General features: G+C 54.7%; 45 protein-coding genes (1 of these 45 running past the window's edge). 12 read left to right on the top strand and 33 right to left on the bottom strand.

The features are described from left to right. From KIS77_00225 to KIS77_00205, 5 genes are all read right to left on the bottom strand, one after another. Nucleotides 1-629, bottom strand: partial view of a hypothetical protein gene (locus tag KIS77_00225; protein ID MCW5920744.1) — the 5' portion only. It extends 1,324 nt beyond the left edge of the window; only the first 629 of its 1,953 coding nucleotides appear in the window; its start codon is at nt 627-629; its stop codon lies beyond the left edge, outside the window. An 84-nt stretch (nt 630-713) separates the two neighbouring features. After that, nucleotides 714-2,552: a DUF839 domain-containing protein gene (locus KIS77_00220; GenBank protein MCW5920743.1), complete on the bottom strand. Its 1,839-nt coding sequence runs from the start codon at nt 2,550-2,552 to the stop codon at nt 714-716. A gap of 297 nt (nt 2,553-2,849) precedes the next feature. Next, nucleotides 2,850-4,364 (bottom strand): VCBS repeat-containing protein, encoded by a 1,515-nt coding sequence (locus tag KIS77_00215; protein MCW5920742.1) that lies wholly within the window; start codon nt 4,362-4,364, stop codon nt 2,850-2,852. A 92-nt stretch (nt 4,365-4,456) separates the two neighbouring features. Then, a complete protein-coding gene (locus tag KIS77_00210) occupies nt 4,457-5,158 on the bottom strand; it encodes a response regulator transcription factor (GenBank protein ID MCW5920741.1) in 702 nt (233 codons plus the stop codon). A 77-nt stretch (nt 5,159-5,235) separates the two neighbouring features. Next, a complete protein-coding gene (locus KIS77_00205) occupies nt 5,236-6,288 on the bottom strand; it encodes a sensor histidine kinase (protein ID MCW5920740.1) in 1,053 nt (350 codons plus the stop codon). Nucleotides 6,289-6,545: 257 nt separating this feature from the next. Between KIS77_00205 and KIS77_00200 the strand changes: the two genes are divergently transcribed. The 3 genes from KIS77_00200 to KIS77_00190 all read left to right on the top strand — a co-directional run bounded on the left by KIS77_00200 (nt 6,546) and on the right by KIS77_00190 (nt 9,224). After that, complete coding sequence (locus tag KIS77_00200; GenBank protein MCW5920739.1) at nt 6,546-7,298, top strand: sterol desaturase family protein; 753 nt, start codon at nt 6,546-6,548, stop codon at nt 7,296-7,298. A gap of 133 nt (nt 7,299-7,431) precedes the next feature. After that, nucleotides 7,432-8,724, top strand: coding sequence for a vanadium-dependent haloperoxidase (locus KIS77_00195; GenBank protein ID MCW5920738.1), 1,293 nt, complete (start codon nt 7,432-7,434; stop codon nt 8,722-8,724). A 101-nt stretch (nt 8,725-8,825) separates the two neighbouring features. Then, on the top strand, nt 8,826-9,224 hold the full coding sequence (locus KIS77_00190) for an energy transducer TonB (GenBank protein MCW5920737.1): 399 nt from the start codon (nt 8,826-8,828) through the stop codon (nt 9,222-9,224). A gap of 88 nt (nt 9,225-9,312) precedes the next feature. On the opposite strand, the gene KIS77_00185 is transcribed toward KIS77_00190, so the two are convergent. From KIS77_00185 to KIS77_00170, 4 genes are all read right to left on the bottom strand, one after another. Continuing rightward, entirely contained in the window at nt 9,313-9,513 is a 201-nt protein-coding gene (locus tag KIS77_00185; GenBank protein ID MCW5920736.1) for a hypothetical protein, read from the bottom strand. 98 nt (nt 9,514-9,611) lie between these two features. Next, nucleotides 9,612-10,367 carry a response regulator transcription factor gene (locus KIS77_00180; GenBank protein ID MCW5920735.1) on the bottom strand — a complete coding sequence of 252 codons (756 nt, stop codon included), beginning with the start codon at nt 10,365-10,367 and terminating at the stop codon, nt 9,612-9,614. 62 nt (nt 10,368-10,429) lie between these two features. Then, nucleotides 10,430-12,313 carry a tetratricopeptide repeat protein gene (locus tag KIS77_00175; GenBank protein MCW5920734.1) on the bottom strand — a complete coding sequence of 628 codons (1,884 nt, stop codon included), beginning with the start codon at nt 12,311-12,313 and terminating at the stop codon, nt 10,430-10,432. A 59-nt stretch (nt 12,314-12,372) separates the two neighbouring features. Continuing rightward, a complete protein-coding gene (locus KIS77_00170; protein ID MCW5920733.1) occupies nt 12,373-12,624 on the bottom strand; it encodes a hypothetical protein in 252 nt (83 codons plus the stop codon). On the opposite strand from KIS77_00170, the gene KIS77_00165 reads away from it, so the two are divergent. Continuing rightward, the gene (locus KIS77_00165; protein MCW5920732.1) at nt 12,605-14,005 is read left to right on the top strand and encodes an IS66 family transposase; all 1,401 of its coding nucleotides are present in this window, start codon (nt 12,605-12,607) and stop codon (nt 14,003-14,005) included. The two genes, KIS77_00170 and KIS77_00165, sit on opposite strands and share 20 nt — an antisense overlap. On the opposite strand, the gene KIS77_00160 is transcribed toward KIS77_00165, so the two are convergent. From KIS77_00160 to KIS77_00125, 8 genes are all read right to left on the bottom strand, one after another. Beyond that, complete coding sequence (locus tag KIS77_00160) at nt 14,002-15,081, bottom strand: hypothetical protein (protein ID MCW5920731.1); 1,080 nt, start codon at nt 15,079-15,081, stop codon at nt 14,002-14,004. The two genes, KIS77_00165 and KIS77_00160, sit on opposite strands and share 4 nt — an antisense overlap. Nucleotides 15,082-15,173: 92 nt before the next feature. Continuing rightward, nucleotides 15,174-17,084, bottom strand: coding sequence for a tetratricopeptide repeat protein (locus tag KIS77_00155; protein ID MCW5920730.1), 1,911 nt, complete (start codon nt 17,082-17,084; stop codon nt 15,174-15,176). Between the two features lie 174 nt (nt 17,085-17,258). Beyond that, nucleotides 17,259-18,743 carry a cryptochrome/photolyase family protein gene (locus KIS77_00150; GenBank protein ID MCW5920729.1) on the bottom strand — a complete coding sequence of 495 codons (1,485 nt, stop codon included), beginning with the start codon at nt 18,741-18,743 and terminating at the stop codon, nt 17,259-17,261. Nucleotides 18,744-18,746: 3 nt separating this feature from the next. Continuing rightward, the gene (locus KIS77_00145) at nt 18,747-19,445 is read right to left on the bottom strand and encodes an SDR family oxidoreductase (GenBank protein ID MCW5920728.1); all 699 of its coding nucleotides are present in this window, start codon (nt 19,443-19,445) and stop codon (nt 18,747-18,749) included. Further along, on the bottom strand, nt 19,446-19,727 hold the full coding sequence (locus tag KIS77_00140) for a TIGR03643 family protein (GenBank protein MCW5920727.1): 282 nt from the start codon (nt 19,725-19,727) through the stop codon (nt 19,446-19,448). Between the two features lie 113 nt (nt 19,728-19,840). Next, the gene (locus tag KIS77_00135) at nt 19,841-20,620 is read right to left on the bottom strand and encodes a hypothetical protein (GenBank protein MCW5920726.1); all 780 of its coding nucleotides are present in this window, start codon (nt 20,618-20,620) and stop codon (nt 19,841-19,843) included. 164 nt (nt 20,621-20,784) lie between these two features. Further along, the gene (locus KIS77_00130) at nt 20,785-21,381 is read right to left on the bottom strand and encodes a DinB family protein (GenBank protein MCW5920725.1); all 597 of its coding nucleotides are present in this window, start codon (nt 21,379-21,381) and stop codon (nt 20,785-20,787) included. Nucleotides 21,382-21,391: 10 nt separating this feature from the next. Further along, nucleotides 21,392-22,252 (bottom strand): alpha/beta fold hydrolase, encoded by an 861-nt coding sequence (locus tag KIS77_00125; protein MCW5920724.1) that lies wholly within the window; start codon nt 22,250-22,252, stop codon nt 21,392-21,394. 158 nt (nt 22,253-22,410) lie between these two features. Here KIS77_00125 and KIS77_00120 point away from each other — a divergent pair, with 158 nt between their 5' ends. Together KIS77_00120 and KIS77_00115 are read left to right on the top strand one after the other, a co-directional pair. Then, nucleotides 22,411-24,246 carry a DUF1080 domain-containing protein gene (locus tag KIS77_00120; protein ID MCW5920723.1) on the top strand — a complete coding sequence of 612 codons (1,836 nt, stop codon included), beginning with the start codon at nt 22,411-22,413 and terminating at the stop codon, nt 24,244-24,246. Between the two features lie 131 nt (nt 24,247-24,377). Beyond that, complete coding sequence (locus KIS77_00115) at nt 24,378-26,408, top strand: hypothetical protein (GenBank protein MCW5920722.1); 2,031 nt, start codon at nt 24,378-24,380, stop codon at nt 26,406-26,408. Nucleotides 26,409-26,518: 110 nt separating this feature from the next. Here KIS77_00115 and KIS77_00110 read toward each other — a convergent pair whose 3' ends face one another. From KIS77_00110 to KIS77_00090, 5 genes are all read right to left on the bottom strand, one after another. Then, nucleotides 26,519-26,908 carry a methionine-R-sulfoxide reductase gene (locus KIS77_00110; GenBank protein ID MCW5920721.1) on the bottom strand — a complete coding sequence of 130 codons (390 nt, stop codon included), beginning with the start codon at nt 26,906-26,908 and terminating at the stop codon, nt 26,519-26,521. 381 nt (nt 26,909-27,289) lie between these two features. Then, nucleotides 27,290-28,429 (bottom strand): T9SS type A sorting domain-containing protein, encoded by a 1,140-nt coding sequence (locus KIS77_00105; GenBank protein MCW5920720.1) that lies wholly within the window; start codon nt 28,427-28,429, stop codon nt 27,290-27,292. A 213-nt stretch (nt 28,430-28,642) separates the two neighbouring features. Further along, nucleotides 28,643-30,475 carry an ATP-binding cassette domain-containing protein gene (locus KIS77_00100; GenBank protein MCW5920719.1) on the bottom strand — a complete coding sequence of 611 codons (1,833 nt, stop codon included), beginning with the start codon at nt 30,473-30,475 and terminating at the stop codon, nt 28,643-28,645. 287 nt (nt 30,476-30,762) lie between these two features. Then, entirely contained in the window at nt 30,763-31,836 is a 1,074-nt protein-coding gene (gene ccsA, locus KIS77_00095) for a cytochrome c biogenesis protein CcsA (GenBank protein MCW5920718.1), read from the bottom strand. A gap of 88 nt (nt 31,837-31,924) precedes the next feature. After that, nucleotides 31,925-32,581, bottom strand: coding sequence for a heme exporter protein CcmB (locus KIS77_00090; protein ID MCW5920717.1), 657 nt, complete (start codon nt 32,579-32,581; stop codon nt 31,925-31,927). A gap of 156 nt (nt 32,582-32,737) precedes the next feature. Between KIS77_00090 and KIS77_00085 the strand changes: the two genes are divergently transcribed. After that, nucleotides 32,738-33,016 (top strand): hypothetical protein, encoded by a 279-nt coding sequence (locus tag KIS77_00085; GenBank protein MCW5920716.1) that lies wholly within the window; start codon nt 32,738-32,740, stop codon nt 33,014-33,016. A gap of 2 nt (nt 33,017-33,018) precedes the next feature. Next, nucleotides 33,019-33,606 (top strand): Crp/Fnr family transcriptional regulator, encoded by a 588-nt coding sequence (locus tag KIS77_00080; GenBank protein MCW5920715.1) that lies wholly within the window; start codon nt 33,019-33,021, stop codon nt 33,604-33,606. A gap of 606 nt (nt 33,607-34,212) precedes the next feature. Here the strand turns inward: KIS77_00080 and KIS77_00075 are convergent. Beyond that, entirely contained in the window at nt 34,213-35,781 is a 1,569-nt protein-coding gene (locus KIS77_00075) for an NAD(P)H-hydrate dehydratase (GenBank protein MCW5920714.1), read from the bottom strand. A 169-nt stretch (nt 35,782-35,950) separates the two neighbouring features. Here KIS77_00075 and KIS77_00070 point away from each other — a divergent pair, with 169 nt between their 5' ends. The 3 genes from KIS77_00070 (at nt 35,951) to KIS77_00060 (ending at nt 38,680) form a co-directional block, all read left to right on the top strand. Beyond that, nucleotides 35,951-36,388 (top strand): hypothetical protein, encoded by a 438-nt coding sequence (locus tag KIS77_00070; GenBank protein ID MCW5920713.1) that lies wholly within the window; start codon nt 35,951-35,953, stop codon nt 36,386-36,388. Then, on the top strand, nt 36,357-37,472 hold the full coding sequence (locus tag KIS77_00065) for a CoA transferase (protein MCW5920712.1): 1,116 nt from the start codon (nt 36,357-36,359) through the stop codon (nt 37,470-37,472). The genes KIS77_00070 and KIS77_00065 overlap by 32 nt, the downstream gene beginning before the upstream one ends. Before the next feature lie 122 nt (nt 37,473-37,594). Then, nucleotides 37,595-38,680 carry an Mrp/NBP35 family ATP-binding protein gene (locus KIS77_00060; protein ID MCW5920711.1) on the top strand — a complete coding sequence of 362 codons (1,086 nt, stop codon included), beginning with the start codon at nt 37,595-37,597 and terminating at the stop codon, nt 38,678-38,680. Between the two features lie 484 nt (nt 38,681-39,164). Here KIS77_00060 and KIS77_00055 read toward each other — a convergent pair whose 3' ends face one another. The 10 genes from KIS77_00055 to KIS77_00010 form a co-directional block, all read right to left on the bottom strand. Next, complete coding sequence (locus KIS77_00055; GenBank protein MCW5920710.1) at nt 39,165-42,770, bottom strand: DEAD/DEAH box helicase; 3,606 nt, start codon at nt 42,768-42,770, stop codon at nt 39,165-39,167. 56 nt (nt 42,771-42,826) lie between these two features. Beyond that, nucleotides 42,827-43,420, bottom strand: coding sequence for a Uma2 family endonuclease (locus tag KIS77_00050; protein ID MCW5920709.1), 594 nt, complete (start codon nt 43,418-43,420; stop codon nt 42,827-42,829). Nucleotides 43,421-43,544: 124 nt separating this feature from the next. Next, a complete protein-coding gene (pnp, locus tag KIS77_00045) occupies nt 43,545-45,866 on the bottom strand; it encodes a polyribonucleotide nucleotidyltransferase (protein ID MCW5920708.1) in 2,322 nt (773 codons plus the stop codon). 585 nt (nt 45,867-46,451) lie between these two features. Then, entirely contained in the window at nt 46,452-46,727 is a 276-nt protein-coding gene (rpsO, locus tag KIS77_00040) for a 30S ribosomal protein S15 (protein MCW5920707.1), read from the bottom strand. Between the two features lie 758 nt (nt 46,728-47,485). Next, nucleotides 47,486-50,242 (bottom strand): SUMF1/EgtB/PvdO family nonheme iron enzyme, encoded by a 2,757-nt coding sequence (locus KIS77_00035; GenBank protein ID MCW5920706.1) that lies wholly within the window; start codon nt 50,240-50,242, stop codon nt 47,486-47,488. Beyond that, nucleotides 50,239-51,336 carry an SIR2 family protein gene (locus KIS77_00030; protein MCW5920705.1) on the bottom strand — a complete coding sequence of 366 codons (1,098 nt, stop codon included), beginning with the start codon at nt 51,334-51,336 and terminating at the stop codon, nt 50,239-50,241. Before KIS77_00030 ends, KIS77_00035 begins: the two co-directional genes overlap by 4 nt. Nucleotides 51,337-51,388: 52 nt before the next feature. Beyond that, nucleotides 51,389-52,171, bottom strand: a complete 783-nt coding sequence (mazG, locus tag KIS77_00025) for a nucleoside triphosphate pyrophosphohydrolase (GenBank protein MCW5920704.1) — start codon at nt 52,169-52,171, stop codon at nt 51,389-51,391. Between the two features lie 61 nt (nt 52,172-52,232). After that, nucleotides 52,233-52,958 carry a site-specific DNA-methyltransferase gene (locus tag KIS77_00020; protein ID MCW5920703.1) on the bottom strand — a complete coding sequence of 242 codons (726 nt, stop codon included), beginning with the start codon at nt 52,956-52,958 and terminating at the stop codon, nt 52,233-52,235. Nucleotides 52,959-53,104: 146 nt separating this feature from the next. After that, nucleotides 53,105-53,425 carry a hypothetical protein gene (locus tag KIS77_00015; protein ID MCW5920702.1) on the bottom strand — a complete coding sequence of 107 codons (321 nt, stop codon included), beginning with the start codon at nt 53,423-53,425 and terminating at the stop codon, nt 53,105-53,107. 171 nt (nt 53,426-53,596) lie between these two features. Then, nucleotides 53,597-54,631 (bottom strand): mechanosensitive ion channel family protein, encoded by a 1,035-nt coding sequence (locus KIS77_00010; GenBank protein ID MCW5920701.1) that lies wholly within the window; start codon nt 54,629-54,631, stop codon nt 53,597-53,599. Nucleotides 54,632-54,771: 140 nt separating this feature from the next. Between KIS77_00010 and KIS77_00005 the strand changes: the two genes are divergently transcribed. Beyond that, nucleotides 54,772-56,655: a CocE/NonD family hydrolase gene (locus tag KIS77_00005; protein MCW5920700.1), complete on the top strand. Its 1,884-nt coding sequence runs from the start codon at nt 54,772-54,774 to the stop codon at nt 56,653-56,655. Nucleotides 56,656-57,671 lie beyond the last annotated feature (1,016 nt).

The raw sequence follows: 57,671 nt of genomic DNA, 5'->3' as shown, positions 1-57,671 counted from the left end.
ATGGCAGCACCCATGCCTTCGAAGGCAGCTTTGGCTTCTGGCAATGCGTGGAGCGTGCCGGGAGTATCGAATCCTGTGAGGCCAAGCGTGAACACGCGCACCACCTCTTGCTGCATGGCTTCAAAGACGTGCCGATGGGTCATCTTCAATTTGGATTGGAACTGGCGCATGACCTCAAAATCTTGTGCCAATTGGCGGGTAAGCCGCACGATTTCGTCCTTTTCGGCAAATGGGTTTTCCTCCGCCACCAACTCGTCAAGCACTTGCAGCCCAACAGGCTCAACGGGCATCACATCCGGGATGCCTTGTTCCACAAAGGGCAAGGGCGGGCCGTTGATGGTGCGTTTCACGCCCGCGCGGTCGTTGTATTCCAACAAGAACTCGATTTTTTTGAACGCCAACCTTGCCTCCGAGTGCGCTTTGCGCAGTTTTTTTACCGAAGCTTCATTGTTTGATAAGCTTTGCGCAGCCGCGTAGTACAAGGCTATGGCTTCTGAGGTCTCTTCCATGCCGAGGTGGAACTGTCGCGTCACGGTATCGAGCGCCTCGGTTTCGGGCGTATCCTTGAAGCTTGCCAACCCAGCAAAAAAAATAAGGAGCAAAACGGAAAAGGCTATTGTCTTTTTCATGTGTCAGTCTTGATATAATGTGAAAAAGTCGGGACGACCACACAAGGGTCGCCCCGACACTGGTTTTGGGTGTTTGAAGAAACGTTACTGTATGACCAGTTTGAGGATGCTACCCTGAGCATTCTGGATGTAATAGACACCTGCTGTGAGCGCCGACACATCCACTTCGCTGGTGTTGCGGCGCACCATCACGCGCTTGCCATTGGAATCAAAAATGGCCACATCGGTCACCTGATTCATGTAAACCATGCGAGCCGTCGGGTTCGGATACACGGCAAAAGCATCGGCGTTGGCCTCAGAAGCGGGTGCCACGCGGTCGAACACACGCTCGTTTTTCAAATCGTTCGGATTGATTTTGTCGAGACCGTGAATGGCATAGGTGAGCGAATGATTGAAAGGGAACGGGTTGTTCGTGTTAGGGTGCTGCGAGTTGACGAGGATAGATTTGCCATCGGGGGTCTGTATAGCACCAGTTATTTCTGCACCTACAGGTGTGGCAGTCAAGCGAATCAAATCGCTGAGCGTAGGGTTCTGGATGCTCAAATCCAGCAGGAAAGCTTCGCAAATAATCAGAGGCGCGCCAGAAGGCATCCGGCCAAAAGAAGAGCCGTTCAAGTCTTCCTGAATAAGCAGATACTGCTTGTCTCCGATATTCACGATGGTCAAGCCATCCGGGTTGGAGAGATGCACCTCGGGATAGTCCGCCTCGCTTGGGCTGGACGAAAGCGCAGGCCCCCCTTCCAGATAAACCGTGCAAGTATCCTTTACAGGGTCGTACTTCCAGATGCGACCGTAGTAATCGGGGTAGTTCGGGTCGCCGGGCGAGGCGAATCCAAGCGCCTGCGCGCGCTGCACATGGTAAGGGTCGTACACGGCTCCCAGAGCATTCTCGTCGGACCAAGCGTTGCCCGGTTTGTCCAAGCCAGTCTCTGTGAAATAAACGTTGTTGAGCTTGTCCATTGTCACCCACTCGATACGGTTGAACATGGTAGCTCCTTTTTCGGTCGCAAATTTTTTGTGCTCCAGCATGGAGCCATCTTCCCAGATGGGTACCCAGTTGTAGCCGGGCTTGTCGTGCTTGTACACAAACAAAGTGCCTTTGTTGAAATCGCCGGGCGTATTGGACACGAACATACCCAAGAAGCCGGGCGTGTCGTCGGGACCAAGATAAACCAAACGGTTGCTTGGCTCAATCACGCCGCCCTCGAAGGGCTGACGGCCCCAGTTGTACTGTTTGCGAATAGCCTTTGCTTCGCGTGGGTCAATCTCGACCATCCAGTTGAAGTTCTGAAACTTTTTGAGTTTGACGCCATTCCAGCCGGGGATGTCGGAGTTCACCGTGAAATCAGTAGTGTCGCGCACACCAGTAGCGATGCTGGCGTTGTTGGAGCGGAACCACTCCTCGGCAGTCCAGATACGGCCATCTACTTGCGAGGAAATACCGCCGCAGTTCATGCCCGTCTCGCCTACGGTATTGGCAAAATCAACGTTGAAGAATTTGCCGGAGCGACCGTCGGCCAACGTCTGGTCAACGATTTCCAAAGAACCGTCAGCGGCGCGTTTCACGCGGAAGACGGTCATGCCGCCGCCGTCGCCGAGTTTGTCGTCAGAGAAAATCATCTCGTGATTCACCGTGACCCAGCCAAGACTTTGGCCAGTGTTGTCGGGCGTGAAGCCGATGAAGTCGTGCCATTCCTTTGCCACTTGCTGGCCTGCGGGATTGCCGTAAGTCGGTGTCGTTTGCACCAAATCGGTGCCACCGATGAAAAGGATTTGCGTGGTCAAAGGCGAAGGCGGCAGCACCACTTCCGTGGGCTGGTAGCCTGCGGGGATTTGGATTTCGTTGTCAAACAATTTTTGTGCGTTGACGCTTGCTGCGCAAAAGAACAGCGCCGCCAACATCAGGTAGTTTGTCTTTTTCATTGTTGTTGAAATTGTGAAAGTTTGAAAAAATGATGACAAAGCTACCCTCGCCTCAAACCGTTTGAAAGAGATGTTCCATTAAGCAATTATCAAATTTAGATGCCTTTAATGTTGCCTCCACGATAACAAATCGTTAAGTCGCAAACGATTGATTTTTAAGCACATAACGTTTGATTAAATATAAAATACTCGTTTTGCCCGACTATTGCTATCTGGACTTGCTCTATTGTAAATTTTATGTTGCCTCTCTTGAAAATTAGCGTAAAACCAAAGTTAAGAAATAGAATGGCGGAGGCCTCAACGGGCTTTGTTGCGCAATAGCACGAATGGGATGCCGTCTCGTACCCATTGAGCCACCAGCCCTGTTTCTGGGATGGTTTGCATCGTCAGCGCCCCCAGCACAATGTCCCAGTCGCCATCGCCATCAAGGTCGCCAGCATCCATCACAAGCCATCGGCCTTTGTTCACGGCTGGAAAGGTGTGTGCTCTAAAATCGTTGTTGCCATTGTTTTCCAAGAAGACAAAAGCTTGCGCTGGTGCTGTTTGAAAATCGGGGAAAAAGGATATAGCCGCGATGTCCAAATCGCCATCCATGTCAAAATCGTGCGGGATGGCTCCATAGGCGCCGGGCATTGGATAGAAAAAGACTTCCTTAAACTGATTTCGACCATTGTTTTGGAAAATACGGATACCGTGATATGGTTTGTAAACCGAAGGGAAGTCCGCATTGTCGCCACATGTGTAAACAATGTCGGGATGTGGGTCGCCGTCATAGTCGAAAAGGGCGAAATGGCTGGAGCCGTAACTCGCCGGGAATCGAAGCACTCGCTGTTCATCGAAGTGCCCATTGCCACGATTGTAATAGATGAATATGCCTTCGTCGCCCTGCCCAAAGAGCGCCACGATGTCGGGAAGCCCATCGGCATCGAAGTCATGCACTGCGGTTCGTATGGCACCAGGCATATCGCGCAGCAGATGCCGGGTGAAATGCCCCGTTCCTTCATTTTGCCACCAGCAAAGCGAACCTGTCCATTTGGCAAACTCCGACACCACAAAGTCGAGCCGCCCGTCGCCATCCAAATCAGCCACTTCGATATGCACGGGGCGTTTCAGACTGTCTATCAGGACTTTCGGCAATTCGCCCCGCGCCGACGGAAAGAACAACAGCTGGCCAGCTGGCAAGTCGGTAGGTGAAAAAGACCCCATCGTGCCGACGACCTCGCCGTGTGGCAGCCGGTGATATCCAATCGCGCCCTCCCCCACCAACGCTGATTTTTGCAATCGGAGCGCCATATCGAACTCATACAACCGCTTGGAATTGGCATCTCCCACATACAATCGCCCGTCCGCCATTTTGACCATCGTGACGCTTGGGGGAGAGAGAAAATAATTGGGAAACACCACCTCGAACTGGTTCAACTCCATGTCGAGCACGGGCAAGGGCATCACCCTGCTCGCTGGCGCGTTCTGCACATAGAAGTCGCGGATAGCCTCCCATTCGGCAGCTGACAACGGGGACTCTTTGCGAAAAACTAAGGGATTTTGAAAAGCCAAGTCCTTTGCCTCCGGCTCGATGAAACTGCCCGCGCCCGTCTCCAACGGCAACACGCCGAGCATTTGCCCCATGCGCGGCAAGACATAGCGTTCCCAACTTGTCTTGTCCAGCAACGAAGGCTCAGGATAGGCATGACAGCTGGCACAATGAATTTTTGAAAGCACCTCACCAGTTTGAGCAAAAGCGAGGGGGCGTGGCTTGCAAGATATGCCACAGAGCAACACGATGCTGCATACCAACAGAACTTCCGATTTCATGCTCGTCGTTTTGGGGGGAAGTTCATGCGAGCGGTATGAGGTACTGCGTGTTTGGGCGGTTAAGTTTGCATTAATTCAACACCGCGCATCTGTCATCGCCCAAAACGCTCCAACCTGTCTTTATACATCCGCCCGACAGGAATCTGCTTACCCAAAACCTTCACCGCCGAGCCGGAGAAGGACTGCACCTTGTCCATGCAGATGATGTAGGATTTGTGGACGCGCAGGAAATGCTCCTCTGGCAGTTTTTCTTCCAAATAAGAGAGGCGCTCGTAGGTCACAATCGGCCCGCTGGCGGTGAAAATTTTGACGTAATCGCCCAAGCCTTCGATGTAAAGAATGTCTTTGAGCCAGACTTTTTGCTGCTCCCTGTCCACGCGGAAAAAGAGGTAGGCTTGCTCGAAGGTGTCGGGAATTTGTTGCGTCACAGGCGTTTGTGCCGTTTGGCGTTGGTAATATTTGCCGATGGCTTTCAGGAAACGGTCGAACTGGATGGGTTTCACCAAATAATCGAGCACGTCGTAGTCGTAACTTTCCACGGCGTAGTCGCGGTAGGCCGTCGTGAGGATGACGGGCGGCGGGTGCTGGAGGGTTTTCAAGAGTTCCAACCCGGTGAGACGCGGCATCCGAATGTCGAGGAACATGAGGTCCACCTGCTGGCGCTGGAGCGTGCCAAAAGCATCCACCGCGGAGCTGCAATGGGAGGCCAACGTCAGGTCGGGTACTTTCTCGATGTAAGATTTCAAGAGTTCCGCCGCGAGTGGTTCGTCTTCGACTATTAAGCAGTGAATCATAAGAATTTGAAACACGGAGGCACGGAGGACACGGAGTTTTTTGCCCTCTGTGCACTCTGTGCCTCTGTGTTTTTAACTTAAAGAGGTATCGAGAGCACAGACAAAAAACTCTCCTTGCCGCGCAGGATTTTGAGTTCGTGATTTTGAGGGAACAAAGCCTCGAGGCGGTTTCCCAAATTTTTCAATCCCAGCCCCGAAGCCTCGTTTTTCTCCGCTTTCTCGAGTATTTGTTCCGGTACGCTGTTCTCCACTTTGCACACGACGGAGCCGTTGCGCCGCGACACGTCCACCCGGATCCAACCTTTCCCTACCGGGGCGATACCGTGCTTGAAAGCATTTTCAACCAAAGGCAAAAGTAACAGCGGGGGTACGAGCGCGTCTTTCAGCACGCCAAAAACATTGACCGAAATGTCGAGGTTTTCGCCGTAGCGGATGCGTTCGAGGTTGACATAGTCGCGTATGTAGTCCAGCTCTTTTTCAACCGGAATGAGCGATTTTCGGCTGTCGTAGAGCATAAAGCTCAGGAGTTGTGCCAGCCGGTAAATCATCTCGCCCGTGCGCGGGTGGTTGTTTTGGGCCAGATAATATATGTTGTTCAGGGTGTTGAAAATAAAATGCGGCTCCACTTGCGATTTCAACAATTCCAGTTCGGCCTCTACTTTTTCCCGCTTGGCCTTTTCGATAAGTCGCTGCTGCCGCGTCCACAACGCAAAAAAATAGCCCATGACCACAATGCTCGCCTGCAACACAGGCGACACGATGCTGCCCAGCACATAGCGTGGCTTCCAGTAGTTGAGCCACGAAGGCACGTCTGCAAGGTGGGTGCCGAGCATGGGCAGGTACAAAAATAGGGTTTTGAGGGCGTGTTTGAAAAAACCCGCCGCTACTATGAACACCAACACGCCCACCGCCAGCCGCCGATAACGCCCATCGAACCAATTGGCCCGAAACCAATAAATCGAACTATACGCCAGCAGCGCGGCAGACACAAAGTTGATAAATGCTTCCTTGAGCAACAACCCTGATTCCACACGCCCCACCTTGCCGCTCGTGGCGAGCCAATCGAACAGGAAAAAGAGCAGCCAATAAAGCGTATGCCCCGCGTAGATATGCCATTTCTGTTTGTTCACGGCGACGAAAATAGGCTTTTCCGCAGCGCAGGAGCCGTTCTCTTTCGGTCAACGACTTGTTTTCTTCGTTCAACGGGTGCAACCTGCGCTTTTCAACCGCCCAACGGCTGCTTCGCTCGTTTTCCGGCGTTCGACTTGTTATTTTTTTGTGTATCGAAACCACCCGCGCCTTGCCGAAACAGACTTGCGCCACGCTGCGAAGCGCCTGCTTCTTTGCAGCGACAATAACGACTTTTAAACACGAAAACAATTCCGTCATGCCAACACCATTGGAAATCCTGCTCGACCCCATTTCGCTCGTCATCATTGCGATGTACGCCTTGCTCATGCTCTATGAGGCCATTTTCCCAGCGCGACCACTGCCGCCCGTCAAGTACTGGCAACTGCGTGGCATCCTTTTCTTCTTCATGTTCTTCTATCTGTCCAGTTACTTGCCGCTGCTTTGGGAGGCGCTCATGCCTGAAAAGCAGTTGTTCGACCTCTCAGGTATCGGTGTGTTTTGGGGTGCAGTGGCAGGCATCTTGCTCTATGAGTTCGGAATGTATGTGTGGCATCGCGCCATGCACAGCAGCAACTTTTTGTGGCGGGTGTTCCACCAGATGCACCACAGCGCCGAACGACTCGACACCTACGGGGCATTCTATTTCAGCCCTTTCGACATGGCGGGTTTCACCGCGCTTGGCACGCTGTGTTTCTCGGTCATCATGGGCTTGGACGCGCAAGCCACGACCATCATCCTGCTGACAACCAATTTCTTCAGCATCTTCCAGCACGCCAACATCCGCACGCCGCAGTGGTTGGGCTACCTCATCCAGCGACCCGAAAGCCACACGCACCACCACGCGCAGAACATCCATCGACACAACTATTCCGACCTGCCGATTTTCGACCTTTTGTTCGGCACTTTCCACAATCCAAAGACTTATGAACACGACACGGGCTTTTACCCAGGTGCTTCAGCCCGGGTGGTAGATATGCTGCTGTTCAAAGACGTGAGCAGAGCCGATTGATTCGATTGATTCGATTGGGCCGATTAGTGAGATTGGGTTAGTCGTGCCAATCGAATCATTCGGTCTAATCAGAACAATCGAACCAATCGAATCAATTTTTCTACATTCCTTCAAACTTAAACATTTTTAAGCAATGAAACAAAAACTTGCCTTGGCCTTTTGGGGCCTGTTGCTCGCTTTGAGTGCTTGCAACAAATCAAACAGCATCGGAAATACCGACCCGGGGAATGGCCTCGAACCGTACTCCAATCAAATCATCCTCGACTGGAACTTGGCGGCTTTCGAGACGATGGGCGGGACGAGCGGCACTTACCTGCACACGCATCTGGCTTCGCGCATCAACGCCATGACCCACATCGCCATGCACGACGCGCTCAACGCCATCGCGCCGCGCTACCAAACCTATGCCTTTCACCAGAAAAACAGACAGGCCGACCCCGTCGCGGCAGCGGCGACAGCAGCCTATGAGGTATTGGCGAATCAAATCCCCGCCCAAAAGCCGATGCTCGACAGTTGTTTGGCCGCGTCGCTGACAAAAGTGCCGGAAGGCAGCGCCAAAACACAAGGCATCGAAATCGGCAAAAAAGCGGCGGCGGCTATCATCGCCCTGCGCCAGAATGACGGCGCGTTCCAAGACCCGATTAGCGTGCCGGTAGGCACCGGCCAGCCCGGCGAATACCAATTGGTGCCGCCGTTCGACTTCATTTTTGCACCGTTCTGGACGACGATGCAAACTTTCTCTTTGCAAAAGCCCGAACAGTTCCGTGTGCCGCCCCACCCGACGCTCAACAGCCAAGCGTACGCGCAGGATTTCCACGAGGTGAAGCGCATGGGCCAAAAGGACAGTCCGCACCGCAGCGCCGAACAGACCGTCATTGCAAAGTATTGGTATGAGTTCTCTGAAATCGGCTGGAACCGCGTGACCCGCACCGCCGCTGCTGACAAAAAGTTGGGGCTGCTCGCCACGGCACGTCTTTTCGCCCTTGTCAACATGGCTTTGGCAGATGCCTACACCGCAGGGTGGGACTCTAAGTTCCATTACAACCTTTGGAGGCCTTACACAGCCATCCGCTCGGCTGATTTCGACGGCAACGACGACACGGTGGCCGACTACGGCTGGGAGCCTTCCGAGCCAACCCCGCCCGTGCAGGACTACCCTTCTACTCACAGCGCCCTCGGCAATGCCGCTGCCACTGTACTGACAGCCATCGTGGGCAACAATGTTCCTTTTACCATGACCTCCACCACCGCACCGACACCCGGCCTGACACGCAGTTTCAGCAATTTTTTCGAGGCTGCCAACGAGAACGCCGAGTCTCGTGTGCTGGCGGGTCTTCACTTCCGCTTTGCCTGCCAGAAAGGCCAAGCATTGGGCAACCAAATCGGCCAATGGACGCTGGAGCAACATTTGAAACCGATAGATTGAGTTGTTTTTGGAGTTCGAGAGGTGGGCTTGCCCATCCTTTCGGACTCCTCGCCCCTTCCACATTTGCCACACTAATTTTTTCACATAAAAACACTTTTGCTATGAAAGCCATGATTTTGCTTGCTATCGCGCTCTTCACGTCATCCATGTCTGTCAGCGCCCAACACTCAAGCCACGCCTTTCACTCCGCTGCCGATGCAACGGTTTCTTTTGCCAAAGCCCGCTTCCCCAACCTGCATCAGTACATCCAAGAAAATCTCAAATACCCGATAGCGGCCATCGAGTCTGGTACCGAAGGACGGGTGGTGGCAAAGGTCCTCATCGAAGCCGACGGGTCGGTAAAAGATGTGCAAATCGTGCAGGGGCTGTCGTGGTCTTGCGACCGCGCTGTGACCAACCTTCTTAAAAAGATGCCCAAGTGGGTTCCTGCCACAAAAAATGGGCAACCTGTGGCACAACAGGCGAGTGTCGCAGTGAGGTTCAAATTGAAGGCCGGGTAATGGGGCAGGAGGTGTTTGATTGCCCCTCCCATACGAGTCACTCTGGACGCAGAGTGACTCGTTTTTTTTTACACTGCCACTGATGGCTCTACCAAGTCCCATACAAATCCTCAAAGACGGCCACGGTGCCGCAAGGCTCTTTTACTGGCTCGCGCACGAATCGGATGCCTTTTTGAAGCATGGCTTGATAGTCGCGCCAAAAATCGTCGGTATGCAAAAGAAGAAAAACCCTGCCGCCAGTCTTGGTCGCCCACGCGGTATTGTTGCTCGGGGTTTGAGGGTTTGACACACTTTTCTGAACATTCCCGACAAGTTTCTGAACATTCCCCCTGAACCATTCCCATGAAGTCTCTCGGTTTTTCTGTATTACCTCAAACCTTCAAACAACTATCTCCCCAGCCAATCCTTAAAATCCGTCATCCGGTCGCCGCTGACGAACACGTCGTGTTTGGACTTGGGGGCGAGGTCGAGTTTGAGTTTGCCTTTAAAATGGGTTAAAACCGCCTGAATCGCCGAAAAACCGACCAAATACTGGCGGCTGATGCGGAAAAACTGTTTCGGGTCGAGCAACGTGGCGAGTTTGTCGAGGCTGAAATCAATCGGCAGGTGTTGACCTTCCTTCGTCACCATGAAGGTGATTTTTTCATCGGAATAAAAATAGGCGATGTCCGCTGTCTCGATACTGCGGATTTTGTTGCCTACCGTAATCATGAACCGCGTCTTGTACTCCGGCTCGCGCTGACCGATGTACTGAAGCAAGGTGTCGAAGTCCGGTTTTGAAAACTGCTCTTTCAGGGCCTTGTATTTGTCCAAAGCCGCCATGAGTTCGAGCAGGTTCACGGGTTTCAACAAGTAGTCTATGCTGTTGACTTTGAAGGCTTTAATCATGTACTCGTCGTAGGCGGTCGTGAAAATAACGGGCGACGTGAGCGGCGCGAGTTCGAAGATTTTGAAACACAAATCGTCTTCCAAGTGGATGTCCATAAACACAAGGTCGGGCGCATCGTGCTTGCGCAGCCAATCCACCGACTCGGCGACGGAAGGCAAAATGGCCAGCACTTTTATGTTGGAATCGTATTTTTTCAACATTCCCTCCAGCCGCTGCGCGGTGAGGTTTTCGTCTTCGATGATGATGGTATTCATGCTTGATGTGCTTGATTTTCAAGATTTAAGTGGTACGGCGGATTTGCAAATCCGTCGTACGGTTAGAGCAATGGCAATCTCACTATGAACGCTTCTTCGCTCTCTCCCGCCCAAACCGGGCGAGCGGTTAGCAGCGCGTAGCGGTTGATGATATTTTGCAAGCCGAGGCCGGTGGAGGCCGATGGCGTGGGGCGCAGTTGCAAGCGGTTTTTGACGATTAAAGTCTCGTTGTCGCCCAGCGTAACTTCCACGATGAGCGGTTCTCTGACCGACATTCGGTTATGTTTTACGGCGTTTTCGACCAAAAGTTGAAGGGTCAAAGGGGCGATTTTATATTTTTCCAGAACGTCGTCGGGCAAGTCGAAACGCAGGTCAAATTTTTTTTCAAACCTGATTTTCAACAAAAAAGAGTATGATTTGATGAATTCGAGTTCGGTCTTTAGGCTTACCAGCGATTGCTCTTTCTGCTCCAAAATGTAGCGATAAGAGCGCGAAAGTTGGTCAATGAACTGCTCCGACAAATCGGCGTTCACGCGCACGAGCGACGAAAGGATGCTGAGGCTGTTGAACAGGAAATGTGGGTTCACTTGTGTTTTCAAAAGAGCGATTTCGTTGAGCAATTGCTGTTTTTCAAGGTTTTCGGCTTTGTTCTGGAATATTTTGGAGTATTTCTGGAAATACAGCATCCGGCTCCAAAAGCCTACCGCCAACGCCGCCACGACCAAGCCTGCCACGAGCATAATGTTCATGATTTTGTCGCGCTTGCGCACTTCGCCGCGATAAGTCAGTTCCATTTTCAGTTTTTCCTCTTCCTGACCGAGGCTGTCGGCCATTATCTGCTTCGCAAACTCCATTTGCTCCAGTCGTTTTTCCGTCTCCGTTTTGTGGAGGCTGTCGTTCAGGGTCACGAACCGTTCGTGCCAGGCCAGCGCCTTGCCGCTTTGCCCCATGCCTTTGTAAACCTGGTAGAGGCAGTCGCAGGCATCGAGTTCGTCGTCCAAAGCACCGATTTGCTGACTGACGGTCAGGCTTTTGTCGCACCATGTGGCTGCTTTTGCAAAATCTTTTTTTGCCACAAATGTCTCGCCCATTTGGAAATATGATTCGGCAAGGCCAGCCTTGTCGCTCAGTTTTTCCCGAATGGCCATCGCTTTTTGCAGGTATTCGAGGGCTTTGTCATAATCTTTCTTGTCTTTGAACACAAGACCGATGTTCATGAACACGCTGGCGATGCCACGCTGGTCGTCAATTTGTTTGCGGATTTCGAGGCTTTTCCTGTAATAGTCAAGTGCTTCGGGGTGTTTTTTCTGGACGTGGTAGATAGAGCCGATGTTGTTGTAGCCGATGGCTATGCTTGCTTTGTTGTCTTTTTTTTCTGCCAATCGCAGCCCTCTCTCGTAGTATTCCAAGGCTTTGGGATAGTTGTCGAGGTCTCTGTAAAGGTTTCCGAGGTTGTTGTAGGCAGTCGCCAACATACTGGTGTTTTGCAGGTTTTCCCCGATGTCAAGGTATTTTTCATAGAACTCGAACGCCTTGCCCGTGTTGCCCTGCGCCCTGTAAATCATGCCCATGTTGTTATAGACGGCGGCCGCATCTTTCAGCTCGTTCGCTTCGAGGAATGCGCTCAGCGCCTTTTTGTATTCGTTGAGCGCCGGCACAAAATCTCCTTTCATGTGGTAGGTTCCGCCAATCATATTCAGGGCCGTCCCCTGCCATTTTTTGTTGTTGATTTTATGCGCAAACTCAAATTCCAGTTGCGCCAAGAGCCTTGTCGAATCTGGATTTTTGTAAAAAAGGCTCCACGCCAATTCCTGAATGGCTTTCAGGCGCGTCGTGTCGGCTTGCCGGGCATCGCCCCAAATAGCCCAGAGGCTGTCGGTCTTGCTTTGAGCAATTGAAAAGTGGGTTGAGCCGAGCAAGAGACACAGGACGAAAAGTTGGCGCATGAGTTGGTTGTTTTTTTCCAACGCCGGAAGGGTTTGAAACCCTTCGGGCGTTGGAACGATTATCTGACGACGGTCATTAGCCGCGAGGCCACCCCAGTTTTCGTCGTCAGCCGAGCGACGTAAATGCCCGGTGGCAAATCTCCCACTTCCATTTCAATCTGATGCGCCCCGGCGAGTTTTTCGCCACGCCAAATCGTGCGAATGTACGCACCGGCAGCATTGAAAATGGGTAAAAACTTAGGCATCCAACCCAAGTCAATGTAAAATTGTTTTAGCGAATACATCTGGTTCATGGAGTTATCGAATGACATATCGGTATTGAAGGATTTGGTCATGGTCTTGCTTGCCAAGGTTGAGGCACTGGAATCCGAGAATGCTGCCCTTCGGGCGGAAGTTGCCGAATTGCGTTCGCGCCTAAAGATGAACAGCAAGAACAGTCACAAGCCGCCGTCGTCAGATGGTTTGTCCAAGAAACCGGGCCTTCCCAAAGAGCCGCCCAAAAAGAGCGGCGGCCAGTTGGGCCACAAAGGCAAGACGCTCAAGATGGTGGACACGGTGGACCACGTTGTGGTGCACCATGCCACATCCTGCTCCTGCTGTTCGAAGGATTTTTCCACTGCCGACGTGGTTGAAGTGGCCCAAAAGCGCCAGGTGTTCGATATTCCCGCACCCCGCATGGAGGTCACGGAGCACCAGTTGGGCGTGGCGGTCTGTTGTGGCAGGCAGCATTGGGGCTGTTTTCCGCCCGAGGTAGGCCAGCCTGTGCAGTACGGTTCCCGGATCAAGGCGCTGAGCGTCCTGTTGAACAACGACTACAAACTGCCGCTGGAGAAAATCGAGCAACTCATGGGCGACCTGTGGGGCTGTTCGTTCAACGAAAGCACCGCCCTGACGGCCAACGCTGGCATGTACCAAGCCCTTGAGCCGATTGAGGAACAAATCAAAACGGCGGTTTTGGCCTCCGATGTGGTTCATTTTGATGAAACGGGCATGCGGGTGGAGAAAAAACTCCACTGGTTCCACGTCGCCTCGACCGCGCTGTTCACCCACCTGTTCGTCCACAAAAAACGGGGCAAGGAGGCGCTCGAATCCGAAGCCTCGCTGCTCAAGGACTTCACCAAGCGGGCCGTGCACGACTGCTGGGCCAGTTATTTTGACTTTCAACAGTGCAAGCACGCCCTCTGTGGCGCGCACCTGCTCCGGGAACTGACCAATCTGGCGGAAAACGGCTCAAAATGGGCCTCCCAAATGCACCAGTTTGTCCTGCAACTCTACCAAGCCAGCCAAAAGGGCACCGGGTCGGTGGCCGACCCTCAAACCTGGCGGCACCACTTCGAGCAAATCTGCCAATCGGCCGACAGGGAAGAGCCGCCCCCCAAACAGGGCAAAAGAGGAAAGCCCAAAAACTCGAAGGGACGCAACCTGCTCAATCGCCTGGTCAAGCACCGGGACGAGTGGCTTGCCTTTGCCTTTGAGCAAAACGTGCCGTTCACCAACAACCAAGCCGAGCGCGACATCCGTTGCCTGAAGACCAAACAAAAGGTCGCCACCAATTTCCAAACCTTTAAAGGGGCGCAGCACTATGCACGCATACAATCATTTACCTCAACTCTACGCAAACATTCAATGAACGTGTTCCAGAACCTGACAAACGCTTTTGATAGGAAAACTATCGTTTTTAAGGCTGGCTAAGTTTTTACGAAAATGGATAATTCGAACCAAGTTTGTTGGAGCAGCGTGACGGGTATCGTGGTGCTGCCGGAAAATGGGTTCGGAAAGTTCTGACCGAGTTCGGAAAGTTTGCCGATGGGGTTTTCCACATTGGTTGTCAGGGCGATGCGCCAAAGGCCGTTGTTGCGGGCGGAGTATAGTTTGCCATTGAGAAGGGCAATGCTGTGGGCTGGGGAGTTAGGGGGGGCGGGCTCGAAATTCTGCCAATTCTGCCCTCCGTCGTCGGTAAATTTCAAGAAACTGAGGCCGGAGGGTTTTGCCAAAAGGGCGATGACACGTTGGCCGTCGTCAACAAAACTGGCTCGCCCCAGAAAACCCGTGCCGGGGTTGTAGGGTGTCCAGTTCGCGCCGTCGTCGTCGCTTCGGTATAGCCCTAAATTTCCGGCGGCTAGGAGTACATCGTCTTGTTTCGCCACGCCGAGGAAAGAATTAATCTCGCCGTTGAACGCTGCAAAGGGTGTTTCCGTCCAGGTGTGGCCGGGATAAGTATGGGTGAAGAACGTCGCGTTGCCACCTGCCCCGGCGAATAATTTTCCGTCAATGTTGGTAAGGCTTTCCACATTGCCCCAAGCCATTCCTGCCTTGTAGGCGGCCCAATTGCTGTTGGTGGAGATTTTTTTGACAAAAACGCCTGAGCCGTAGGTGCCTGCGTAGAGGCTGTCGCCGCGAATGGCGAGGCTCGAGATGTTTTTTGCCCCCAATCCGACAAGGCCAGTATTGTCGGCTTGCCAAGTTTGGCCGCCGTTGTTGCTGCTGAAAACGCCTTCAATCTCCGTTGCGACGTACAAGCGTGCTTGGCTTGGGCGAATGGCCGAGATAAAATCAAGGGTCGGGCTTATTGCGGCTGTGCTATCCCAAGTGTTGCCGCCGTCGTAGGTATGGTAAATTCGGTTCAGGCCTCCGACGTAAAGTGTGTCGCCTGTGGCGAACAACGCCGTCATTTGTAGAGCGGGAATTTCCGCGACTTGCTGCCATTGCTGTGCGCTGAGCGAGGTAGCGAGCAGGAGGGGGTAAAGGAGCGACGTTGCGTTTACCAAACTTTGAAAGTTTAGTAAACGTCGGTGGGGAGATAGGATGTTTTTGTGCATAGTCAACTTGTTTAGCAAGGTCTATGTCAAGCCTTATAGACCTATTGAAGCAATGGGACTTTCACCACAAACTCGTCTTCCCGCTCGCCCGCCCAAACGAGGCGGTCGGTGAGCAGCGCGTAGCGGTAGGCGATGTTCTGGAGCCCCACGCCTGTGGAGCTGGCCGGCGTGGTGCGCGGTTGCAGGCGGTTTTTGACCAAGAGGGTTTGACCGCTTTCATCAAAGGCCACTTCCACCACGAGTGGTTCTTTGAGCGACATCCGGTTGTGTTTCACGGCATTTTCGATGAGGAGCTGGAGCGTCATGGGGGCGATTTTGTGTTTGTCCAATACTTCGTCCGAGAGGATGAATTTGAGGTTAAACTTATTCTCGAAGCGAATTTTGAGCAAAAAAGCGTAAGATTTGATGAATTCGAGCTCGGTTCTCAAATTGACCAAAGATTGCTCTTTTTGCTCCAGAATGTAGCGGTATGAGCGTGCCAATTGGTCAATGAACTGTTCAGAAAGCTCCGGGTCTTTTTTCACGAGCGACGAAAGTATGCTCAGGCTGTTGAACAGGAAATGTGGATTCACTTGGGTCTTGAGCAGGGCGATTTCGTTGAGCAGATGTTGCTTTTCGAGGTTTTCGGCTTTGTGCTGAAACATCTGCGAGTACCGTCGGAAATAGAGCATCCGGCTCCAAAATCCAATCGCCAAGGCCAACACTATTGCCCCACCCACAAGCAGCATATTGGTGATTTTGTCTCGCTTGCGCACCTCGCCCCGGTAGGCGATTTCCATCTTCAGTTTTTCTTCTTCTTGCCCGAGGCTGTCGGCCAAAATTTGTTTGGCAAACTCCATTTGCTCCAGCCGCTTGCTGGTTTCTTCTTGTTGGAGGCTGTCGTTGTACGACACATATCGCTCGTGCCACCGCAGGGCTTTTTCTGTTTGTCCTAATGCTTTGTGCGCTTCATAGAGACAGTTGCAGGTGTTTCGGGCATGGCGCAGGGCTCCGATTTGTTCGCTCACGGCCAGCCCTTTGGCACACCACTCGATGGCTTTTGCGTGCGATTTCTGCCCGATAAGAGAAGTGCCTATGCCATAATACAAATTGGCAAGCCCCGGTTTGTCGCCCAATTTTTCCTGAATCCGCAGCGCCATTTGGAAATGCTCATGGGCTTGTGCGTAGTCCTTTTGGTCTTTATGGATGAGGCCGATATTGTGATGCACCAAGCCAATGCCGCGCACATCGTCTATTTGCTCTCGAAGCCGGAGGCTGGCGTGATAACATTCGAGGGCCTTGGCAAAGTTTTCCTGCTTCACATGGACGGAACCGATGTTGTTGTAGGCGATGGCCACGCCTGTTTTGTCGTCCATTTGCTGGGCCAACTGGAGGGCTTGTTCGTAATACTCCAATGCCTTTTTGAAATCGCCTTGGTCGCTGTAAATGGTGCCGAGATTGTTGTATCCCGACGCGAGTATGTCATTGTCCCGCAATGATTCCCCGATGCGGAGGTATTTTTCATAGTGGTCAAGAGCGATGCGGTTGTGTCCACGCTCGCGGTATATCAGCCCGATGTTGTTGAACATGGCTGCCACGCTTCTCTGCTCGCCCGCTTCCATGAGCGCATTCAGGGCTTTTTTGTATTCGCCGAGTGCCGACAGATAGTCGCCACGCACATGGTAGGTGCCTCCGAGCACGTTCAGGGCTTTGCCTTGCCATTTTTTGCTGTTGATTTTCCACGCATACTCCAGCTCCATCCTTGCCAACAGTTCGGTGGAGTCGGGATGGCTGTACATCATGCTCCAAGCCAGCTCCTGAATGGCCTTGAGCCGGACGGTGTCGAGTTGGCCCGCATCGCTCCATATTGCCCACAGGCTATCCGTTTTGGATTGTGCCAAAGACCTGTTGGGCAACCCAACGACAAACAGCAGCAGCAGCAGGCACACCATCGGAAACAAGCGGGATGTCATGCCGAGAGTTGGCAGCGGTTTGTCCCATATGGAGAAGCGGAAGGCCATTTTGAATAGTTATCTTTTGGCGCAAAGGTGTTTCCGCGTTGGGCTTGCCGCACATTTTATCTTTACCAATGTCGAATGTCGCCGGATGAATGCCTGAAACGGCCGATGAGCGAGTGCGCGAGCTGCTCATGCCATTCGCCGCAAAAAACTTTCTGCCGCGTCGAGATGCGCTTGCCGTTTGGCCGCGTCCATGTTGTCGAAGGCTTTGACCAACATCCCGAGGCGCGGGTTTTGCTGGAAAAAATCGCGGTGCACGTGCATGAAGCGCCAGAACAGCCCGTCCCACGCCGTTTGCCAGTTGCCTTTGCCGAAGTCGCCCATTTTTAGCAAATAATTGCTTCCGCTGATATAGGGTTTGGTGGTCATCAGGCCGCCGTCGGCAAACTGTGTCATGCCATACACGTTCGGTACCATCACCCAGTCGTAGGCATCCACGAACATTTCCATGAACCAGCGATACACCTCGTCGGGAGCGAACTCGCAAAGCAGCATGAAGTTGCCCAGCACCATCAGCCGCTCGATGTGGTGGCAATAGCCCGTGCGCAACACCTTGCGAATCACGGCATCCACAGGTTCGATGCCTGTGGTGCCATTCCAGAACGAGGGCGGGATGCTCCGGCCGAAACGCCAGTAGTTGGTCGTGCGTTGGCGGCTGCCCTCGCGCACATATACGGCGCGAACAAACTCGCGCCAGCCCAGCACCTGCCGCACAAAACCTTCGAGTGAGTTGAGCGGAATGTCGTTTTTCGTTGCATATTCGATGGCTTTTTGCAAAATAAAATCGGGTTGGAGCAAACCGACATTGAGCATGGGGGTAAGTACGCTGTGATGCAAAAAATGCTCGCGCGACACCATCGCGTCCTCGTAAGGGCCAAATCTGGCGAGCCGATATTCCAGAAAATCGTCGAGCCAGCGAACGCTGTCAGCGAAAGTAACCGGATACGAAAACGCCTTCGACGGCGTGCCGTAGTTGTCGGGAAAATGTCGCTCGACGTACTCGAAAGCCTCCGCGACATATTGATTGGGATGGGGAAAATGCAGCGGAGGCGGTTGTTTGCCCTTGGGATATTTGTCGCGGTTCTCCGTGTCGAACGTCCATTTGCCGCCAAGCGGCTTGCCGTTTTTTTCGAGCAGGATGCTGCGTGTTTTACGCTGATGGACGTAAAAATCGGTTTGAAAATACCGCTTTTTGCCTTCGTAATAGCGTTCGATTTCTGGCAAAGTGTTGATGAAATTCGGCGAATCGTGTCGCTGTGTTTTTATCCCGTGGCGCTCGCAACACGCCAAGAGGCGGCGTTCCAGCCAGTTGTCGGCCACATCTGCGAAATGAATTTCCGAGACCCCTCGCTCGGCCAGGTTTTTCACACAAGCCCGCACGTCGGCAGCGGGCGCGTTGGCTTCGACATATTCGACCTCAAGCCCTTTTGCTTCCAAAAAATCCCGATAAAACTGCATGGTAGCCCGATGCAGCACCAATTTTTGTTTGTGAAAACGGTATTGTTTGAAAAAAAGAAATTCCTCGACAAGCACGACGGGTCTGCCCCGTTCGACGGCGGGATGTTGCTCAAAAAGTTGATGCGGAAAAACGAGCGTAGCGACCTGATTCATCATAAATCAAAGCATCCGCACCGAAGCCATGCCGCCGTCAACCGGCAAAATTGCCCCGGTCATCCAGCCCGATTGTTCGCCAAGCAAAAAGTAAATCGCTTGGGCTACATCGTCGGGTTGGCCGATGCGCCGAAGCGGGTGGCGCTTGTTGCTGGCGTCCAGTTTTTCGGGCGAGTTGATGAGTCTTTCGGCCAACGGCGAGGCGGTGAGCGAGGGTGCGACAGCGTTCACCCGGATGGAGGGCGCGAGTTCGGCGGCCAACGAGCGCGTGAGACCTTCGACTGCGCCTTTGGCCATGCTGACGGAGCTGTGAAAATTCATGCCCTGCGACACGGCGACGGTGCTGATGAACACGACCGAACTCGGCGCGGCGGCGTTTTTCAGATTTTGCAAATACTGCTGCACAACGGCGACGGCTCCAAGCGCATTGATTTTAAAATCCCGCAAAAACTCTTCCTCGCTGAGGCGGCTCACGGGTTTGAGGTTGATGGTGCCGGGAAAATAAACGAGGCCGTCGAGCGGCTGCGACAGGGTGGGCAAGCTGCCTTTGTCGTAGTCCGACACCTGATGGTGCTCGTCGTATCCCGCACCGGACAAATCTTTGGTGCTCAATCCGACGACACGATGGCCGTCGGCTTGCAGGAGGTGCAGCAAGGTTTGTGCGACGGCACTCGACGCGCCTGCGAGGAGGTAGTTTTTTTGCATTTATCGTTTTGAAATTTTGTTGGCGGAAATGTGCCGCTGCCGGCTGCATTTGAAACGCGAGACGGAGGCATCGCGCAGGGCGAGGTGTTTGGTGGCGCGACCGTGCACGCGCTTGCGCCAGCGCTCGAAACTGCTGCGTTTGAGTTCGCGGCGCATGAGTTGGATGACATCTTTTTCGGCCAGACCAAACTGATATTCAATCGCTTCAAACGGCGTGCGGTCTTCCCAGGCCATTTGGACGATGCGAGCGGCGACATCGGGCGGGAGCAGTGTTTGTTTCATTTGGCGAGAAAAACAAAACGCCGGGGAGAGGGTTCAGAAAAATAAAAATGAGGTGACATCTGCTCTGATGTCACCTCTCCGTTTGCAATGAGGGGAGATAAAAACTGCGTGTCTCAATTGCGTTTCCCGGCTTTTATCACGAGAGAAAGGCCATCTTGCGCGCCTTCAAGTTGTACGTTGTTGCCGTTGAAAGCGACCCGGAAAATGTGCGTTTCGCCCTTGGCAGTCATTTCCACGCGGTTGTTGTCAAGCACTTTATACTTGCCTTCGGTGACTTCTTCCAACGTCTCGTCTTTGAATTTCAGTTTTTGCTGGAAATTGCCTTCCGCGCCGGTGTAAGCGTCGAAGCGGAGCGAACCCTTCTCGACTGACGTGTTAATGTGCTCCTGACCGCCGATTTTGAGGGATGAAAAATCCCAGATGCCGACGAGCTTCGTCTTCACGGCGCCGGCGCCGTTCGGGTCGCGGCGTTTGGCTTTTATCTCCAGAGGCTTGCCGTCTTGTTGGCCTTCGAGTTGGAGATTGTCGCCATTGAGAGTGACTTTCAGAGTGTACGATTCGCCATCGTCAGTCATTTTTACGGAACTGCCGTCGAGCACCGCATATTTACCCCTATTGGTTTCGGTCGTGTCTTCGTCGAAATACTTAATCGTCTGGATGAAGTCGCCTTGTGTGCCGGTGAACGTTTTGTACTCGATGGAAGCCGCTTCCACAACGGTGTTGATGTACTCGGAGCCGCCGACTTTGAAGGAGGTGACATCCCAAACACCCGCGATTTCTTTTTTCAAATCTTCCGCGGTTCGGTCGTCCTCGTCTTTTTCGCAAGAGGTGAAGATGGCCGTGGCAAAGATGGCCAACAGGAGAAGGCTGGATTTCAAAATGCTCAATTTCATAGCTTAAGCGTTTGTTTTTGGTGAAAAAATGTGATTTTGTTTTTGTGTTGGGACAAATGTGCCCCCCCTCTCCGCGGCTTTGAAAAAAAGCGTGGACGATTGCCGAAATTCATGGGAAGAATGACGGAAAAACAAGAATGAGCAGAAGCACTAGCACCTGCCTATCAAGACAAGGAAAGCGCGCCCGAAGCCACCTGCCGCGACGGCTGCATCGCCCGCTCCGCTTGCAGCAGGTGCCGTTCGATGTGCGCCGTGAAAAAGAGAAACGTGTCGCCAAGTTTGAGGCGCAGCCACGGGGCGATGGAAATGGGGATGCGCACCCGATTGAGGTTTGTGTCGGCGGCAAGCGTGAGCAGTCGCTGCAGGGTTTCCAACTGGTCAATAAATTCTGCCAGCATGGCGCGAGGGTCGGGCGAGGCGGACGGCACGGCGTTTTTCGGCGATTTCATTTTTGATTTCAAATGCCCGTCGGGTTTGGGGCGCATGAGTTGGGCAAAATAGTCGCCGAGCCAGCCGGGGCTGAACTGCTGCGCCGAGCCGATGCCTTTCCGCCCGGCCTCCTGAATGGCTTTTTCGATGGCGGGCAGGTAGTAGCGCCCGTAGATGTTCAGGTGTTCGAGGCATTGGGCGGCGCTCCACTGTTCGGGGGCAGGCTTGGCGGCCAACACTTCTGGGGTCAGCATCTGCCATTCGCCGATGGCTTTTTGGAGAAATTGTTCGGTTTGTTGGTGCAGGTTTTCGAGCAAGCGAGTGGTTTGCATAGCGTATTTTTTATTTGAAAAATAGTTTGAGTTCGGTGAGCATCTGTTCTGGTTCTTCCTCTTGGGCAAAATGTCCGGCATTTTTGAGCCGAACGATGCGGGCGTTCGTCAGGGCTTTTTCCCATTTTTCCAACTCATAAGTTGGCACGAAGGTGTCTTTCATGCCCCAAAACACGAGAAAAGGTTTGCCGGAAATGCGTTCGCGGCGTTGCCAGAGGTCGGCCCAAAAAGGTGCGGCATCAAGCAGTTCGTGCGCAAAGGCATAGGCTGCCGTGCGTGAGGCCGCGTTTGGCAAAGCCATTTTATAGTGACGATGGACTTCTTTGGTCAAATTTCGCTTGTTGCCAAAAGCGGCGGGCATGACGATGTTGACCGGGAAATTGAAGTATTTGTATAAAATCCTTCCCAGCCAGCCGCGCATTATTTTCGCGGGCTTGGCGTAGTGTGAGTCGCTGCCAAGCGGCCACATCCAGCCGTTGAAGATGCTGATTCTTTGCGCTCGTTCGGGGTGGTTGACGGCGTAGGCAAGCGAGATGGAGAGGCCAAAGTCGTTGGCGACAATGTGAAAGTCAGGCAGTTGGAGTTTTTCGATAAATTTCTCTAAACGCGCCGCGTGTGCCCGCACCGAGTAGTCGGCATCGGCAGGCTTGTCGGAAAGACCAAAGCCGAGGTGGTCGAGCGCGATGCAGCGATACTGGCCGCGCAGCCCTCGCACCAAGTCGCGCCAGCCGAACGACCATTCTGGGGTGCCGTGCGAAAAAAGGATGGGCGTTCCCTCGCCTTCGTCAATGTAGTGGATTCGATAGCCGTCAATTTCGACAAAGCGAGAAGCGAACGGGTATAGGTCGCGGTTGAGCCAATTGGGTTCCATGTGCCGAGTTTTGTTTTTGTTGGCACAAAAGTCCGGCCTCTCGTCGGGGTAGTTGTTGGTAAAAACCAAGATTTTCTACTTTGCGCCTTCAAAATTCAAGACTGCGTTGAAAGAAATTTTCAACATTTGCGGCCTTGACTAAAAACAGTTCACACCGAATGTGTAAAAAAATACCCTCCGCAGCCGGGCTGCTCGTCAGCCTTTTCTGCTCGCCGTTTTTTCCCGTCGCGCAGACAAACGTTCCGCTCGCCGACCTCTCTTTCTGGAAAGCCGATGCACAGCGCAACTGGCAAATCGCGGGCAGCGTGAGCGCAGACCTGAGCAAACCTGAAGCCATGACCGCTAGCAAAGGCACGGGCGTGCTGGTCAACCTGCCCGATGCCAAAAATCGCGCTAACCTACTCTCCGCCAACGAATACGGCGATGTGGACGTGTCGTTCGACTTTATGATGGCGGCGCGTTCCAATTCCGGCTTTTACCTGCAAGGCCGCTACGAGGTGCAGCTGCTCGACAGTTGGGGGGTGAAAAATCCGCGATATGGCGACTGCGGGGGCATTTACGCCCGGCGTCGGTTCGTGCCGCAGGAGCAGATGTTTGAGGGCACGCCGCCCCGCCAAAACGCCTGTCTTGCACCCGGTCTTTGGCAACGAATGGAGATTTCGTTTCAGGCACCGCGATTCGATGCCGCCGGGAAAAAAATCGCCAATGCCCGCGTGTTGAAAGTAGTGCTGAATGGCGTTTTGATTCACGATAACGTCGAGCTGACTGGCCCAACGGGCGGCCCCATCTCCGAGCAGGAAGCAGCCACGGGGCCTTTCATGATTCAGGGCGACCATGGCCCAGTGGCGTTTCGCAACTTTGTGGTGAACGACCGCCGGGGCGAGCCGCCCGTTTTGGGCAAAATCGCTTACAAGGCATGGCAGGGGGATTTCCGCGCCACCGAAGATTTTTTGAGCAAAAAACCCGACGCAGAGGGCGTTTCGGAATATTTGACATGGGAGCTGGCTGGTGACAAGGATGGCTACGCCCTCGTGTTCAGCGCCAACATGAAAGCGCCGCGAGCAGGCCTGTATCATTTCACCACCCAAACGAGTGGCCGCTCCATTCTCAAGGTCAATGGCCGCGAAATACTCGACGATGCTTGGACTTGGGCCGGCGACAAGCGCCAAGCCAGCATCGAATTGGCTGCCGGCAATGTCCCGCTCGAATGGGTCTGCTACAAAACCGACGATTGGATGCCACCCATGCTCGCGTTTTGGGTGGAAGCCCCCGGCTCGCCCAAGGTGGCTTTTCATTCGCTGAGCTCCACGTTGGCCTTGGAGCCAAGCGACCCGATTTATCTGGAGGCACCCAAAAACACAGTGTTCCGCTCATTTATGGATTTTTACCCCGATGGGCAGTTCAAAAAGCGCATCGTACATGCGGTGCATGTGGGTAGCCCAGCACAATTGCACTACACTTACGACCTCGACAATGGAGCGTTGGCGCAAATATGGAAAGGCGAGTTTCTCTATGCTTCGCCCATGTGGGACGACCGCGGCGACGGCTCCTCGCGCCCAATGGGGGCGCTGCTGACGCTTCACGACATTTCCGCTGTGGTGCCGCGAAGCGCCCTTTTCGACACGACTTCCTCGAAAACCGAGCCTGTGCCGGATTTTCGCCCAAAAGGCTACGACCTTGATGCCAACGACCAGCCGACTTTCCGCTATCAGCGTTTTGGCATGGACGTGGAAGACCAAATCCGAGTGAGCGAAGGCAAATACCTGACGCGCACCCTCACGGTTGCCAATCCCTCCACAACGGATGCCTACGTTTGTCGGCTGGCACTTGGAAAAGAAATCACCAAGGTGGACGATTCGCTTTATCTCGTGGACGACCGGCGCTACTATGTGCGATTGCCACAGGGCGAAAAACCGAACGTGGAGCGCTCCGGCGATTTGGCGGTGCTCTATGTGCCCTTGAAAAGCAAAGTGGAGTACGCTATTTTGTGGTAACTTGTTCTTGACCTGCCCCTTTCTGCCGTGACATGCTATTTTGCCACTAAGGCACAAAGACAAAAAGTTTTCAAGACCAATGCCTTAGAGCCTTTGCGGCAAACTCAAAAAGCGTTTTTAACGATGTACTTATGAAATTCTCTGCCCACACCCTTCTCGCATTTGCGTTGTTTGCCACACACACCCTTTTCCTCTCCGCTCAGGACGACCTTCCCGCTCGCCCCCTTCCGACGGAGGACGACTATTACAAAATCATCAAAATCCCCATCCCGGAGGGCATCGTGTTGGAAGCAGGCGGAGTTTGCGCCCTGCCTGATGGCAACATCGCGGTCAGCACTCGTCGGGGCGAGGTGTGGATAGTGGAAAACCCGACTGCCGAACGACCTCATTATCGCAAGTTTGCCTCAGGCCTGCACGAGATTCTCGGCCTGCTCTACAAGGACGGGGCACTCTACTGCGCTCAGCGGGGCGAGTTGACGAAACTCGTGGACCGCAACGGCGACGGCAAGGCCGACCGCTACGAGACCGTCTATGCGTGGCCGATTTCGGGACATTACCACGAATACAGTTTTGGGCCAAAACTTGCGCCGGACGGCTCTTTCCTCGTCACGGGCAATGTCAGCTTCGGCTCATCCGACTGGTGGTCGGGCAAATCCATCGTGCCGTGGCGCGGCTGGACCATGAAAATCAGCGAGGATGGCCTGATGGAGCCTTTTGCTGCCGGAATGCGCTCGCCCTGTGGCATCGGCACGGTGGACGGCGCTTTCTTTTACGGCGACAACCAGGGGGACTGGATGGGTTCGGGCTTCGTGATGCACATCGAGAAAGGCGATTTCGCTGGCCACCCGGCCTCGCTTGACTGGGCGGACCGCCCCGAATCGCCCGTGAAAATGCGCAAGGAACTTGTCTATCAGAAAGTGGAGCCGCGCGGCGACTCGCGCATCAAGCCCGAATACATCCGCGACGAGCCGTACACCACCATCTACGAGATGAGCCGAAAAATTTATCCCGACAAAAAAATCAAAGCGCCCGCAGTGTGGTTGCCGCACGGTATTTTGGGGGTATCCACCTCTGAAATCATTACCGACGACACACAAGGCGCGTTTGGCCCTTTTGCTGGGCAGGTGTTGGTGGGCGACCAAGGGATGTCGAAAATCGCCCGTGTTTTTCTCGAAAAAGTGAACGGGGCTTATCAAGGAGCGGCTTTTGATTTCCGCAATGGTTTCCGCTCCGGTGTGCTGCGGATGTGCTGGGGAAGCGACCACACGATGTACGTCGGTGGCACCAATCGCGGCTGGAGCAGCACCGGCAAGGAGCCGTTCGGTCTGGAGCGCCTCGTGTGGACAGGTAAAGTGCCTTTCGAGATGAAAGCCGTGCGAGCCATGCCCGATGGGTTTGAAATCGAGTTTACCCAACCTGTTTTGAAAGCGACGGCAGAGGACGTTGACAATTACTCGGTCGCGTCATACAATTACAAATACCACCCCGTGTATGGCAGCCCGCTGATTGACTACAAGGAAAACGCCGTGCGCGGCGCAAGGGCTTCTGCCGATGGGATGCGGGTGCGTATCGTGGTGGACAGCCTGCGCGAAGGCCACGTCCACGACATTCAGCCGCTGGGCGTGTTGTCGGCACGCGATAGCTTGCCGCTGTTGCATCCAGCCGCCTATTACACACTGAACAACATCCCCGCAGGAGCCAAGGCCGATTTCCCGCTGGTGACCGCGAAGCCCAAGCGCAAAGAGACGGAGTTCGTGGACGCGGGGGCCGCGGTGAACACGCCCGACCAACAAATGAAAGAGGCACGCCCGACGACCGAAGGAGAAAAAGCAAAAACAGCTGGCAACAAAGAAACCGCCGCCGCCACCACGCCTGCCGCCGCCGCGCCCAAGCCCGCCGCGCCCGTCGTGACCGAAAAAGATGCCATGGCCCTCCTCACCAAACACACTTGCATCGCTTGCCACAAAAAAGACGAACGCGCTGTGGGGCCATCCTTCACCGATATTGCCAAGCGCAAATACTCGACCGCCCGCATCGTGCAATTGGTGCACAACCCTGAGCCGCAGAACTGGCCGAGCTATACGCCCATGGCGCCCATGGCGCACGTCCCGAAAAAGGACATTGAAAAAATAGCGATTTGGATCAACTCGCTACGGAAGTGATTTGCGTCCAGACGAGGCCGTCTCACCGGTGATATTTGTGAAACAGCCTCGTCTCGTGAAAACGTGGAAGGCCTCGCGGGGCAACGGGCTGTTCCCCTACCCTTACCACTTCACTGCGCTTGGCTCGGCACAAACCGAATGGAAAGCGAGTTGACACAGTGCCGAGTGTTTTTTTGCGTGAACCGCTCGCCCTCGAAGACGTGGCCAAGGTGGCCTTTGCAGTTGGCACACACGATTTCAACCCTTTTCATGCCAAAAGAATAGTCCGCATGGCGCTCGACCGCGCCCGGCAATTCGTCGTCGAAGGAGGGCCATCCGCATCCGCTGTCAAACTTGTCGGAAGAACGATAAAGGGGCGCGTTGCAACGCCGACAGATATAGGTTCCCGTCGCTTTGTGATTCCAGTATTCTCCCGTAAAGGCGCGTTCAGTGCCTTTTCGGGCAATGACGTGTTCCTCTTCGGGGGTGAGGGTGTTCCAGTTTTGAGTGTTGTTGTGCATGATAAATGTTCTGATTCGAAATGCGTGTTCAGAAGATTTACAAAAAACAAAATCTGGCGAAAAAGTTGACGGCGCGTTGGCTCGACTATTCGCAAATGTCTCCTTGAAAACATTTGCCGTATCGTCTGCCTTTTGGTCGCAAAGGCTGAGAAGCGAAAATCCACGATTGGTGCCTATCGGGAGTTGAAGCTTTTGCGCATCCGATATTCATGTCCTTCTTCAGGCGGTGATTTGAAATCACCGCCTGAATAGCGTGCGTTTTTTTTCAAAAAGCAATAAAAATCGCCCGTTGATTCGCGCATGATTTGGAAACGACAAGGGGCACCCCAATTTCTCGGCGATGCCCCTTGTCGTTTCCAAAAACATGGTGGCAGAACAAAATCAAGGCTTCAGGATGACCAAGCGTTTGGTGCTGATGATGTTGCCCTTGCTATCTGAAAGGCTGTAGAGGTAGGTGCCTTTTTTGAAATCTTCCAGTTCGAGGTGTATGGCTCTGTTTCCGCTGAGCGCATACTCGTTTTTCCACACCACGTTGCCCACATAGTTGTAAATCTTGAGCGTGTAGATGTCGCGGGGAAGGTTGGTACAATTGAAATTGACGAATTCCACCGCCGGGTTGGGTTGGGCTTGAATGTTGGCAGTGCTGGGCGATTCCAAATCGGGCGTACTGGTGAAGCCCTGATTTTTGAATCGAACGGATTCCACTGTGGTCAGGTCGTTGCTCATGGTGGCTACCGCGATTTCTTCTTTTTCCGTGCCGCTGTAAAAGCGATAGGTGATGGTGGTGTCGGTGCCGATAAAATTGCCCAATCCACCGCCACCGCCTGTGAGCGTGGAGAGGTCAACCCATTGGCCAAAAGTCGGGGTGATGCGGATAAACACATCCAACCCGGTGGTAACGTAGTCGGTGCGTTTTTGGCGCAGCACGGGGTACTGTCCGCCTGGTATGATGCAATTGCCCCAGCCGTCCACCAAGTCCAGCCGGTTGGTCGTGATGCGCACTCGAAGCGAATCAATGTTGAGCGGGATGTTGGAAAAAATGCTGTCCAGCGGCGGCTCCTTTGTGGAGAAGGTCAGGTTGAGATTGGCCTCGGCGGTGTTGATGTCGAAAAAATTCATGGGCGAGCGTCGCTCGATGAGGGGAGGGCTGAATTTAGCCACCACGTCGAGGTTGAAGCCTGCGGGGTCGTTGCCTGCGTAGCCGAGTATTTCCGTCACGTTGTTCGTGAGGTTGAAGTAGGTCTCGCCTCCTTGATTGATGACGACCAGGTCGGCACCGGGAAACTTGAGGTAGTCCATGCCAGCGTTGGCTGGCCTGTAAACGACCTCATCGGTCAGCGCAAACTTCAAGTTGGAAAAGTCCCACAATTGGTTGCCACCGGGAGGGGTGGCGGGGTTGATGGTGGGCGTGGTGTCGAACGCGATTCTAAGGGTGTCGCCAGCTGCTGGGAATGTGGCGGAGGTGACGGTAATCTGGGCGGTGGCGCCGAAGCACAAAGCGGAAAAAACTGCCAGTAACATTCGTCTCATCGGATTTGTATGAAAACTGAAAAGAAGGAGGTGATTATGCATGAATACAGTTTGCTCGTGGTACATTGTTGATGGCTTGCAAGGCTGCATCAAAGGTACGCAGGTTTTCGTGGAAACCGCTAAGCGTCCTGTTGTGTTGATTTTAATTTTTTAACGAAACGTCATAATAATTGCAAAAGTGAAAGTAGGCACGGCGGCACTCGCTCAAAGCGCCTGCAATTCCACTAATTTTCGATAGTATTTTCCTTCTTTCATCAATCCCTCGTGTGTGCCGCGCTCCACGATGCGGCCTTGGTCGAGCACGATGATTTCGTCGGCATGTTGCACGGTACTCAATCGGTGCGCGATGACGAGCGAGGTGCGATTTTGCAACAAAGTGTCGAGCGCGGCTTGCACCAGTTTCTCAGACTCCGAATCGAGGGCCGACGTTGCCTCGTCCAGAATTAAAATAGGCGGGTTTTTGAGCAATGCCCGCGCGATGGTGAGTCGCTGGCGCTGCCCGCCGCTCAATTTGTTGCCGCGGTCGCCGATGTTGGTGTGATATGTTTCTGGCAGTTTTTCGATAAATTCGTGTGCGTTGGCTGCTTTGGCAGCGGCCTCGACCGCCTCGGCGGCGCTTGCTTCGGGCAAATCGGTCGAAAACACGATATTGTTCCAAACGCTATCGTTGAACAAAATGGCCTCTTGGCTCACGATGCCCATGAGGCCGCGCAAATCGCGCAGGCGCACCTGCCGAATGTCGTGGCCATCCAGCAGGATTTGCCCTTCCGTCACGTCGTAGAATCGGGGCAGTAAGTCTGCGATGGTGCTTTTTCCGGCACCCGAAGCGCCCACGAGCGCCACCATTTTACCTTTCGGGATGACGAGGTTGATGTGCTCAAGTGCTGGGCGGTCAGCGTTTTTGTAGTGAAAAGAGACGTTCCGAAACTCGATTTTATCCTTAAAGTCAGCCACCTCCAATGCCTGCCCCTCGTCGCGGATGCTCACGGGTGCGTTCAGCACTGCCTCCACGCGCTCCAGGGCGCCCATGCCTTTGCGAATGCTGTAAGAGGCGCTGCTGAGCTGTTTGGCAGGCTCGATGATGTTGTAAAATGCGTAGAGGAAAGTGATGAACGTGGCGGCGGTGATTTCCCCCGCAAACACCTGTTTCGCGCCGAACCACAGCAGTACCGATACTGCCGCTATGCCCAAGAATTCGGAAAGTGGGGCCGCCAAGTCCTTGCGGCGATAGAGGCGGGTAAGGGTGCGGGCGTAACGGGTATTTTCCCTGCCAAAACGCTCGGATTGCCACCGCTCCGCGTTGAAGCCTTTGATGATGCGCAGCCCGCCCAAGGTCTCCTCCACCAGCGAGCCTACCAAGCCCAAGATGCCTTGCGCCTGTCCCGATTGTTTGCGCAACGAACGACCCACCCCGCCAATGATGATGCCCGAAAACAACATGAGGCCAAAGACGAAGACCAACAGCTCCGGCGACACATAAATCATGAAGACCAAGCTGCCGAGTATCACGAGCGGTTCGCGTGCTATTGACTCCACCACCCCGACGATGCTCCATTCCACCTCTTGCACATCTGCCGAAATGCGGCTCATCAGGTCGCCTTTTCGCTCTTCCGAAAAATAGGAGAGCGGCAGGTCGAGTATTTTGCCCACCAATTTTTGCCGCAAATCGCGCACGATGCCGTTGCGCACGGGTGCCAAAAAATAGAGCGAGAGGTAGCGAAACAGGTTTTTGCCGAAAAAGGTGAACACCAAGAACGCACACACGATGAGCAGCGCCCGCTCCTGTCCGTGTTCCTGAATGAGGTTGGAAAAGAAATGGTTGATATGCTGTTCGATATATTGAACGCCAGTCACCTCGGCCAGCGGCTGACTTGTTTCTGCTCGCTCGCTGAGTTCTTTTGGATTGAACAAAATTTGCAAAAACGGCTGCAACACGGGTATGCTGACGACCATGAAAAAGGACATCAACAGGTTGCACACGACAGCAAGGACGAGGTGTTTTTTGTACGGAGCGTAGTAGCGGAGAAGTCGGAGCATTTTCAGTAAAATCACAGATATTCTCGGTTTGCAAGAGGTGTCATCTTTTGAGGAACAAAAAAGGTGACCTCTCGACCAGTTTTTGAGGTGTCACCCCTCCATCCTTACGGGATGACACCTCAGAACCCGACAAAGCGAGAATCGCCGGTAAAATCATGGATATGTTCAACACAAGACGGCTTTGAACGAACAATGCTTGCGATTCCTTGAAAATCGAAGGCATTCCGCCTTGCCAAAGGGCAGGCTCAAATCCTCTTCAATCTGGGGGCATTCCACATACCTCCTGCTCAGTCCAACCCCAACGCCTTGTCCGCCACTCGTTGATATCTCGCCCTCAACTCGGCCATCCAGAAGCCCAGCCCCGTAAATCCCAGAATGGCTGGATAGAACACCATGCGCATCGTGTTGTCCAGGTCCTGACTGCCGAAGGCTGGGTTGCCCGTCGCGCCGGGGTGGAGGCTGGCAAACATTCGCGGCACCACATAGAGCAAGGGGATGAGCGAGGCAAACGCGAAAATGTTGTACACCGCCGCCAGACGGGCGCCTTTTTCAGGCTCGTCGAACGAGCTGCGCAGGATGAAATAGGCCATGTAAATCAGCAAGGCGACCGCCGTCATCAATTGTTTGATGTCGTTGCTCCAAGCTGCTCCCCAAGCGTAGTGCGCCCACAGCATACCGGTTGCCAGCCCCATGAAGCCAAAAAGCAAGCCCGTTTCGGCATAGGCGGCAGCCTTGCGGTCGAAGTGAGGAAGCGGATTGAGCAAAAAACGAACACTATACACGACGGAAGCGACAAACAAGAACATCAGCGCAAACCACATCGGCACATGGAAGTAAGTGTTGCGGATGCTTTCGTAAATCACATTGCGATAGGGAAAAGAGAAATCCTTTTTGATGTTGAGTTGACCGACGGGATGCTGGCGCCAGTCAGCAGCGGTGACGGCGACTGCCGTGGTGTCGCGTGAAAGTTCGACAGCATCGGGCAGGAGCGAAACACCGTCCGCCGGGTGGTCAATGATGGCATTGAGCATCACAGAGGGCGAGGGGCGCGGCAAATCGTTGGGGAAAACAAAAGTAGCGGCCAGCACCGTGTCGCTCAACACGCGCAAGCTTTGTCCCCGCAGCGCGTGGAGCGAGTCGTATTGCAGCCACACCCGAATGTCGGACACATCGCTACGGGTATAAAAAGAGTTGTAGCCGTGCATTTGGAGCGTCAGCGTCTGGCCTGTTTGGGCCGTTTCGGGGCTGACGTAAGTGATGCCGGGCTTGAGCGGCACGAGCATACCGGCCACGATGGAGTAGATGACAAGGGCGACGGAGGCAATTTTCCACCATGCGATTTTTGATGTATTTAAGGACATCGGCAAAATGAATTTGGCTCAATAAAAGATGACTTCTCACCATCAACTTAGCACAACCCGTCCCGAAACATCGGGATTGCCACAGCAGTCAATCACGCCAGATGAACGGGAACAGCACAAAAGTGAGCGTCACCAAAATAGCATCAATCGCTAAAAGATTGATGATGTCTCGTTGATATGAAGTGTCCTGAATAACGCGAAGGGCAATTTGGGAAAGCCGAATCAGCGTGAGCAAAATGGGCAGGATGACCGGGAAACTCAAAATCGCCATGAGCGTGGCCGCGTTGTTCGCCTTCGCCGCGATGCTGGCGATAAAGGTGAACGCGATGGAAAAACCCAAGCCTCCCAACAGCAACACCAAAGCAAAAAGACCCGCATCTTTCACCGGATTGCCCGCCACGACGCTGTACACTCCGAATGCCAAACCGCTCAGCACCAGCAAAAGCAGCGTATTGTAAACAATCTTCGCCAGCAAGAGCATGGACGGGTCGGCAAGTTGATAGTAGTACAACTGCCGCGCCCCACTCTCCTGCACAAAACTTTTCACCACCGCATTGATGCTCGCAAAAAGCACGATGAGCCAGAACAACACATTCCACACCGGCGGCTGCACCTTGACGCTGGCGATATAGACCACGAACACCATGCTGAACACATACAACACAATGCCACTGATGGCGTATCGCTGGCGGAACTCGAGCAGCACTTCCTTGCGGAGCAGCGTGAAAAACATCTTCATGCTCATGACGGGGCGAAGGTAGAAAAGGTCGCTCAGTGAACACCGCTCAAATTTTGATTCAGCCATTTTGCCAACAAACGCGCGTCGGTCTCCCGGACGCGGCAACAAAGGCTTGGGGAAAAATCTCATAACCGCGTAACTTGCATCAAAATTCGACCACGCATGGAAGTTTTGCAGCAAAAATTGACCTGCCTGAAGTTTCCGGAGATGGAATTCGACGACAACGATACCCACCACCGGTACGAACTCGTAAATGGCGAGCTCGGGCAAAAACAATCTCCTCCTTTCGACCCTCAGCGCATCTCTCGCAAATCGGTGGTGGTAGTGTACGGATTGGCGGGACAGCGATACAAGCTGACTGCCTACCAAGAAGAACCCGGCATCTTGAAAACTGCCGCGCTTGAAGGTCTTGAATTAGGTGTTGAAAAGAAATTTGCGTAGTGATGCTCCACCCTGCCCTCTCCCACCTCCAAACCACCGTCCGACAAATCCTTCCGCTCGAAGGCGAGGCTTGGGACGATTTCGCCGCGATATGGTCGCCGTTCGAGGCCAAGCGCAAGAGCATCCTGACTGCTGAAGGCGACACGGAGAAATACGTCTATTTTGTGCTGGAAGGCGTGCAACGCGCATATTCGGTGGGCGACGACGGGCGCGAGGCGACGCTCGTGTTCACTTACCCCTACTCGTTTTCAGGCGTGGCGGATTCGTTTTTGTTGCAGCAGCCGTCGCGCTATTTTTTTGAAACCCTGACACCAAGCGTGTTCTTGCGCGCCACTTTTCGGCAACTGGATGAAGTGATGCTGAAACACCACACCGTCGAGCGGATGTTGCGCTTGGCCATCAGCCACACTTTGGCAGGGGTGTTGACACGGCAAATCGAGTTGCAGTCCTTTAGCGCCGAGCAGCGGTTCCGCGCACTCCTGAAACGCAGCCCACACATCCTTCAATTGGTTCCGCACAAGTATCTGGCAAGTTATCTCGGCATGGATGCCACGAACTTCAGCAAGTTTTTGGGGAGCGTTCGGGTTTGATTTTCAGTAGTTTCAACTCCAAACGCGCGTATTTTCAGAAAAGAAGGTAAAAAACATGGCCGCTGGCCCGCCCCGCCAGCAGGCGGGAGGTGAGCCGTCGCGTACCGTGACGCGCTAAGTTTTTACGAAAAAAAAAGATTGCAGGTCTGCGCCCACGGCATCGCACCAAGAGGGATTGTCGGTGATTGCTCCTTTTTCCAAATCGAATTCATGCCACATTCCCCAGTTTGTAATCGTAAATGAAGCCTTCCCGAACATCACAATCACGCATGAGACTCAATAATTTTTCGGTATCTTTTTTCGAGAGTGTTCAGAAAACTGTGTCATCCCAATGGAGACGATAAGAAAACACAGAGGCACGAAGGGCACAGAGTTTTGGTTTTCAATAATTTACATTCCTTTAAGCGCGGCGTGTATTGCGTAAAAAGAAAACACCCGGTATGGTTTGACACACTTTTCTGAACACTCTCCTTTTTTCGCCCCTTGCGTGTGTGTGATTTCAATAGACTTGTTAGGCCGTAAATCAACTTTGTGATAATTGCTTGATGGACTCTTGGCGCGTTGACCCCCACGATTACCAAATTGTCGTTCATGTGAATTTGAATTTTAGGCAAATTTAGTCCCTCTTTGCGATACCATCGCAAATTCATCGCGCATATCAATCCATGCCCTGCCCAGATAGTCCGTCAAATCACCCGCGATGAGGGCTTCTTGCCCCAGCGACTTCGAGGCCCAATCACCCGCCAGCCCATGCAAGCAAACCCCCAGCAGCGCAGCATCGCGGGGCGAATATCCTTGCGCCAACAAACCCGTCAGCATACCCGCGAGCACATCGCCTACCCCCCCGGTGGCCATGCCCGGGTTGCCCGTCGAGTTGAACCAACAAGCGCCATCAGGACACGCTATGGCCGTATGCGCCCCTTTCAGCACGATAAACACACCATGCTCTTCAGCCTTTTGGCGTTGCAAGGCATTGCGCTCGAAATCGTGCTTGGTTTTTCCAAAAAGCCTTTCAAACTCCTTTGGATGTGGCGTGAGGATGGCGTTGCGCGGCACAAGACGCCACCAATCAGGATGCTGCGCCAACAGGTTGAGCGCGTCCGCATCAAGCACCAAGCCCCCTCCTACCCCACCTTGCATGGTGGAAGATTTTTTGAGCAACTGTTCCAGCGCGGCAGCCGTCTCGGCCGCCTGACCGATGCCGCAGCCCACACACACCGCCGAGTAGGGCCGCAAATCGGGCACCGTCGTCCAAACCCGCGCTCGCTCGTCGGCGCTATACATCGCTTCCGGCACGGCGGTCTGCAAAGCCAAAAAACCACAACGCGGCGCGTGTACGCTCAACAAGCCTACCCCAGCCCTCAGACAAGCGCGGGCAGCCAACACAGCAGCCCCCATTTTGCCATAACTCCCCGCCACGAGCAGCGCGTGGCCGTAGGTGCCTTTGTGGGAGAATTTCGCACGCGACCGCAGCAGCACGGCAGCGTCCTTTTTCGTCAGATAATGAAAGGGGGTTTTTGTGTCGGAGCAGAAGGTCGGATGAAGGCCAATGCCGCCAAACGACCACTCGCCCACGTATTCGGCATTTTCGGGAAAAAAAAATGCGAGTTTGGGTGTTTCAAAAGAAAAAGTGCGCGTGGCACGCACCACAGCCCCCGCCTCCGTGTGTCGGTCGGCAAACAAACCGCTTGGCACATCAATCGAAACCACCTCGACAGGCAGCTCATTCACGAAATCAACCACTTGCGCCCACGCACCCGCCAGAGGACGAGTAAGCCCAGAGCCAAAAAGCGCATCAACCCAAAGCGCGTTTTCGGGAAAAACGAGGAGATGGAGCTGTTCAGGTGCCTTGACAAACACAATCTCGATATCCTTTGGAATGAGTTTTAATTGCGCCCGAAAGTCGTCGGAAGGTTTCCCGTTGAAGTCACAAACAAATACCTTTACATCGCGCATGAGCCAGTGCAGCAGCCTCGCCACTGCCACCCCGTCGCCGCCATTGTTGCCAGTCCCCGCCAATACGACAATGGGGCGTTGTGTATCGGGATACTCCCCTATCAGCCAGTCGGCAAACGCTTTGGCGGCGCGGTTCATCAGTTCGAGCGAGGCGATGGGTTCGTGCTCAATGGTGAAAGCATCCCAAGCCCGGATTTGTGCTGTGTTGAAGATTTTCATGCCGTGCAGGAATTATGTGGTGCAACAACCTCGCAGTTTTTTTCTACCATGACTCGCCAAGATTTCTTGGCTAGGATTGACACTCTTGATTTTGAATGGATTGAATTTTCAACCATGCTGAAAACTCGACAAAGTGAAGTGCCTCTTTTCACCCTCCAAAGTAAGCACCATGACACAAGCAAAGTTAGCGACATTGGAAGAAAAACTCCTGCATCCCGATGATTGGGACCAAGCCATCAACTACTTCTTCGACCACTTCGGCACCGAGCCGGCATTTCTCGAACTCAGCAAAAAAACACGGCTGCCCATCATTCTCACCATGATGGGCGAAATAGGCAAGCAGCTGTTTCAAAAAGAAGCCGTGGCGCTGGTGAACCCCATGATGTTCAAGGCAAAAGAATTCAACATGATACACGGCACCTGCATCATCGAGGAGCGACTCATCACCTTTGTCTATCTGATGAACATCCACAAGGGCGTGTTCAGCATCGCCAACCTCCAAACCAACAAGGTGGAACATTGCTCGCGGGTGTCGGCACTTCCACTCACCGAACTGAACGACGAACAAGAAATGTATGAAGAACCCTGGAACAGCAACCCCAACTGACTCGCTCCACGCTTTCTTTGCCAGCCTCAAAGTGGTGGAGTTCGCCAGCGTGTTGGCAGGCCCCGCAGTCGGGATGTTCTTCGCCGAGCTTGGCGCCGAGGTCATCAAAATCGAGAACCGAACCACCAACGGCGACGTGACGCGAGGCTGGAAACTACCCACAGAACCACCCTCATCACCAATCTCAGCCTATTTCGCCAGCGTCAATTGGGGCAAAAAACACCATTTGCTCGACCTCAACGTTCGCGCCGACCTTTCCATCGCCCTCCAACACGCCGCGCAAGCCGATGTGGTCATCTCCAATTTCAAGCCCTCCTCCGCGCGTCGGCTGGGCGTGGATGCCGAGAGCCTTCGCCGCCAAAACCCACGCCTCATCTACGCCCAAATCAACGCCTTTGCCGACCCAGAGGACGAAAGCCCTGCCTTCGACGTGGTGTTGCAAGCCGAAGCCGGGTTTCTCCACATGAATGGAGAGCCGCAGCGCCCGCCAGTGAAAATGCCCGTCGCGCTCATTGACATCTTGGCCGCGCACCAGCTCAAAGAGGCCATCTTGGTGGCCTTGCTCCACCGCGAGCGCACCGGCGAAGGCAGCACCGTCAGCACCTCGCTACTCGAATCCGCCCTCGCCTCGCTCGCCAATCAGGCCAGCAATTACCTGATGACCAGCCACATCCCACAGCGCATGGGCACCCAACACCCCAACATCGCGCCCTATGGCGACGTTTTCACCTGCGCCGATGGGCAGCCGATTTTGCTGGCAGTTGGCACGGAGCGACAGTTTCGCCAACTTTGCGCCGTGCTGGGTTTGGAAAAACTATTGGAAAATCCCGACTTTCAAACAAATGCCGCCCGTGTGCAAAACCGCGAGCGGCTAAACGACATACTGAGAAAAACTTTTGAAAAAACAACCTTGAACGAAGTAATGCTCCTTTTCAAAACCAACGGCGTGCCAGCCGCCCGCATCCGCGACATGAAATCAGTATTTGAAATGCCGGAAGCACAGGCGATGATTTTGGAAGAAAAAACAAAAGAAGGAATAGCCACGAAGCGCGTGAAAACCATCGCGTTTGAGTTACATCGGTGAACAAATACACCCCAATAGTGTCTCATCGCCCCAGCTAGCGTAAGACTTGACTGGTGCCAGCACGTTTTTGGGAAAAAAACGATTCATTCACCTCCATACATGGGTGAGCGCAATTTTCAAACATGGAAAAAGACAACATCCTCGCCGCCCTCCGCCAAGTGCGCGACCCCCAGACGGGCCGCGACATCGTAACGGCCGGCATGGTGCAAGACCTCGAAACAGAGGGGCACAACATCAATTTTAAACTCGTCGTACCCTCACTGCAAATGCAGGGCAAAGCGGAGTTGAACTTTGCCTGCATGGGTGCCATCACAGCCACATACCCACAAGCCAACGTCAACGTGCATTTTGTGGCCCGCACCCCCGGCAGTCAGGAAAGCACCAGCATCGTGCCCCACATCAAAAACATCATCGCCGTGGCCTCCGGCAAAGGCGGCGTAGGCAAGAGCACCGTCGCCGTCAACCTCGCCCTCGGCCTCCACAAACTCGGCGCCCGCGTCGGCCTCATGGATGCCGACGTGTACGGCCCCAGCGTCCCGACCATGCTCGCGCTCACCCATCTGCGCCCAAAGGTGCGCGAAGTGACCGGCGCGATGAAAATGCTCCCGCTCGATGCCTACGGCATGCCCGTCATCAGCATCGGCAACATCATAGAACCCGACCAAGCGGTGGTGTTGCGCGGCCCCCGACTGGCGGCCATCATCAAGCAATTTTTCAACGATGTCCTCTGGGACGAACTCGACTTCCTCGTCGTGGATTTGCCGCCCGGCACCGGCGACGTGCAGCTCACCCTTGTGCAGACCGTGCCCGTCACGGGTGTGGTGCTGGTGACGACCCCCCAAGAAGTGGCGCTGGCGGATGCCCTCAAAGCGATGAATATGTTCCTGCTGCCGCAAATCAACGTGCCTATCCTCGGCGTGGTGGAAAACATGGCTTGGTTCACCCCCGCCGAATTGCCCGACAACAAGTACTTTATCTTTGGTCAGGGCGGCGGCAAAAAACTGGCAAAAGAGAGCCAGTCGGTGCTGCTGGGACAGATTCCACTGGTGCAAAGCATTCGGGAGGGCGGCGACATCGGCACACCCGCCGTGCTGCAAAACGACAGCGCGGTGGCAGAGGCCTTCCTCACCGTGGCTAAAAACACCCTGCGTCAAGTGGCCGTGCGCAACGAAATGCTCGCGCCCACGCAGGTGGTGAAAATGGGGTGATGGGAGGGGGGACGGGCAGGGCAAACGCATCAAAATACAACCGGCCTCGGAGAGGTCAAATGTTGGTAGAAATGTTGTGTTTTTGTGATAATTATCACGACCTCGGAGAGGTCAAATGTCTATCGCAGCAAACAGGTCACCAATATTCGAACCCGCTGGGGTCGTACACACCGCGAAAATGGGGCGTTTCTACCAACATTTGACCTCTCCGAGGTTTGTGCTATTTTGATGCGTTTGCCCTGAGGGGGGCGGGATTGGCTTCTGCGATTAGCGACGACACCATACCGCAAAAAGCCTAACTTATGCCTGAAAGGCGGCGCATTGCTCTGTGCTTTGGAGCGGGAAAAAAGTCGCCCGACGTTGGATTTCCTCGCCAGCAAAATCCGGCTGGACAAAGCGCACTCTACGGGTGTATTCCGAGGAGAAGTACTGGAACCCATTTTCAGCGAAATCGGGAAAACAGCATAGTGCCTGAGATGTCGCATCACCCCAACCGAAACAAATCCCGCAACTCCTTGTCCGACAATTCCCCTATCCACGTCTCGCCGCTCGTCACCGTCAGGTTGGCGAGTTCTTTTTTCTGCTGAATCATCTTGTCAATTTTCTCCTCAAACGTCGCCGAAGTGATGAAGCGGTGCACCAGCACATTGCGCTGCTGACCAATGCGGAATGCCCGGTCGGTGGCCTGCGCTTCCACGGCGGGGTTCCACCAAAGGTCGAAGTGGATGACCTGACTGGCGGCGGTGAGGTTGAGTCCCGTGCCGCCTGCCTTGAGCGAGAGCAGCAGCAGGCGATGGCTCGGTTTTGTCTGAAAATCCTCCACCATGCGGTCGCGGGCGACGCGACTCACACCGCCGTGCAGGAAAGGCGTTACAAAGCCGAACCGCTCTTGCAACATGGGGACAAGCAAATCGCCCATCTCGCGGAACTGCGTAAAAACCAGCGCCTTTTCGTCGTTTGCCAGCAACTGTTCCACCAAATCCAGCAACAAGGGACACTTGCCGCTAAGCGCAGGGTCGGGCTTGCCTTTTTTCAGGTACTGCGCCGGGTGGTTGCAGATTTGTTTGAGTGCCATGATGAGCGACAGCACCAGCCCGCGCCGCTCGATGCCTTCGCTGTTCTCGATTTTTTTCATCGTCGCGTCCACTACGTTTTGGTAGAGCGCGGCCTGTTCGGGCATGAGTTGGCAGAACTGGTTTTGCTCCACCTTGTCGGGCAGGTCGCTGATAATCGTCTTGTCGGTTTTCAGGCGACGCAGCACGAAGGGCTGTGTCACTTTTCGGAAACGCCGCACTGCTCGTTGGTCGCGCTCGCCCTCGATGGGAATGGCGAAGTTGGTCTTGAACCGCTCCGGCGAGCCGAGGTAGCCCTTGTTGCTGAAATCGAACACGCTCCAATACTCGCTCAGGCGGTTTTCCACAGGGGTGCCGCTCATGGCGATGCGCACGGGCGCGGCGATTTTCTTCACAGCTTTCGATTGCTCCGCGCCGGGGTTTTTGATGTTCTGCGCCTCATCTATTACCAGCGCGAGCCATTTTTCTTTTTCCAATTTTGCCAAATCCGAACGCGCCACGCCGTAAGAGGTCAGCACCAAATCGGCCTCTTCCGTCGCCTTCAACGAGCGCGAAGGCCCGTGATACACCGCCGTCGTCAGCCCCGGCGCGAAGCGGGCGATTTCGCGTTGCCAGTTGGTGAGCAGCGTGGTAGGCACGATGGCGAGGGCGCGGTGTTCGGGCGTGAGCAGTCCTTCTTCCTTCAAACCCAAGAGCGTGGCGATGACTTGCAGGGTTTTGCCCAGGCCCATGTCGTCGGCCAAGATGCTGCCGAAGCCGAGCCGAGCGTTTTTGCGCAGCCACGAGTAGCCGCGATGCTGATAGGGGCGCAGGTTGGCGTTCAAGCCTGTGGGCAGCGGCATCAAATCGGTGGCGAGCAACTCGTTCATCAGGGCGCGGATTTCGGGTGAGAGGCTGATGCGCGTGCCTTCATATTCCTCGCTGAGGGCGATTTGCAGCAGTTCGGGGCCGGAAAGGGCGGGCGGTTTGGCGAGCTTTTCGGCCAGCGCCTTCATTTCTTTTTCATCAAAATAAACGTACTCGTCGCGGATTTTGACCAAACCGGCATAGCGCTCGAGCATTGCCAAAAATTCAGCCGCCGTCAGGTCTTGCTCGCCGATGGCGACTTGCCATTGGTAGGCCAGCATATTTTTCAGGCTGATGGGCGAATTGTTCAACACCTGCCCCACGCCTTTTTCCAAACGCAAACTCAACTGCGGGCGAATGATGCGCGACAACGCTTTTGGCAACAGCATCCGAATGCCGAACAGGTTGATGACGGGCAGCGTTTTGAACAACACATCGGCGAACACGCGGGCATCGAAGCGCAGGGGCTTTCTCCCTTTGTCGGCCAGCAACTGCCGCAGGGCGGGGAAAAACTCGGCCAGCGTGGAAAGGTCGCGCAGCAGGTCGAGCCGCGTTTCGGCAAATTCTTTTTTGACAAAAATCTCGCTCAACGACACGGGCGCTTCGAGCGGGCGGGTTTTGTCCTCCACTGCCACGCTCACCTCGAAATCGCCCGCCGCGCCTTCTTCCACCGCCAGCACCGGCACGGTGTTTTTTTCCGAAATAAAAAAACGGTTGAGCCACAAGGCCATGACCGCCGGGTATTCGCGGGTCTCGAATTTTTCAAATTTGACTGCCTCGCCCGTGAAAAACAGGCGACCGACAGGCGTTGTCAAATCTTTGTAATCCAGCCCGTTGCCCTGCTGGACGTAGTGATTGAGAAAAACAGAGAGCAACGCCTGCGGATAGTCGGCTTCCGCAGGCTCGGCCAAGTTGTCGCCGATTTCGTAGAGCAACAGACCCGGCGGCAACAGCGCGGTCACTTTTTGAAAAGTATCGCGCACGGCCTCGTTGAGCAGAGCGGGCAGCCAGCGCACGAGCAAACTGCCGTCGTCGGCGGCGAGCAATTGCGGCACAAAAGCACCGTGGCGGGCGAGGCTTTCTGCGAAGCGCCAAGTGAGCCACGCGCCGCGCAGTTCGTCGGGCAAAGCAGCCAAGCGACCCGCAGGAACATTGGTGAGCCACGCAATGAGTTCCTGCAAATCAGCCGTTTCGAGCAGGTTGTTTCCCTCGTCGTCGCCGACGAAGCAGCCTTGAAACTGCCCGTCGGGGTCGAGCATGAGGGCAACTATTTCGGGCCTCACCCCCGGTCCCTCTCCATTTGGAGAGGGGAGTTCGGCGGCCAGTTCTTTTCCGACAAATTTTGCCACGCCGGCGTACATTTTTTTCAAAATGGTTTTGAAATCGCCATCGGGGTAAAAGGCGGGTTTGTCGGCCAAAATGGTGAGCAGCGCGTCGCGGCAGTCGGGGATGGTGGAAAAGTCGAGCGAATCGAGCCTCTCCCCCAGCCCCTTTCCAAGGGAGAGGGGAGTGTGTCCCGGCCCTTTTCCGGTGGAGAGGGGGGTGCGCAGCGACGCGAGTGGTGTGGCAGCGATTTGGCGGGTTTGTTGCGCGGAAAAGCCTGCTTTTTCAAGGGCTGCGAGCAGGTCGAATTGGTGCAAATCGAAGACGAGGAAGGGGTTTTTGTCTATCTCGTTGGCGACGACGTAGATGATGGCGGCGAGGTGCTTGCACGGCATGGCCCAGTCGGGGCAGGAGCAGGAGGCCTTGAGGTCGCCCCAGCGGCGGGGGAAAATCTGGACGCCTTCTCTGGCGCAGGCATCGTTCAGTTCGGGCGGCAGTTCGCGGTTGAGCAGGCGGGAGAGCAGGTCGGGGTTTTCGCTGACAAGTTGGGCGACGGCTTGTTTTTCTTTTTCCGAGAAGGCGGGGATGGCGATGTTGATTTCGTAAGGGTGGTACCGACTGCCCTGCACTTCTGCGGCTATTTTGTTGCCCGAAAAACGAATGTCGAGCACCGAGCCGTTGCCCGCGTAGGCGCGCCCGCGCGGGAGGCGGTTGGCATCGCTGATGTTGTTGAAGGCTTCGAGCCACTGCTTGCCCCACCAAGTGCTGCCGGCGGCGCGGGCGTTGATGCGAATGCCTTGGTTCGGATTGAGAGGTTTGCGTTGGGGCTTCTTGTACCAACCGTACATGGGAGGGGGAGATTTTTTGGGGGTTGAAGGTAGGGGCAATTACGGCAATAAAAAAACTACTCCCCCTCCCCAAACGCCACCTTCCGATAAACCTCCGCCAACGGCACATCGCAATTGCTGATGCGCGGCACGTCGCCTTCTTCGTAAAATTCCGTGTCAATCCAGCGCTCGCCTTCTCGCTCCAAGATGCGGACGTGTTTTTCCTTTTGAGAAACAAAGACGATTTGGCGGAGACTGGGAATTTTCTTGTAAAAGCGAGTCTTGGAAGTTTTATCAACGTGTTCAGTTGTATCGGAAAGGATTTCGATAACGACAGAGGGGTTCAAAGTGGCTTTCATGTTTTTGGTGGCCTGATAAAACTCGTGCTTGCCGCACACGATGAGCAAGTCGGGGTAAAAGACATCCCGACATTCGCGCACGAACAACATCCGGTCGCCTATGTAAACCGAGCAATCTTTTTCGCGCAAACAGCCGCCGAGTGCCAAGCCCAAGTTGCTGGCTACTTGGCCGTGTTCCGGCGAAGTGTAGGCCATTGCTTCGATTTTACCGTCAATAAACTCGTGGCGGCGTTCCGCTTTGAGTTCAAACTCGAAATATTCTTCGAGCGTGACGCTTTTTTTGCTTTCCTGACTTTGTGCTGCTGCCGTCATGGTTGAAAATTTTGAACAAAATACAGTTTTTGAATAAAAAAAAGCCGGTCCGGGAAATACCCGACCGGCTTCCTATTTCGATAACGTCGGAAGGGTTCAGAACCCTTCCGACGTTTTAATCAAATCACCTCCCACGTCCACCGCCAAAACCGCCACCACCGCGACGGTCTCCGCCGCCGCCGCCGCCTCTGCGGTCGTCGCGGCCACCACCGCCGCCGCGGCGGTCGTCACGGCCACCGCCCCTGCCACCGTCGCGACCGCCGCCACCGCCTCGCTGAGCGCGGGCAGCGTTTTCTTCGTCGGTCGGCATGGTGCCGTCGGGCTTGGGCACGATAGCCCGGCGCGAGAGTTTCATCTTGCCCGTTTTTGGGTCCACGTCAAGGATTTTGAACGTAATCGGGTCGCCGGGTTTGAGCACCTCAGCGAGGTTTTCGATGCGCCGATGGTCGTATTCGGATACATGGAGCAGGCCGGTTTTGCCCTTGAATTTTATGAAGGCCCCGTATTCGGCCAGTTCTTCCACCACGCCTTCATAAATGGCACCGACTTCCGGCATGAACACAATGTCCATGATTTTGGCGTAGGCCGCGTCGAGCGAAGCCTTGTCGGGGCCGAAGATGGCGACTTTGCCGCCGATTTCGTCCTCGTCAATGGAGATGGTGGTACCTGTCTGGCGCTGCATTTCCTGAATGATTTTGCCACCCGGCCCGATGACCGCTCCGATGTAGTCGCGCCCGATGCGGAACTCGATGACACGCGGCGCGTGTGGCTTGAGGTCATCGTTGGGCTTGGCGATGGCTTCGGCCATTTTTGAGAGGATGTGCAGGCGGCCGTCGCGGGCTTGCATGAGCGCCTTTTCGAGCAGCTCGTAGGGCATCCCGTCAATTTTGATGTCCATTTGGGTGCCGGTGATGCCTTTTTCCGTGCCAGTCACTTTGAAGTCCATGTCGCCGAGGGCGTCCTCGTCGCCGAGAATGTCGGAGAGGATGGCGATGCGGCCTTTGTCGTCGGCAATGGCTCCCATTGCGATGCCAGCGATGGCCGATTTGATGGGCACGCCGCCATCCATGAGCGCGAGCGAGCCGGCGCACACCGTCGCCATCGAGGACGAACCATTCGATTCCAAAATGTCGGAGACGATGCGCACGGTGTAGGCAAACTCGTCGGGCATCACTTTGCGGATGGAGCGGGCGGCGAGGTTGGCGTGACCTACCTCCCGGCGGCCGGGGCCACGCTGTGGCCGAGCTTCGCCCACCGAGAAGGGCGGGAAGTTGTAGTGTAGGATGAAGTCGTCGTCGTACGATTTCAACGCATTGTCAATCAGCACTTGGTCTTGTTTGGTGCCAAGCGTGAGCGAGGTGAGCGATTGGGTTTCGCCGCGGTTGAAGATGGACGAGCCATGTGCTGAGGGCAGGTAGTCCACCTCGCACCAAATCGGGCGCACATGGTCGGCTTTGCGTCCGTCGAGGCGGAGGCCGTCGGTGAGAATCACATCGCGGATGATGTGTTTTTTGATTTTTTCAAAATAGCGGTCGGCGGTCGCTGCCCATTCTTCCCAAGCCTCTTCGCCGAGTTCGGCCTCGAGGGTTTCCATGATTTGGTCTTTGAGGTTTTCGGTGAACTCCCGACGGGTGTGCTTGTCGCTGGCGCTGCGTGCCATTTGGTAGAGCGGCTCGCTGACGAGCGCCTCGATGCGTTTTTTCAATTCCTCGTTTTCGGGGATTTCCGGCAGCGGGCGTTTTGTCAGGGCGCTTTCGCCGACCATTTCGGCGAGGCGTTCCTGCGCGGCGATTTGGTCTTTGATGGCTTCGTGGGCCACTTTCAGCGCGGCCACGAGGTCGGTTTCCGAACATTCGTTGGCTTCGCCTTCCACCATGGTGATGTCGTTTTTGGTGGCTGCCACGATGAAGTCCATGTCGGCGCGTTCGAGGGCGGCACGGCCGGGGTTGATGACGAATTGGCCGTCAATCCGGGCGACCCGGACTTCGCTGAAAAGCGCCTCTACGGGGATGTCGCTGGTGGCCACAGCCGCCGAGCAGGCGAGTCCCGCGAGTGCGTCGGGCATGGCATCCTTGTCGGCGCTGATGAGGGTGATGATGACCTGCGTCTCGTTCATGTAGCCGTCGGGGAAGAGCGGGCGCAGGGCGCGGTCCACGAGGCGGCTGATGAGGATTTCATAGTCGGAAAGGCGGCCTTCGCGGCGGAAGAAGTTGCCGGGGATGCGGCCTGCGGCGGCGAACTTTTCTTGGTAGTCCACCGAAAGTGGGAAGAAGGGTTGGCCTTCCTTTGCTTTTTTGGCGCTCACGACGGTGCAGAGCAGCATGGTGTCGCCTTCGCGGACAAGCACGGAGCCGTCGGCCAAAGAGGCGAGTTTGCCGGTTTCAAGCACGATTTCGCGTCCATCCGGCAGGTTGAAGGCGGTGCGCAACGGGATTTGCTTTCCCATATCTAAAAATGAGTTTGTGCGCCGGCAACCGTGCTCTAAGCAGGAATTGACATCGAGCGATGCCGCTGAGGAATGGCGAGAAGCAGTTCAAAAACCGAAAAAATCACACAAAGATGCAGGGCCTACATTGGGGGTTGAGAAAATTTGGAAATCGGGAAAGGCAGATGTGTCGCTTCAAATTTCCAATTTTTGTTTCCCAAATACACCTGTGTCTTTGTGTGGGGGAAAAACATCCCCGTTTTTGACAATCTTCCCTCGAACGTCCGCAGGGTTTGCCTCGTCAATTTGCCTTGTTTATAGTTGCCGGAGCGTGTGAAAAAATCAAGCGGGTTTTATCGGGGATGGTTTGTTACAGGTTCCAGTATATCGGGATGCCCCATGAAAGCGAGGGCAGCGGTGTTGGCGAGCGTGGCTGGGGAGTTTGTCGGGTGTATCGTAGTCAACGCGAAATAGTTTTGAACAAACAACTCTTACAATCCTCAGACAATTACGCGAATCAATCAAGAGCACTCTCAAATCCTCTATAACGCGGGCATAAAAATATCCGGCTGCCCCAATGAGGAGGGGCAGCCGGACGTGATTTTTTTATTTACGAAGACCGAGTTTCTCGATGAGCGCGCGGTATTTGTAAATGTCTTTTTTCGCGTAGTACGAGAGCAGGCTCTTGCGCTGGCCGACCATGGTGAGCAGGGCGCGGCGCGTGGAGTGGTCTTTCGGGTTGGCGCGCAAATGCGCCGACAGGCTTTCGATGCGGTAGGTCAACAGGGCGACTTGCGCTTCGGTGTTGCCGGTGTTTTTCTCGTCGCCGCCATATTCCTTGACGATGGAGGCGATTTTTTCCTTGGAATAGTAAACTGCCATTTTTTAATGAGAGAATGTGTGAGTGTGTGAATGAGAGATGCGTTCGCCAAGCCCGAATTTCAGAGGGTCAAACGGCAGTTTTTGCCTATCCATCCGGGTTTAGCGCGGGCAAAAGTAAGGCGAGAAAACGAGGAGGCAAAGGAATTGTTTACGAAAGTTTTGAAAAAGCGGGAAGGAAAGGGGCGTTTTCAGAATATAATTTGTGGGAGGGGAGGGTGATTTGATTTCCGAATGCCGATTACATGATTGTTGATTTTAGATGTCCCGCAGAGTGTTCAAAATTTCAAAAATTGGAAATCAAAATATCGAGAAAGACAATTTTCAATGCATCTGTCCTGCCCGCTCCTCCCCCTTCGCTTCTTCCCACAGCACGTCCATTTCCGTTTTTTAACGCCCGTGAACAAAAACCGCCCGGTCTTCGGCTAAGCTACCGACCGGACGGAATATGTTGTATTCGACCCCGACTGCCGCGGGATGCCGGACGCTTGTTAGAGCAAAATTGAGCCACCGGGTCGTCGTGAAACATCTCCGTGTCGCCGCTGAACGGCAAGGTCATTATTCTGACTGGCATATATCCGATTTTTCATGCGCTCATATATGCGCCCAAGTCCGGTAACCTCTTATGCTTCGCATATATCTTTAAAGACCTTCGGTCATATATGAGATGATGGCCTCGCCATACCAATAGCAATGCCATACTTCCATACTTGACCGCTGTGCGACATTTTTAGAAGGTAAAAAGGTAAAAAATCTAAAAATTAACGTGCCCTGGAGAGGCGGAAACCGTAGTCGACGCCGCGGAGGTCAGGCGTGTAGATGTAGCGGTCGGCGACGTGCGCGTAGTCCGCGCTGTTGCCCCACGACCCGCCGCGTGGGACGCGGTAGGAGCCTGAGACAGGGCCGCGCCGGTCTGTGAAAACGCCGTTCGGATAACTGTCGTACCAATCCTGACACCATTCCCACACGTTGCCGCTCATGTCGTAGAGGCCGAGCGCGTTGGGGCGCAGTTGTTTCACAGGGTTGGTGCGGTTGCCGCTGTTGAGGGCATACCATCCGACCCGTTCGAGCGTGTCGGAGCCTGCGTACAGGAAAGTATCCTGACGGGCGCCGCCCCGGGCGGCGTATTCCCACTGTGCTTCGGTGGGCAGGCGGAAGCCGTTGGCCGTGGAATCTTCCGTCACGTCGTAAGTGTCGGTATAGTATGTTTCATTTCGCTCCTGCCGGTTGGTCATCGCGTACACGGTGTCGAGGCCGTGCTGTCTGCTTGCCCAGTTGGCGTAGAGGCAGGCATCGTACCAGCTTACGTACACGATGGGGTTGTTGCCTTCCCATCCCCACGATGGTCGGGGCATGGTGTTTTTGTCGTCGAATATGTTTTTGCCCTGCGCGGCGAGGAAGAGGTTGTACTGCCACACGGTGGTTTCCGATTCGGCTATATGGAAATCGGAGAGGCGAACGCGATAGCCGTCATCGTCGTCCTGCAGGCAGTCGGCTGGTTTGACGCAGCCGGGTCGGAACTCGCCGCCTTTCACGGGCAGCATGAAGGGGTAGTAGCGGGCTTCGAGGAAGGCGAAGCGGGCGGGGCGCAGTTTGTTGAGCGCGTCGCGCAGGGCTTGACGCTGCGTGTTGCCGCTGGCCGACAAGTTGAAGCTGCCGAGGCGAGCGATGCGGCGCAGGTCTTCCTGGATGAGCGCGCCTTGTCCTGTTTCGTTGTAGAAATAGATGGGTTCGAGGAGTGCGTCGAGCACGGCGCTGCGGGTATCGTGGAGGGGGCTGCCGGGGGTGGCTTTGGCGGCGAGGTCAGCAGCGGAGCGGAGGAGTTGGAGCGCGCGCTCATAGTTGAGCAGGAGCATGGAGCGATGGGCGTTTTCCATGAGCAGCCGCACCACGTCGGCGGAGGCGCGTTCGGCCTCGGCGAGGTTTTGCCGGGCGAGTTGTCGTTCGGTTTGGGTTTGGGTTTCGGCAAGGGCAAGCCGGGCTTTGGCGGTGTCCACGCCTGCTTCGGCCTTGCGCACGGAGACGAAGAGGCTGTCGGCCTCGGCCGTTTTTTGGGCAACCTGTTGTTCTTTTTGCAGCACGAGGGCGGCGGCCTCGCTGGCTTGCTCGGACTTCAAATAGGCGAGAAAAGATGCGCCGATGGCTACGAGGGAGAGCAGGATGGCGCCTGCGGCCACGAGGCGGGCGCGGCGACGCGCGGCGATGGCTAGTTCTTTTTCGCGGCGCTGCTCTTCGGCTTCGCGGCGGAGGCGTTCTTTTTCTTCGCGTTCGCGGCGAGCGAGGGCGGATTCGGCAATGGGGCCCACGAGGGTATCGTGGCCGATTTCGTAGAGCATACGCCCCTGGTCGTCGCGCTCCACGCGCAGGAGGGAGGCTCGGGCGAGGCGCTCGAGCAGGTCGGGGGCGAATCCCTGGGCGACGAGGGCCTGCTCGGCGAAGGGCAGGCGGATGCCTTCGCGGCTGATGAGCACGTCTTCGCAAAGGCGGCGGGCGGCATCTTGTTCGTGGGCGGGCAGGCCGTCGAGGGTGTTTTCGTAGAAGTTGCGAAAGACGGAGCGGAGGTCGCCGAGGTCGGCGGTGCCGATGGTGATAGGTTGATTGGGCCGTCCACCGTCTGCCGTCCACCGTCCACTGGTTACGATGTTGTCTTCGACGTGTTTGCACACGATTTGGAGGGCGGAGGTTTCGATGCGGCCGCGCTCGTCGCGCAGGGCGTTGAAGATGGCGGCGATGGTTTCGGGGGCGTATTTGAAGGGCGGCGTGTCGAAACGGATGGTTTCCGAGTGGCGGGTGACGGTCTGCGGCAAAGCGGCGGGTTCGGCCATGGCCCGCTCGGCTTGCTGCTCGTCGAGGGCGTCGAGTTCGCAAGTGTGCTGGAGGAGGTTGGGGAGGTAGTCTTTGAGGCCGTTGAGCAGGCTCATGCGGTCGGAGCGGATGCTGAAGAGGACTTTGAGTTCGAAGGGCGTGTAGAGGGCATCTTCAGTTTGGGGGTCGAGGGCGGCGGCGGCGATGTTTTTTTCGAGGCGATTTGGCACGCGGCTGTAAAGCGCCTCGGCGAGTTGTTTTTTGAATTCGAGTATTTGCTCCGGGGGGTAGGTGAAGAGTTCTTCAAATTGGTCGAAAAAAAGGATAAATCGTTTATTGGCGGGCGATTGGAGGCGTTTGATGGCGAGCCAAAGCGAGGATTCGGCAGGAAAAAGCGCATCGGCGACGAAGGCATCGGGCGGCGCGACGGCAGATTTGAGGGTGTTTATGGTGTTCTGGGCGGGGGCTGCCGACTCGGCGTTTTTATAAGGGCCGAGCCGGATTTCGAAGTGGCGATACTGCTGCTCCGCTTCGAGTTTGGGATAGATGCCCGCAGAGAGGAGCGAGCTTTTGCCGTAGCCGGATTTGCCGTAGAGGATGACAATCTGCTCCAGGTCGAGCAGTCGGTGCAGGCGCTCGATGTCGGCATCGCGCCCGAAGAACAGGCTTTGTTCTTCGGTGCGAAAAGGTCGTATGCCGGGGTATCTGTTCATGTCAGTCCTTCGATTAAATGTTGCACGGCTTTTCGGATTTTGTTCATTTCCAGTTGGGCGTTGTCGCTGCTCACCACGCCTTCATGGATGGAGCGGCGGAGTTCGCTAAGGCGGCCAAGTTGGAAAGCGGCGTCTTGAGCAGCGGGTGTGCCCTCGAGTTTTTCGAGGATGCGGGCCAAGTGCCCTTGTTTGAGCCAGTCGCGGAGGGTTTGCTGGAGGGGAGCGCCTGCGTCGGCGCGCTGTTGTTCTTCAGCATCCCAGCGCGCGGCGAGTTCGTCGAGGAATTGGGCGGGAGTGATTTCGCCGACGAACTCGACTTCAAACTGGTCGGCAAAAAAGACGCGGGTTTCTTCGGCGACGGCGGGGTTGAGGGCGTACTGGCGGCCTTTGTTGCGTTCGGGGTTGAGCAGGCGCAGGAGCATTTGCATCGGCCACTGGTCGAACTGAAAGCCGACAAAGATGAAGTCGGTGGCGTATTTTAGGGTTTGGGAGAGTTCGATGTAGAGGTCGCTGGTGAGTTTTTTGTCGCCGAGTATCTGGCAAAAGAAACGAAACAGGTCTTCGTGGGTCAGCACGAGCGAGTTGTGGTCGCTGAGGATGCCGAACATATTGAAGACGAGGCGCGTGTCGCGCGGGGAGGCGCTGATGCGGTCGTGCGGTTCGGGGGTGCCGGCGTAGTCGTAATAACTGAACTGGTGAAGGATGCCGCGTTGCTCAAAGACGCGGCGCAGCCCCAAGTCGGGCAGGGTGCTGATGACGACGGGGAAAGGCAGCGCGGCGATGGATGCGTACATCGGCGCAACGCGATGTTGCCAGTCGTCGTAAAATTCCTCAAAGCGGCGCCACGTGCGGGTGCGGGCGGCATCGTTGGGGAAGAGGAATAGTTCGTCTTTGGGATAGACCATAGCCACGTCGCGTGGGAGCGAGCCGGGCAAGTCGGCGAAGTCAATGCCGAGGTGTTGGCACAGGGAAAGGAAGCAATTTTCGTCGGGCAGCAAGTCCGGACCGAGGAGGAGGACGCATTTTTGGTCGCGCAGGGCGCGGAGAATGTCTTTCCAGGCGATTTGGGCGGGGCTGACAGTAGCGGAGAGCATAGGCGTTTGGTTTTGTGGCAAATGTAAACAATTCGGCAATTTTTGAAAGTTGTCAAATTTGTGCCCGCTCTCCCTCCTTCGCCTCCTCCCACAGCACGTCCATCTCCGCCAACGTCATCTCTTTCAAGGGTTTGGGCGCTTGCGCCTCGATGTACTCGAAGCGGGATTTGAACTTGCGGTTGACGCGCTCCAGCGCCGTTTCGGGGTCCACGCCGATGAAGCGGGCGTAGTTGACGAGGGCGAACAGCACGTCGCCGAACTCCTCTTCGATGTCTTTTTGCGGAGCGTTGTTCTGAATGTTCTCTTGCAATTCGCCGAGTTCTTCTTCCACTTTGGCCCACACTTGTTCGGCATTTTCCCACTCGAAGCCAACTTGCTTGGTCTTTTCCTGCATCCGGTAGGCTTTCACCATGGCGGGCAGGCCGTTGGGTACGCCGGCAAGCAGCGATTTTTTGCCTTCTTTGAGTTTGAGTTGCTCCCAGTTTTGTTTCACCTCTTCCTCGTCTTTCACTTTTACGTCGCCGTAGATGTGGGGGTGGCGGGCGATGAGTTTGTCGCAAATCGCGTGAAGCGCATCGGCGATGTCGAACGCGCCTTTTTCGTCGCCGATTTTGGCATAAAAAACCATGTGCAACATGAGGTCGCCGATTTCCTCTTTGATGCCGGGCAGGTCGTTATTCAAAATCGCGTCGGCGAGTTCGTAGGTTTCTTCGATGGTGAGGTTGCGGAGCGATTCGAGGGTCTGTTTGCGGTCCCAGGGGCATTGCTCGCGGAGTTCGTCCATGATGGTGAGCAGGCGACCGAAGGCATCGAGTTTTTGCTGGCGAGTGTTCATGGGGCAAAGATAAAGGATGCGTTGTGTGTTGAAGCCCCAAAGGTGCGGCGCGAGATGAGCATCACTCAGCCTTGATGCGATACTCCCCGCTATCCAGCCGTTTTTTTGCAAACTCAAAATACTCCGGCACGATTTCGAAACCCACATAGCGCCGCCCCTCCAAGTGGCTCACCACCGCCGTTTGGCCCGAACCGAGAAACGGGTCGAGCACAAGGTCGCCCGGTTCGCTGCTGTACGCCAAGATTTTCCGAATCAGCTCGGCGGGCAATTTGGTAGGCGTTTTCACATCGCCGTTCCAATATTCGCGCGGAATCACCCACACGTCCTCCTTGTCTTTGTAGTGGGCGCTGCCGCCGTCGGCGTGTCGCTCTTCCTTGTCGAAGCGGGCGTAGGGAAAAAACTTGCGCTGTTTCTCGTCGAGGCTGCAAAAAAGGACGTGATAGTGCGAGGTGACATACTTTCGCTTGGTGACAAGCCCGAACTGGTATTTCCAAATCAGGTGGTTGACGAGCGTGAAATCCAGCTCGTCGAGCGCGATGAGCAAGTCCTTGAGATAGTTCCAGCCGGAGAAGATGTAGAGGCTGCCGGAGGGTTTTAGCACCCGCCGCACCTGCGAGAGCCATTGGCGCGTAAATTCCAGATAATCCGAGCCTTTCACTTCGTTGTAGCCCTCCAACACGCGGCTGCCTTTGCGGTTATAGTTTGCCTTTTTAGCCTGAAATTCGATGCCAAACGGCGGGTCGGTCAGCACCAAATCCACCGATTGGTCGGGCAGGCGGGCGGCCATGCCCGCGATGCAGTCTTGGTTGAAAATTTGATTGGAGAAATTCACCCGGCGAAAGACGGGAATTTTTGCGAACCGCACCAACAAAAACGGGCAGTCCCTTGCACAAGGAACCGCCCGAGGGTTTTCAGAAGCGTGGCAAAAAAGGGCTAACGGTCGAATTGGGTCATTGTTTTCCCGCCGATATTCACCGAATACTTGCCTTTCGGCAGCGATTCGATGTTCAGCGACCAATCGGTCGTTTTGGATGAAAGGTGTTTTTCCATGATTGGTTGGCCCTGTTCGTTCGTCACCTGCACCGTGAGGCTTTTCACCGACACTTCGTCTGTCATAAGCCAAATGCGTTTGGAGCCGACGACCACTTTGATGTCCGGGCCATTGTGTAGTGTGTTTGGGTTAGCGTTCGCGCTGATGGGCTGGAGGCCAATGACAAGGCCAACAAGTGCAGCCAATAATAATTTCGTATTCATAGCAGAAAGGATGATGTCGTGAAAGATAATTTGGTTTCAATAGACAACATCCGTTCCAGAATGGTTGCAGTTGATGCCAATTAACCGATTGACAACACAAATCCTTCGACGAACACCGCCAAAAATCATTTCCTCCCTCCCCCGTCCGCTTCGCTTGGCCGGGCAAGCACGTCAATCCCGTTTCCGCAAAAGCGCCTGCGTGGCATCGTCGAGCTGCAATGTGCGAATCGGGAAGGGGATATTGATGCCCTCCTGCTTGTAGCGAGCGTGCAGTGCCTTGATGAAATCGTGGCGCAGTAGAAATTGTTGGCCATAGTCTTTGGCCCGCAGCGAGACCCTAAAATTGATGCTCGAATCCCCGAACTCAACAAATCGGAAAGGCGGCTCAAAACCCTCCACCGCATTGGGGTGCGTGGTTTGGATACTTTGCGCCACCTCAAGCGTGACACGCTCCACGTGTTCAAGGTCGCTGTCGTAGCTGATGCCCACCTGAATCGGAATCGAAACCTCCGGCTCCGGCAGCCAAGTGTTGGTCACAATCGAATCCGCCAACTTGGAATTGGGCATGATGACCGTCTGATTGACCAATGATTTGATGGTGGTGCTGCGCCAGTTGATATCGTCCACATAGCCCTCCATCCCATTTTCGAGGCGAATGAAGTCGCCGATGCGGATTTTTCGGGAAGCAATGATTTGTATGCCGGAAAAAAGATTGCTCAACGTGGGCTGCAAAGCCAAGGCCACCGCCAGACCACCCACCCCCAATGCCGTGAGCACGGGCGTGATGGAGATGCCGAACGTCTGAAGCAGCACCAAAATGCCGATGACAAACACCACGACACGAGCCACGTTTTGCAGCAGGCTCGCCGTCGGCAGCAAACCGTTCATGTCCGACATTTTTTGCCCAATGAAGCGCCCAATCAGTCTAGCCAAATAAATGGTGACCGCAAGGATAAGCACCGATTGCCAAGTCACGGCAATCGTCTGCTGCCATGATTCGGGCAACTGATGGTAGCGCAGCACAAGACGCACCCCCACCCACAAGCCCACAAACACGCCCGCGCCTTTCAGCGCCCCAAAAACATAGTGGTCGCTGAACCACTTCCGCACCACATACCTATCCAGCATCCAGCCTAAAAGCAAGCCAAGGGCAATGCCCCCGACAGACAACAAAAAATCGAACATGAAAGCGTTGGAAAAATCCATAAGCAAGTAAGTGTTTTTGAATGTCGTTTGCCGCACGACAATGGTTATTTGCTGTAGATATTACACATTGCTAACGAAAAACCGACATCGCGGTTTAAAAAAACGCCATTTTGCGCCGCAAAAATCTCTGTGTCCAAGATATGTCCAAGCAATTTTACCTCTTTCTTTTTGTCGCTATTTGCTGTTCGGCAGCCTTGCCCGCACAAGACGCTGCCGCCGATTCCGCGTTTATCCGCGACCACTACACCAAACGCGAGGTAATGATTCCGATGCGCGACGGCACGCAACTGTTCACCTCCATCTATTCGCCCAAAGACCAGTCGCGCGACTACCCCATCATCATGCGGCGCACGCCTTATTCCTGCTCGCCTTACGGAGCCGACGCATACTCCACCCGATTTCAAAACATGCACCTCGCTCGCGCTGGCTACATCTTTGTTTTTCAGGACGTGAGAGGGCGCTACATGAGCGAGGGCGAATTCGTGGACGTGCGGCCTTTCAACCCCAACAAAAAATCGCCCAAAGACACGGATGAAGCCTCCGACACCTACGACGCGGTGGAATGGCTCCTCCAATATGTGCCCAACCACAACGGCAGGGTCGGGGTGATGGGCATATCCTATCCCGGCTTCTACGCCACCATGGCCGCTTTGGCTGGCCACCCGGCCATTCGAGCCGTGTCGCCGCAAGCCCCCGTGACCGATTGGTTCATCGGCGACGATTTTCACCACAACGGGGCATTCATGCTGATGGACGGTTTTTCCTTCTATTCGGGCTTTGGCAAACCGCGCCCCGAACCCACCACCAAAAGCAACCCGGGCTTTTCCGATTGGAACACGCCCGACAACTACGAGTTTTTCCTACGCGCAGGCGCCTTGCCCAATTTCTCGGAAAAATACGGCATGAAAGACATCCCCTTCTGGCAGGAACTCATGGCCCACCCAGACTACGACGACTGGTGGAAAGCCCGCAACCCGCGCCCCCATTTGAAAAACCTAAAACCCGCCGTGATGACCGTCGGAGGTTTGTTCGATGCCGAAGATTGCTTCGGCGCATGGCGCGTCTATGAGGCCATCGAAAAACAAAATCCCCCCTCCATGAGCAACCGCATCGTGATGGGGCCTTGGGTGCATGGCGGCTGGGCGCGCGGCACCGGCGAGCGATTGGGCAACATCTCCTTTGGCCAAGCCACCAGCCCGTGGTACGAGCAGCACATCGAATTGCCGTTCTTCGAATTTTACCTCAAAGACAAATGCGAGATGAACCTGCCCGAAGCACTCATTTTTGAAACGGGCAGCAATCAGTGGACTCAATACGACACTTGGCCGCCACGCGAAGCCAAACCTGCGAAGTACTATTTTCAGCAGGGTGGAAAATTGAGCGCCGCCCCGCCGTCCGCCGCCCAAAAACCAAGCCCTCCCCAATACGACGAATATCGCAGCGACCCAGCCAAACCCGTGCCTTACACACAAGACGTGCACCTGCGCCGCACCCGCGAATACATGACCGACGACCAGCGTTTCGCGGCCCGCCGACCCGACGTGCTGGTGTATCAGACAGCAACGCTGACCGAGCCAACCACCGTGACTGGCACCATCACCGCCGACCTATGGGTGAGCCTCAGCACAACAGACGCGGATTTTGTGGTGAAACTGATAGACGTGTTCCCCGACACACTCAAAGAAAGGGAAAACGGCGTCCCGCTCGGCGGCTACCAAATGCTCGTGCGCGGTGAAATCATGCGAGGGCGCTACCGCAACAGCTTCGAAAAACCCGAGCCATTCCAACCCGGCAAGCCGACACAGGTTCGCTTTGATTTGCCCGATGTGGCACACACCTTCCTGCCCGGCCACAAAATCATGGTGCAAGTGCAGAGCAGTTGGTTCCCTCTGGCCGACCGCAACCCGCAGCAGTTCATCAATATCTATCGGGCCAAAGACGAGGATTTTGTGCCTGCCAACATTCAGGTGCATCGTTCGGGTGCCCACGCCTCAGGCGTGATATTGCCCGTGCTGAAGCGATAAAGGCCGAGCGATATTGGAGCCTGTTTGCACGAGACTTGTTATGGCGGAGGCCCCTGCCAAAGGCAATGCCCTTCTTGCGACTGGCTTCCCGGGCGCCTCCACCTTCAAGGCAAACGCATCAAAATACAACCGACCTCGGAGAGGTCAAATGTTGGTAGAAACGCCCCATTTTCGCGATGTTTACGACCCCAGCGGGGTCGAATGTTGGTGACCTGTTTGCTGCGATAGGCATTTGACCTCTCCGAGGTCGTGTTAATACAGCCATTCTCGCGTTGGCGGGTTCTGAGGTGTCATCTCGGAAGCATGGAGGGGTGACATCTCAAAAACAAGCCGAGATGTCACCTTTTTCGTTCCTCAAAAGATGACACCTCATTACAAACCAAGAGTGGCTGGGCGAAACATAGAACGCTCGTGTCAACATTCCGCCCCGTTGGGGCAGTTAGAAGACTTGATTTTTAGCAAAATAGTGAGCCAAAATCTGTTTTTCAAAACTCGGGATGACACATGTTTAGGGCGTTCGCTCTCTACGCAATTAATAGAGTTGTTGGGGGGGGGGGCATCGGCGAAGGGGAAACCCACCACCCCAACAACAAAAAAAATAAAAAAAAATTAAAAAATGAAGATACTAACAAAAAAACGAGCAGAAGAAAGAAAATTCGAGAGAAGGGCCCCGAGACGTTGTGAGCCCCTACGAATGCTGAGAAGAACGGGTCCCCGAATCTTTTTTTACTTTTTGGAGACTTTGTTTTCTCTCTCACTTTCACGCTGGAACCTACAAAGATTCCGTTGTTGTCACCCTACTCACTTTTGCTTGATTCTCTTTTTTTTGTTCAAGTTGCAAAAAAGAAGAGAGCGCACTTTATTTTATTTATTTTCTGGTGGTGGAAGTGCTTTGTTCCAAGAGATTTTTTTTTCTAAAAAGCGATCAGTGAGAACCTAGTGCTCTTCTGCACAAACGTTCTGATTTTGTCGTGGAGGATTTTTTTTTTTGCGTCTTTGATTTTTGTATTTTGGAT

It is taken from the genome of Saprospiraceae bacterium, from assembly GCA_026129545.1.
Taxonomy (GTDB): domain Bacteria; phylum Bacteroidota; class Bacteroidia; order Chitinophagales; family Saprospiraceae; genus M3007.
Note: the sequence above shows the minus strand (reverse complement) of the source record. Positions and strands in the feature narration are given on the sequence as shown.

Excerpts from the sequence above, each read along its gene's own strand:
- KIS77_00175 (MCW5920734.1), bottom strand. The coding sequence starts at position 12,313 with ATGCGCCAACTTTTCGTCCTGTGTCTCTTGCTCGGCTCAACCCACTTT.
- KIS77_00150 (MCW5920729.1), bottom strand. The coding sequence starts at position 18,743 with ATGATGAATCAGGTCGCTACGCTCGTTTTTCCGCATCAACTTTTTGAG.
- KIS77_00035 (MCW5920706.1), bottom strand. The coding sequence starts at position 50,242 with ATGAACAGATACCCCGGCATACGACCTTTTCGCACCGAAGAACAAAGC.
- KIS77_00100 (MCW5920719.1), bottom strand. The coding sequence starts at position 30,475 with ATGCTCCGACTTCTCCGCTACTACGCTCCGTACAAAAAACACCTCGTC.
- KIS77_00075 (MCW5920714.1), bottom strand. The coding sequence starts at position 35,781 with ATGAAAATCTTCAACACAGCACAAATCCGGGCTTGGGATGCTTTCACC.
- KIS77_00060 (MCW5920711.1), top strand. The coding sequence starts at position 37,595 with ATGGAAAAAGACAACATCCTCGCCGCCCTCCGCCAAGTGCGCGACCCC.
- KIS77_00010 (MCW5920701.1), bottom strand. The coding sequence starts at position 54,631 with ATGGATTTTTCCAACGCTTTCATGTTCGATTTTTTGTTGTCTGTCGGG.
- mazG (MCW5920704.1), bottom strand. The coding sequence starts at position 52,171 with ATGAACACTCGCCAGCAAAAACTCGATGCCTTCGGTCGCCTGCTCACC.
- ccsA (MCW5920718.1), bottom strand. The coding sequence starts at position 31,836 with ATGTCCTTAAATACATCAAAAATCGCATGGTGGAAAATTGCCTCCGTC.
- KIS77_00065 (MCW5920712.1), top strand. The coding sequence starts at position 36,357 with ATGAAGAACCCTGGAACAGCAACCCCAACTGACTCGCTCCACGCTTTC.
- KIS77_00020 (MCW5920703.1), bottom strand. The coding sequence starts at position 52,958 with ATGGCCGCCCGCCTGCCCGACCAATCGGTGGATTTGGTGCTGACCGAC.
- KIS77_00145 (MCW5920728.1), bottom strand. The coding sequence starts at position 19,445 with ATGCAAAAAAACTACCTCCTCGCAGGCGCGTCGAGTGCCGTCGCACAA.
- KIS77_00110 (MCW5920721.1), bottom strand. The coding sequence starts at position 26,908 with ATGCACAACAACACTCAAAACTGGAACACCCTCACCCCCGAAGAGGAA.
- KIS77_00220 (MCW5920743.1), bottom strand. The coding sequence starts at position 2,552 with ATGAAAAAGACAAACTACCTGATGTTGGCGGCGCTGTTCTTTTGCGCA.
- KIS77_00115 (MCW5920722.1), top strand. The coding sequence starts at position 24,378 with ATGAAATTCTCTGCCCACACCCTTCTCGCATTTGCGTTGTTTGCCACA.
- KIS77_00120 (MCW5920723.1), top strand. The coding sequence starts at position 22,411 with ATGTGTAAAAAAATACCCTCCGCAGCCGGGCTGCTCGTCAGCCTTTTC.
- KIS77_00170 (MCW5920733.1), bottom strand. The coding sequence starts at position 12,624 with ATGTCATTCGATAACTCCATGAACCAGATGTATTCGCTAAAACAATTT.
- KIS77_00070 (MCW5920713.1), top strand. The coding sequence starts at position 35,951 with ATGACACAAGCAAAGTTAGCGACATTGGAAGAAAAACTCCTGCATCCC.
- KIS77_00125 (MCW5920724.1), bottom strand. The coding sequence starts at position 22,252 with ATGGAACCCAATTGGCTCAACCGCGACCTATACCCGTTCGCTTCTCGC.
- KIS77_00090 (MCW5920717.1), bottom strand. The coding sequence starts at position 32,581 with ATGAGCATGAAGATGTTTTTCACGCTGCTCCGCAAGGAAGTGCTGCTC.
- rpsO (MCW5920707.1), bottom strand. The coding sequence starts at position 46,727 with ATGGCAGTTTACTATTCCAAGGAAAAAATCGCCTCCATCGTCAAGGAA.
- KIS77_00180 (MCW5920735.1), bottom strand. The coding sequence starts at position 10,367 with ATGAATACCATCATCATCGAAGACGAAAACCTCACCGCGCAGCGGCTG.
- KIS77_00140 (MCW5920727.1), bottom strand. The coding sequence starts at position 19,727 with ATGAAACAAACACTGCTCCCGCCCGATGTCGCCGCTCGCATCGTCCAA.
- KIS77_00015 (MCW5920702.1), bottom strand. The coding sequence starts at position 53,425 with ATGAATACGAAATTATTATTGGCTGCACTTGTTGGCCTTGTCATTGGC.
- KIS77_00165 (MCW5920732.1), top strand. The coding sequence starts at position 12,605 with ATGGAGTTATCGAATGACATATCGGTATTGAAGGATTTGGTCATGGTC.
- KIS77_00155 (MCW5920730.1), bottom strand. The coding sequence starts at position 17,084 with ATGACATCCCGCTTGTTTCCGATGGTGTGCCTGCTGCTGCTGCTGTTT.
- KIS77_00050 (MCW5920709.1), bottom strand. The coding sequence starts at position 43,420 with ATGACGGCAGCAGCACAAAGTCAGGAAAGCAAAAAAAGCGTCACGCTC.
- KIS77_00135 (MCW5920726.1), bottom strand. The coding sequence starts at position 20,620 with ATGAAATTGAGCATTTTGAAATCCAGCCTTCTCCTGTTGGCCATCTTT.
- KIS77_00005 (MCW5920700.1), top strand. The coding sequence starts at position 54,772 with ATGTCCAAGCAATTTTACCTCTTTCTTTTTGTCGCTATTTGCTGTTCG.
- KIS77_00085 (MCW5920716.1), top strand. The coding sequence starts at position 32,738 with ATGGAAGTTTTGCAGCAAAAATTGACCTGCCTGAAGTTTCCGGAGATG.
- KIS77_00130 (MCW5920725.1), bottom strand. The coding sequence starts at position 21,381 with ATGCAAACCACTCGCTTGCTCGAAAACCTGCACCAACAAACCGAACAA.
- KIS77_00195 (MCW5920738.1), top strand. The coding sequence starts at position 7,432 with ATGAAACAAAAACTTGCCTTGGCCTTTTGGGGCCTGTTGCTCGCTTTG.
- KIS77_00055 (MCW5920710.1), bottom strand. The coding sequence starts at position 42,770 with ATGTACGGTTGGTACAAGAAGCCCCAACGCAAACCTCTCAATCCGAAC.
- KIS77_00105 (MCW5920720.1), bottom strand. The coding sequence starts at position 28,429 with ATGTTACTGGCAGTTTTTTCCGCTTTGTGCTTCGGCGCCACCGCCCAG.
- KIS77_00200 (MCW5920739.1), top strand. The coding sequence starts at position 6,546 with ATGCCAACACCATTGGAAATCCTGCTCGACCCCATTTCGCTCGTCATC.
- KIS77_00210 (MCW5920741.1), bottom strand. The coding sequence starts at position 5,158 with ATGATTCACTGCTTAATAGTCGAAGACGAACCACTCGCGGCGGAACTC.
- KIS77_00080 (MCW5920715.1), top strand. The coding sequence starts at position 33,019 with ATGCTCCACCCTGCCCTCTCCCACCTCCAAACCACCGTCCGACAAATC.
- pnp (MCW5920708.1), bottom strand. The coding sequence starts at position 45,866 with ATGGGAAAGCAAATCCCGTTGCGCACCGCCTTCAACCTGCCGGATGGA.
- KIS77_00215 (MCW5920742.1), bottom strand. The coding sequence starts at position 4,364 with ATGAAATCGGAAGTTCTGTTGGTATGCAGCATCGTGTTGCTCTGTGGC.
- KIS77_00030 (MCW5920705.1), bottom strand. The coding sequence starts at position 51,336 with ATGCTCTCCGCTACTGTCAGCCCCGCCCAAATCGCCTGGAAAGACATT.
- KIS77_00190 (MCW5920737.1), top strand. The coding sequence starts at position 8,826 with ATGAAAGCCATGATTTTGCTTGCTATCGCGCTCTTCACGTCATCCATG.